At 42.1% G+C, this 56,423-nt stretch carries 67 protein-coding genes and 3 pseudogenes (2 of these 70 only partly in view); 66 read left to right on the forward strand and 4 right to left on the reverse strand.

Going from position 1 to position 56,423, the window contains the following annotated elements; all coding sequences use genetic code 11:
* The 10 genes from essC to MHI06_RS11835 form a co-directional block, all read left to right on the forward strand.
* Positions 1-2,226: the 3' portion of a type VII secretion protein EssC gene (gene essC, locus MHI06_RS11790; RefSeq protein WP_340401553.1), read on the forward strand. Its footprint begins 1,779 nt before the window's first position; 2,226 of the gene's 4,005 nt are visible here — the last part of the coding sequence; its start codon lies beyond the left edge, outside the window; its stop codon occupies positions 2,224-2,226.
* A gap of 16 nt (positions 2,227-2,242) precedes the next feature.
* The gene (locus tag MHI06_RS11795) at positions 2,243-3,073 is read left to right on the forward strand and encodes a hypothetical protein (RefSeq protein ID WP_169478420.1); all 831 of its coding nucleotides are present in this window, start codon (positions 2,243-2,245) and stop codon (positions 3,071-3,073) included.
* Positions 3,074-3,079: 6 nt separating this feature from the next.
* Positions 3,080-3,628 carry a WXG100 family type VII secretion target gene (locus MHI06_RS11800; protein WP_169478419.1) on the forward strand — a complete coding sequence of 183 codons (549 nt, stop codon included), beginning with the start codon at positions 3,080-3,082 and terminating at the stop codon, positions 3,626-3,628.
* A gap of 186 nt (positions 3,629-3,814) precedes the next feature.
* A complete protein-coding gene (locus MHI06_RS11805; RefSeq protein ID WP_017689071.1) occupies positions 3,815-4,090 on the forward strand; it encodes a WXG100 family type VII secretion target in 276 nt (91 codons plus the stop codon).
* A gap of 158 nt (positions 4,091-4,248) precedes the next feature.
* A complete protein-coding gene (locus tag MHI06_RS11810) occupies positions 4,249-6,327 on the forward strand; it encodes a hypothetical protein (protein WP_340401555.1) in 2,079 nt (692 codons plus the stop codon).
* Positions 6,328-6,362: 35 nt separating this feature from the next.
* Entirely contained in the window at positions 6,363-7,115 is a 753-nt protein-coding gene (locus tag MHI06_RS11815) for a vWA domain-containing protein (protein ID WP_169478417.1), read from the forward strand.
* A 10-nt stretch (positions 7,116-7,125) separates the two neighbouring features.
* Positions 7,126-7,968: a hypothetical protein gene (locus MHI06_RS11820; protein ID WP_340401556.1), complete on the forward strand. Its 843-nt coding sequence runs from the start codon at positions 7,126-7,128 to the stop codon at positions 7,966-7,968.
* A gap of 223 nt (positions 7,969-8,191) precedes the next feature.
* Positions 8,192-8,998 (forward strand): SDR family NAD(P)-dependent oxidoreductase, encoded by an 807-nt coding sequence (locus tag MHI06_RS11825; protein WP_340401557.1) that lies wholly within the window; start codon positions 8,192-8,194, stop codon positions 8,996-8,998.
* Positions 8,999-9,143: 145 nt separating this feature from the next.
* Positions 9,144-11,663, forward strand: a complete 2,520-nt coding sequence (gene hrpB / locus MHI06_RS11830; protein ID WP_340401558.1) for an ATP-dependent helicase HrpB — start codon at positions 9,144-9,146, stop codon at positions 11,661-11,663.
* Positions 11,664-12,528: 865 nt separating this feature from the next.
* Entirely contained in the window at positions 12,529-13,134 is a 606-nt protein-coding gene (locus tag MHI06_RS11835; protein WP_017689064.1) for a general stress protein, read from the forward strand.
* A 177-nt stretch (positions 13,135-13,311) separates the two neighbouring features.
* Here the strand turns inward: MHI06_RS11835 and MHI06_RS11840 are convergent, their stop codons facing one another.
* Positions 13,312-13,704 (reverse strand): DUF202 domain-containing protein, encoded by a 393-nt coding sequence (locus MHI06_RS11840; protein ID WP_340401559.1) that lies wholly within the window; start codon positions 13,702-13,704, stop codon positions 13,312-13,314.
* A gap of 72 nt (positions 13,705-13,776) precedes the next feature.
* Here MHI06_RS11840 and MHI06_RS11845 point away from each other — a divergent pair, with 72 nt between their 5' ends.
* From MHI06_RS11845 to MHI06_RS11875, 7 genes are all read left to right on the forward strand, one after another.
* Complete coding sequence (locus tag MHI06_RS11845; RefSeq protein WP_340401560.1) at positions 13,777-14,925, forward strand: acyltransferase; 1,149 nt, start codon at positions 13,777-13,779, stop codon at positions 14,923-14,925.
* A gap of 421 nt (positions 14,926-15,346) precedes the next feature.
* Entirely contained in the window at positions 15,347-15,721 is a 375-nt protein-coding gene (locus MHI06_RS11850) for a helix-turn-helix transcriptional regulator (RefSeq protein WP_036609188.1), read from the forward strand.
* 2 nt (positions 15,722-15,723) lie between these two features.
* On the forward strand, positions 15,724-16,731 hold the full coding sequence (locus MHI06_RS11855) for a Gfo/Idh/MocA family oxidoreductase (RefSeq protein ID WP_340401561.1): 1,008 nt from the start codon (positions 15,724-15,726) through the stop codon (positions 16,729-16,731).
* A 260-nt stretch (positions 16,732-16,991) separates the two neighbouring features.
* Positions 16,992-17,432: a ribonuclease gene (locus MHI06_RS11860; RefSeq protein ID WP_340401562.1), complete on the forward strand. Its 441-nt coding sequence runs from the start codon at positions 16,992-16,994 to the stop codon at positions 17,430-17,432.
* Positions 17,433-17,446: 14 nt separating this feature from the next.
* On the forward strand, positions 17,447-17,722 hold the full coding sequence (locus tag MHI06_RS11865; RefSeq protein ID WP_340401563.1) for a barstar family protein: 276 nt from the start codon (positions 17,447-17,449) through the stop codon (positions 17,720-17,722).
* A gap of 247 nt (positions 17,723-17,969) precedes the next feature.
* Positions 17,970-19,259: an MFS transporter gene (locus tag MHI06_RS11870; RefSeq protein WP_340401564.1), complete on the forward strand. Its 1,290-nt coding sequence runs from the start codon at positions 17,970-17,972 to the stop codon at positions 19,257-19,259.
* A 134-nt stretch (positions 19,260-19,393) separates the two neighbouring features.
* A complete protein-coding gene (locus MHI06_RS11875) occupies positions 19,394-20,086 on the forward strand; it encodes a helix-turn-helix domain-containing protein (protein WP_340401565.1) in 693 nt (230 codons plus the stop codon).
* 191 nt (positions 20,087-20,277) lie between these two features.
* Here the strand turns inward: MHI06_RS11875 and MHI06_RS11880 are convergent, their stop codons facing one another.
* Complete coding sequence (locus MHI06_RS11880) at positions 20,278-20,844, reverse strand: TraR/DksA C4-type zinc finger protein (protein ID WP_340401566.1); 567 nt, start codon at positions 20,842-20,844, stop codon at positions 20,278-20,280.
* A 197-nt stretch (positions 20,845-21,041) separates the two neighbouring features.
* On the opposite strand from MHI06_RS11880, the gene MHI06_RS11885 reads away from it, so the two are divergent.
* From MHI06_RS11885 to MHI06_RS11930, 10 genes are all read left to right on the forward strand, one after another.
* On the forward strand, positions 21,042-21,419 hold the full coding sequence (locus MHI06_RS11885; protein ID WP_024630343.1) for a DivIVA domain-containing protein: 378 nt from the start codon (positions 21,042-21,044) through the stop codon (positions 21,417-21,419).
* 51 nt (positions 21,420-21,470) lie between these two features.
* On the forward strand, positions 21,471-21,905 hold the full coding sequence (locus MHI06_RS11890) for an Rrf2 family transcriptional regulator (protein WP_340401567.1): 435 nt from the start codon (positions 21,471-21,473) through the stop codon (positions 21,903-21,905).
* Between the two features lie 36 nt (positions 21,906-21,941).
* Positions 21,942-22,439 carry a metallophosphoesterase family protein gene (locus MHI06_RS11895; RefSeq protein ID WP_340401568.1) on the forward strand — a complete coding sequence of 166 codons (498 nt, stop codon included), beginning with the start codon at positions 21,942-21,944 and terminating at the stop codon, positions 22,437-22,439.
* A gap of 254 nt (positions 22,440-22,693) precedes the next feature.
* Complete coding sequence (locus tag MHI06_RS11900; protein WP_340402097.1) at positions 22,694-23,608, forward strand: sugar phosphate isomerase/epimerase family protein; 915 nt, start codon at positions 22,694-22,696, stop codon at positions 23,606-23,608.
* A complete protein-coding gene (locus MHI06_RS11905) occupies positions 23,605-24,777 on the forward strand; it encodes a Gfo/Idh/MocA family oxidoreductase (protein ID WP_340401569.1) in 1,173 nt (390 codons plus the stop codon). The genes MHI06_RS11900 and MHI06_RS11905 overlap by 4 nt, the downstream gene beginning before the upstream one ends.
* Before the next feature lie 58 nt (positions 24,778-24,835).
* Positions 24,836-25,933 carry a Gfo/Idh/MocA family oxidoreductase gene (locus MHI06_RS11910; protein ID WP_340401570.1) on the forward strand — a complete coding sequence of 366 codons (1,098 nt, stop codon included), beginning with the start codon at positions 24,836-24,838 and terminating at the stop codon, positions 25,931-25,933.
* Positions 25,934-26,295: 362 nt separating this feature from the next.
* Positions 26,296-26,835, forward strand: a complete 540-nt coding sequence (locus tag MHI06_RS11915; protein ID WP_340401571.1) for a hypothetical protein — start codon at positions 26,296-26,298, stop codon at positions 26,833-26,835.
* Positions 26,836-27,043: 208 nt separating this feature from the next.
* Complete coding sequence (locus MHI06_RS11920; protein ID WP_340401572.1) at positions 27,044-27,544, forward strand: hypothetical protein; 501 nt, start codon at positions 27,044-27,046, stop codon at positions 27,542-27,544.
* A gap of 226 nt (positions 27,545-27,770) precedes the next feature.
* Complete coding sequence (locus MHI06_RS11925) at positions 27,771-28,556, forward strand: hypothetical protein (RefSeq protein WP_340401573.1); 786 nt, start codon at positions 27,771-27,773, stop codon at positions 28,554-28,556.
* Positions 28,557-28,734: 178 nt separating this feature from the next.
* Complete coding sequence (locus tag MHI06_RS11930) at positions 28,735-29,205, forward strand: hypothetical protein (RefSeq protein ID WP_340401574.1); 471 nt, start codon at positions 28,735-28,737, stop codon at positions 29,203-29,205.
* A 94-nt stretch (positions 29,206-29,299) separates the two neighbouring features.
* Here the strand turns inward: MHI06_RS11930 and MHI06_RS11935 are convergent, their stop codons facing one another.
* Positions 29,300-29,734, reverse strand: a complete 435-nt coding sequence (locus MHI06_RS11935) for a hypothetical protein (RefSeq protein ID WP_340401575.1) — start codon at positions 29,732-29,734, stop codon at positions 29,300-29,302.
* Positions 29,735-29,932: 198 nt separating this feature from the next.
* Between MHI06_RS11935 and MHI06_RS11940 the strand changes: the two genes are divergently transcribed.
* The 29 genes and pseudogenes from MHI06_RS11940 (at position 29,933) to MHI06_RS12080 (ending at position 49,023) form a co-directional block, all read left to right on the forward strand.
* The gene (locus tag MHI06_RS11940; RefSeq protein WP_340401577.1) at positions 29,933-30,889 is read left to right on the forward strand and encodes an IS30 family transposase; all 957 of its coding nucleotides are present in this window, start codon (positions 29,933-29,935) and stop codon (positions 30,887-30,889) included.
* 307 nt (positions 30,890-31,196) lie between these two features.
* Positions 31,197-32,096: a toll/interleukin-1 receptor domain-containing protein gene (locus MHI06_RS11945; protein WP_062833908.1), complete on the forward strand. Its 900-nt coding sequence runs from the start codon at positions 31,197-31,199 to the stop codon at positions 32,094-32,096.
* A 210-nt stretch (positions 32,097-32,306) separates the two neighbouring features.
* On the forward strand, positions 32,307-32,750 hold the full coding sequence (locus tag MHI06_RS11950) for a hypothetical protein (RefSeq protein WP_340401578.1): 444 nt from the start codon (positions 32,307-32,309) through the stop codon (positions 32,748-32,750).
* A gap of 954 nt (positions 32,751-33,704) precedes the next feature.
* On the forward strand, positions 33,705-34,424 hold the full coding sequence (locus MHI06_RS11955; protein WP_340401579.1) for a ferritin-like domain-containing protein: 720 nt from the start codon (positions 33,705-33,707) through the stop codon (positions 34,422-34,424).
* Positions 34,425-34,660: 236 nt separating this feature from the next.
* A complete protein-coding gene (locus MHI06_RS11960) occupies positions 34,661-35,305 on the forward strand; it encodes an HAD hydrolase-like protein (RefSeq protein WP_340401580.1) in 645 nt (214 codons plus the stop codon).
* Positions 35,306-35,518: 213 nt separating this feature from the next.
* Entirely contained in the window at positions 35,519-35,923 is a 405-nt protein-coding gene (locus MHI06_RS11965; RefSeq protein ID WP_036609153.1) for a DUF4259 domain-containing protein, read from the forward strand.
* Between the two features lie 326 nt (positions 35,924-36,249).
* Positions 36,250-36,681: a hypothetical protein gene (locus MHI06_RS11970; RefSeq protein ID WP_340401581.1), complete on the forward strand. Its 432-nt coding sequence runs from the start codon at positions 36,250-36,252 to the stop codon at positions 36,679-36,681.
* Positions 36,682-36,836: 155 nt separating this feature from the next.
* A complete protein-coding gene (locus MHI06_RS11975; RefSeq protein WP_340401582.1) occupies positions 36,837-37,340 on the forward strand; it encodes a hypothetical protein in 504 nt (167 codons plus the stop codon).
* 181 nt (positions 37,341-37,521) lie between these two features.
* Positions 37,522-37,830, forward strand: coding sequence for a Type 1 glutamine amidotransferase-like domain-containing protein (locus MHI06_RS11980; protein ID WP_340401583.1), 309 nt, complete (start codon positions 37,522-37,524; stop codon positions 37,828-37,830).
* Positions 37,778-38,095, forward strand: a complete 318-nt coding sequence (locus MHI06_RS11985) for a Type 1 glutamine amidotransferase-like domain-containing protein (RefSeq protein WP_340401584.1) — start codon at positions 37,778-37,780, stop codon at positions 38,093-38,095. The genes MHI06_RS11980 and MHI06_RS11985 overlap by 53 nt, the downstream gene beginning before the upstream one ends.
* A 110-nt stretch (positions 38,096-38,205) precedes the next feature.
* The gene (locus MHI06_RS11990; RefSeq protein WP_340401585.1) at positions 38,206-39,012 is read left to right on the forward strand and encodes a nucleotidyltransferase domain-containing protein; all 807 of its coding nucleotides are present in this window, start codon (positions 38,206-38,208) and stop codon (positions 39,010-39,012) included.
* Between the two features lie 413 nt (positions 39,013-39,425).
* A complete protein-coding gene (locus tag MHI06_RS11995; RefSeq protein WP_264929177.1) occupies positions 39,426-39,776 on the forward strand; it encodes a hypothetical protein in 351 nt (116 codons plus the stop codon).
* 180 nt (positions 39,777-39,956) lie between these two features.
* Entirely contained in the window at positions 39,957-40,187 is a 231-nt protein-coding gene (locus MHI06_RS12000) for an NUDIX domain-containing protein (protein WP_264929176.1), read from the forward strand.
* Between the two features lie 76 nt (positions 40,188-40,263).
* A pseudogene (locus MHI06_RS12005) lies at positions 40,264-40,806 on the forward strand (GrpB family protein).
* 208 nt (positions 40,807-41,014) lie between these two features.
* The gene (locus MHI06_RS12010; protein WP_340401586.1) at positions 41,015-41,668 is read left to right on the forward strand and encodes a DUF4304 domain-containing protein; all 654 of its coding nucleotides are present in this window, start codon (positions 41,015-41,017) and stop codon (positions 41,666-41,668) included.
* A gap of 188 nt (positions 41,669-41,856) precedes the next feature.
* The gene (locus MHI06_RS12015; protein WP_340401587.1) at positions 41,857-42,093 is read left to right on the forward strand and encodes a hypothetical protein; all 237 of its coding nucleotides are present in this window, start codon (positions 41,857-41,859) and stop codon (positions 42,091-42,093) included.
* Positions 42,094-42,108: 15 nt separating this feature from the next.
* Positions 42,109-42,510, forward strand: coding sequence for a lysozyme inhibitor LprI family protein (locus MHI06_RS12020; RefSeq protein WP_340401588.1), 402 nt, complete (start codon positions 42,109-42,111; stop codon positions 42,508-42,510).
* Positions 42,511-42,715: 205 nt separating this feature from the next.
* Positions 42,716-43,183: a hypothetical protein gene (locus tag MHI06_RS12025; RefSeq protein ID WP_340401589.1), complete on the forward strand. Its 468-nt coding sequence runs from the start codon at positions 42,716-42,718 to the stop codon at positions 43,181-43,183.
* A 66-nt stretch (positions 43,184-43,249) separates the two neighbouring features.
* Positions 43,250-43,786, forward strand: a complete 537-nt coding sequence (locus MHI06_RS12030) for a hypothetical protein (protein ID WP_340401590.1) — start codon at positions 43,250-43,252, stop codon at positions 43,784-43,786.
* A gap of 144 nt (positions 43,787-43,930) precedes the next feature.
* Positions 43,931-44,497, forward strand: coding sequence for a histidine phosphatase family protein (locus tag MHI06_RS12035; RefSeq protein ID WP_340401591.1), 567 nt, complete (start codon positions 43,931-43,933; stop codon positions 44,495-44,497).
* Positions 44,497-44,693 (forward strand): annotated as a pseudogene (locus MHI06_RS12040) (DUF4180 domain-containing protein); the annotation flags it as partial. The gene MHI06_RS12035 and the pseudogene MHI06_RS12040, both read left to right, overlap by 1 nt.
* Positions 44,694-44,803: 110 nt before the next feature.
* Positions 44,804-45,347: pseudogene (locus MHI06_RS12045) on the forward strand (AAA family ATPase).
* Positions 45,348-45,468: 121 nt separating this feature from the next.
* A complete protein-coding gene (locus MHI06_RS12050; RefSeq protein ID WP_169478387.1) occupies positions 45,469-45,903 on the forward strand; it encodes a GNAT family N-acetyltransferase in 435 nt (144 codons plus the stop codon).
* 194 nt (positions 45,904-46,097) lie between these two features.
* Positions 46,098-46,361, forward strand: a complete 264-nt coding sequence (locus tag MHI06_RS12055) for a hypothetical protein (protein ID WP_340401592.1) — start codon at positions 46,098-46,100, stop codon at positions 46,359-46,361.
* A 25-nt stretch (positions 46,362-46,386) separates the two neighbouring features.
* A complete protein-coding gene (locus MHI06_RS12060) occupies positions 46,387-46,923 on the forward strand; it encodes a GNAT family protein (RefSeq protein ID WP_340401593.1) in 537 nt (178 codons plus the stop codon).
* 82 nt (positions 46,924-47,005) lie between these two features.
* Positions 47,006-47,536, forward strand: a complete 531-nt coding sequence (locus tag MHI06_RS12065; protein ID WP_340401594.1) for an AAA family ATPase — start codon at positions 47,006-47,008, stop codon at positions 47,534-47,536.
* Positions 47,537-47,565: 29 nt separating this feature from the next.
* A complete protein-coding gene (locus tag MHI06_RS12070; protein ID WP_340401595.1) occupies positions 47,566-47,919 on the forward strand; it encodes a DUF952 domain-containing protein in 354 nt (117 codons plus the stop codon).
* A 75-nt stretch (positions 47,920-47,994) separates the two neighbouring features.
* Complete coding sequence (locus tag MHI06_RS12075; protein WP_340402099.1) at positions 47,995-48,480, forward strand: N-acetyltransferase family protein; 486 nt, start codon at positions 47,995-47,997, stop codon at positions 48,478-48,480.
* Between the two features lie 12 nt (positions 48,481-48,492).
* Positions 48,493-49,023, forward strand: coding sequence for an AAA family ATPase (locus tag MHI06_RS12080; protein WP_340401596.1), 531 nt, complete (start codon positions 48,493-48,495; stop codon positions 49,021-49,023).
* A 108-nt stretch (positions 49,024-49,131) separates the two neighbouring features.
* Here MHI06_RS12080 and MHI06_RS12085 read toward each other — a convergent pair whose 3' ends face one another.
* Positions 49,132-49,719, reverse strand: coding sequence for an SMI1/KNR4 family protein (locus tag MHI06_RS12085; RefSeq protein ID WP_340401597.1), 588 nt, complete (start codon positions 49,717-49,719; stop codon positions 49,132-49,134).
* 286 nt (positions 49,720-50,005) lie between these two features.
* On the opposite strand from MHI06_RS12085, the gene MHI06_RS12090 reads away from it, so the two are divergent.
* The 10 genes from MHI06_RS12090 to MHI06_RS12135 form a co-directional block, all read left to right on the forward strand.
* Complete coding sequence (locus MHI06_RS12090; protein WP_340401598.1) at positions 50,006-50,377, forward strand: hypothetical protein; 372 nt, start codon at positions 50,006-50,008, stop codon at positions 50,375-50,377.
* 274 nt (positions 50,378-50,651) lie between these two features.
* On the forward strand, positions 50,652-51,152 hold the full coding sequence (locus tag MHI06_RS12095) for a GNAT family N-acetyltransferase (protein WP_340401599.1): 501 nt from the start codon (positions 50,652-50,654) through the stop codon (positions 51,150-51,152).
* Positions 51,153-51,154: 2 nt separating this feature from the next.
* On the forward strand, positions 51,155-51,721 hold the full coding sequence (locus tag MHI06_RS12100) for a GNAT family protein (protein WP_340401600.1): 567 nt from the start codon (positions 51,155-51,157) through the stop codon (positions 51,719-51,721).
* A gap of 32 nt (positions 51,722-51,753) precedes the next feature.
* Complete coding sequence (locus MHI06_RS12105; protein WP_340401601.1) at positions 51,754-52,323, forward strand: hypothetical protein; 570 nt, start codon at positions 51,754-51,756, stop codon at positions 52,321-52,323.
* A gap of 143 nt (positions 52,324-52,466) precedes the next feature.
* The gene (locus tag MHI06_RS12110) at positions 52,467-52,901 is read left to right on the forward strand and encodes a GNAT family N-acetyltransferase (RefSeq protein WP_340402100.1); all 435 of its coding nucleotides are present in this window, start codon (positions 52,467-52,469) and stop codon (positions 52,899-52,901) included.
* A 348-nt stretch (positions 52,902-53,249) separates the two neighbouring features.
* A complete protein-coding gene (locus MHI06_RS12115; protein ID WP_340401602.1) occupies positions 53,250-53,783 on the forward strand; it encodes a GNAT family N-acetyltransferase in 534 nt (177 codons plus the stop codon).
* On the forward strand, positions 53,780-54,415 hold the full coding sequence (locus tag MHI06_RS12120) for a hypothetical protein (protein ID WP_340401603.1): 636 nt from the start codon (positions 53,780-53,782) through the stop codon (positions 54,413-54,415). The genes MHI06_RS12115 and MHI06_RS12120 overlap by 4 nt, the downstream gene beginning before the upstream one ends.
* 51 nt (positions 54,416-54,466) lie before the next feature.
* The gene (locus tag MHI06_RS12125; protein ID WP_340401604.1) at positions 54,467-55,495 is read left to right on the forward strand and encodes an alpha/beta hydrolase; all 1,029 of its coding nucleotides are present in this window, start codon (positions 54,467-54,469) and stop codon (positions 55,493-55,495) included.
* A 26-nt stretch (positions 55,496-55,521) separates the two neighbouring features.
* Positions 55,522-55,941, forward strand: coding sequence for a hypothetical protein (locus tag MHI06_RS12130; RefSeq protein WP_340401605.1), 420 nt, complete (start codon positions 55,522-55,524; stop codon positions 55,939-55,941).
* A 208-nt stretch (positions 55,942-56,149) separates the two neighbouring features.
* Positions 56,150-56,423, forward strand: partial view of a glycoside hydrolase family 5 protein gene (locus MHI06_RS12135; protein ID WP_340401606.1) — the beginning only. 914 nt of this gene lie beyond the right edge of the window; the window shows 274 of its 1,188 coding nt (coding positions 1-274); its start codon is at positions 56,150-56,152; its stop codon lies beyond the right edge, outside the window.

Consider the following 56,423-nt stretch of genomic DNA (forward strand, 5'->3'; position numbering starts at 1 on the left):
ATCATTGACGAGTTTGCTCAATTGAAGCGGGACCAGCCGGAGTTCATGGATGAATTGATCAGTATCGCGGCCATTGGTCGGACACTTGGCGTTCATCTAATTCTGGCAACCCAGAAGCCAGCCGGCGTTGTGGACGATAAAATATGGAGTAATTCCCGTTTCCGAATCTGCCTTCGCGTACAGAGTGAGGGAGACAGCAGGGACATGATCAAGATTCCAAATGCTGCCTGGATTACGAAGCCTGGGCGTGGATATTTTCAGGTCGGCAGTGATGAAGTATTTGAAGAAATGCAATTCGCCTGGAGTGGTGCGCCTTATAACCAGCAGGAGGATGCAACGACTGTATTACCTGTTATGGAAGTACGCTTGAACGGTAAGCGGGAACCTCTGTTAACTGGAGAGCGCCGAGCTGTTCTCAAAGGTGAAGATGTTCCGAAACAGCTTCAGGTGTTTATTGACTATGTTGCGCAGTCTGCAGCGGATGCAGGTATCCGTCGTTTGCCAGGACCATGGTTACCACCTTTACCAGAGACACTGGAATGGGAAAGTCTTCCTGACTGGCAGGAAGAAGAGAATCGTGATCTGTTGCTTGATGGCGGGGCGAGTGGTCTGAAACCACTGGTTGGTTTGTTGGATGATCTCCCTAATCAGCGTCAGCAGCCACTTGCATTGCCTATGGATCAAGGCCATCTGGTTGTGTACGGTATGCCAGGACTCGGAAAAACAACATTTGTCCAGACCTTGCTGATGTCACTAGCCCGTTCACACAGAACTGAGCCTTGGCATGGTTACATTATCGATATGGGCCGTATGATGAAAGACTTTGCAGCACTTCCTCAGATCGGTGGCGTGATGATGGCTGAAGAGGAAGACCGGATCAAGCGGTTATTCCGCTATATTCTCAAGCTGTCGGCACAACGCAAAGATATCATCTCGGAGGCGGGCGTTAAAACGATTTCGGCCTATCGCCGAACAGCTCATGCGGCTGTCCCGCAGGTGGTGGTGGTTATCGATGGTTATCTTTCATTCCGCAATGCTTATCCGGAAGAAAATGAACTTTTGGAGACGATCTTGCGTGAAGGCGGAAGTCTGGGCATCACCTTCGTGCTTACTGCCAATCGGGTAACGGATGTTTTTGAGAAATTCAGAAGTAATATTCCTAATGCGGTTTCATTTGAATTATCCGATCCAAGTGATTATTATTATGCCGTGGGAAGACCTTCCAAGGCACCAAGCCAGCTTCCGCCAGGAAGAGGCCTGGTCAAAGGACAGGTACCTCCGTTGATGTTCCAGGCGGCATTACCTTCTTCCGGGGCAGATGAGGGCAAGCGGTCATCGGCACTGCGCCGTACAATCGCTGAGATTCGCCAAGGCTGGACCGGGGAAGAAGCGCCGCAGATTGCTCCGCTTCCGGAAGAGATCAAACTCAAGGATCTGCTCATTCGGACAGGATCATATGGTCAGGCTTGGGATACATCGTCTGTAACGGTGCCTGTGGGATTGCTTACGGATGATCTGGAACCATTCCAGCTTAATCTGCGTGAAGGTCCACATTTCATGGTAACGAGTCCGATGGAAGGCGGCAAAACGACATTTTTGCTGACCTGGATGTTATCACTGGCTTATCATGCTTCTCCGGAAGATGTGCAAATATACACGGTAGATATGCGTTATGGCTCAGGTGGACTGGGGGAAATCAGTAGTCTGCCCCATGTCCGTGGACACGTATCGCGAGAAGAACAGCTTGCACCTGTGATTCAACAGTTGTACGATGAAGTTCTGAAAAGAGGCGAGATTTCCGGTGGACCGGAACTTGTGCTCGTCATCGATGATGCGGACACCTTGTCCAAGCAGCTAAACGATTTTAATGTAAAAGATCAATTGGGAGCGATTGTTCGTCAAGGAAGGGATCGCGGTGTACACGTGATTCTGTCCGGGGTTCCGGCAGACTTCCCGACCTTCGGTTCTGACTGGGTAACGGATGTGAAGGCTTCCCAGAGCGGAATGCTGTTCGGGACTTTAGACCCTAACGATCTCTCGTTCTTCCGTATACCTTATTCGGAATCCGGGGGTAGTACAGGTGGGCTGAAGGTACTGCCTCCGGGTCAAGGTTATTATGTAAAACGTAAATATTCCAGGGTTAAAGGTGCAGTTCCATGTGATGACAGCTGGAAAATGACCGATTGGATTTCTGAAATTCGTGACCGATGGCATGTTGTAGTTTGAGGGGAGGTGGCTCATAATGTTGACGGTTCATGATTCTAAGCAAAAGGTAGTCACGTTACAAACAAAAGAACTTTTTTTCCTGGCCGGTATTCTCGGTTCAGACCGACTGCTTGGTGTGGAAGATCCGTTTCGCGGCTATATGGCGGAGGATATCGCGATGGAGTGGGAGCGCGTCAAGGCCTCCCTGCTTGACAAAGGATATCTGATTCAGGATCAGGAGACGGATGAGCTGATCATGACACCGACCGTTTTCTCCAGGGTAGCCATTGCCGGACTGTCCGACAGAGCTTGTTGGATTCGCTACACGATCAACGGCAAGTCGTATGAGAGTTATATACACTGCACGGATGAGCGGGTCGTTGAAGTTTCCCGTGTTGCCGACGTACCGGACTCGTTCCGGCTCAGCGATCTGGGAAGTGTTCGTGAAGCCATTGATGTTCTGATAGAGCGGATGAAATGGAGCGGCCATTCTCCTGCAGAGAAACCGGCATTAATGTGCTCCAAGAAAAAATTCTATGATGTTATGAATGAGCTGGAAAACAGCGAGGTACAGACGGTAGCTGATGAACTCGCTCAGGAGACAAGTGATCCTGAGGGTTCACTTGCGCTGGCACGCTGTCTGGTGGGTAAGGAGTCAGATGGGGAGCTTCGGTTGCTTGTGTGGAATGAAGAGGGGTGGAAGTCGCAGTCAGCAGCATTTGCTGCAAGTGCGGTATCCAACTGGCTGTTCCGGATGAGCACTGCCGCTTCAGATGATTGGCTTGTTGCAGCACTGACGACTAGAGAACAGTTTCACGAGATGCTGCTGGACTGGCTTAAACAGCCTGCAGGGGAAGAGGAAAGGTGATGGTAAATGCGCATTCGTGTGGAACCGGATGTGCTTCGGGCACTGAGCAGGCAGATTCAGTATGCAGCGGAGCAAATACAGCAAAAGATGGCAGTGTTGGATCAGGCGATTCATTCGCTGGAGTGGGAGGTTGAATCCCGCGCAGCGGTGATGAATGAATGGAATCACAGTAAACGACTGGGCGAGGATGCGCTTCGTCGATTGATGGACTTAAGCGTACAGCTGGGACGCAAAGCGTTGTTATTCCAGCAGGCAGACATGGAGTATCGTTCCGTGCTGAGTCATGTGAACACAGCCTATGGTAATGCGGTCAATATGCTGAATGTTCTTCAGAACAACCGTACAGGAGAAATCATGCCTGCACATTCTGCAACTGTAGCTGTAGTATCCGATCCCCTTTCCGCAATGGCGGCCGTATATCGTGTACAGGATGCCGCTCCGCCTGATGGCTCCCCGGCTACACTGGTACAGGCCATGCAGCCTGAGCCTGTAGCATGGAGATTCACAGACCCTTCCTTTCGGGGAAGAAGAGGAACCGAGCCTGTGGTTTCCTGAACAGGGTGAATAAAAAGGACAGCAGGAAGTGAATATTTTTTTGTAAATAGGCTGTTAGGAGAAGTTTCAAGTGCTGAAAATGGGGTAAATAGGAGTAGGTCCTTCGGCTTTTGTCCGATCGATCCTGGTATAGTACAATTTGAACAAGTAAAAATTTAATTGCACAAACCAAGGAGGAATTTACCAATGGCAGGACGTATTTTAGTTACCCCAGAGCAGCTTGATCAGGTTTCCAACCAATTTAAACAAAGCGGTGAGCAAAGTCAGCAAATCGTATCTACATTGACTCAATCCATCACAAGCATGGAAGGACAATGGGAAGGTATGACAAAGCAACGCTTCTTCCAGGAGTTCCAAGAAGCTAGCAAACAAATGCAATCGTTCGTTCAAACGCTGAACAGCATCAGCGCTGAACTTACAGCTATTGCTAACAAATTCCGTACAGCTGACCAAGCTCGTTAATCTGCTTTACATAGATCAGGCCGATGTGAAGTCTGAGTTCGTCCTGAGTTATAGGTGGGTAGCAAGCTGAAGATGTACAACTACAGCAAAAACCGGGCGTTTTCACAACACCCGGTTTTTGCTGCAACTATGACACTAGGACAGAGAGAGGGATAAGCATGTCTTTTCAACCAAATCCCGGGGATGAAGTGGTGATTAACGACATTGCCTATACGATTGGGCAACATCCGGCTGCGCCGGGTCTGGCTTATGCCCAAGCCGGAAGGCAGGGGATTGTTTATCAGTTGATACCCCGAAATGGTTCCATTCATGGGGCCAAAGCACTAAAAGTGTTTTTTCCTAAATTCCGTATTCCGGCTATGGTATATCAGTCTGAGCATATGGAGTCTTATAGTGAACTGCCAGGTTTGCAGGTATGCAAGCGTGATGTGCTCACTCCGGAAAGAAACGGAGCGCTCATTGGAAAACATCCCGATCTGTTATATGCGGTGTTGATGCCATGGGTGCAAGGTCAGACCTGGTTCGATGTGATTAGCGATCAGAGACAGCTGACGGCAGAGGAGAGCCTGAAGCTGGCCAGAGCGCTTGCCGGAACAGGTTCGGCTATGGAGCAACGTGGACTGGCTCATTGCGATATGTCCGCTCCCAATGTAATGATTCCGTTTTTTTCCGAAGTGGAGAACCTGGGGAAGACGTCTGCGGTAGAACTGGTGGATGTCGAGCAAATGTACGGTTCCAAGATGGATCGTCCGGATGCCCTGCTTGCCGGGTCACCCGGTTATGCGGCCCATCGAACAGTGCACAGTGGTTTGTGGAGTTCATATGCTGACCGATTTGCCGGAGCCGTTATTATTGCTGAGATGTTAAGCTGGTCGGACCCTGTGATTGTAGAGAAAGCCTGGGGCGAAAGCTATTTTGATCAACATGAAATGCAAACGGTGAGTGAACGGTATTATGCGATGCGGGAGTCCCTTGAGAAGCGTTGGGGTTCCAAATTGTCTGAGCTGTTTATTCGCGCCTGGGAAAGTCACGATCTGAGCAGTTGTCCGACGTTTGGTGAGTGGTATGTTGCACTGGCTGCGGTAGATGTTCATCAGACTAATGCGGTTGCTGCTGCGACATCGGGAGAAGACGTTAATCAGCAGCCGGAAACTGTTAATGCGAATCTGAAAAAGAACTCAGAATCTGCAAGTGAAACGTTGAATGATAAAAATGGAAAAAATTCCCAAACGCAGCACTCTCCTGATCAGGAAGCGGTTGTGAACCGTCTGTTCCTGCAAGCAAGAGCCCTGGAGGACGAAGATAAACCAGCGGCTGCACTGGAAGTGTACCGCTCGTTGTATCACTTCATTCCTCATAACAGTGCAATGCAGATGGAAGTTGAGGCCGCAATCAAGGAACTGGATGCGAAGCTCAATCCGAAAGAAGACACAGACAAGCCCGTACCTGTGCCATTCTACAGATCCAAAAAGTTCATGATCTCCTCTGCTGTACTTATTGTATTGCTGGCAGGTGGTGTGCCAACGGTCAAAATACTCGCCGACCAGGCAGAGGTGAAGCAGCAAGAACAACAGGAAGCCATCAGATTGGCAGAGGTTAAGGCTGCGGAAGAGGCTGAAGCTGCGAAGGCGGCTGCACTCAAGCAGCAGGAAGAGCAAGAGAAGCAAAAGGCTGCGGATGCTGCAAAACTGGACGCAGAGGAAAAGAAAAAGCTCGCTGAAGCCAAGCAAAAGGAAGCTGAAGCGAAGAAAAAAGAAGAAGAACGCAAGGCATTACAGGCCAAGTACGACAAACAGGCAAAATATGAGGCCTATCTGGTGAAGCGGGAGCAGCAGAAGAAAGAAGCTGCCAAGAAAGCGGAGCAGGAAAAATACGATAAACAGGCAAAATATGAAGCTTATCTGGTCTGGAAAAAAGAGAATGATGCCAAGCTTGCCAAACAGGAAGCAGAGCGTAAGGCGGCAGCCGAAGTTAAACGTCAGCAGGAGATCGCTCAAAAAGCCGCGCTCAAGAAAAAACGTGCCCAGAATGTGGTCACGCTGATTGCTCATTACAATAAAACGTATAACGCTCAAAAAGGCAGAAAAATTGAAAATGCGGAATCGTATGCCCGTGATTTCAAAAATCTATATAATACCGATGCTGCCTATTTCAAAGGTGTCGGCAAAGTGGCCGCTCGAATGAGCGCCATTAACAAATTCCTGAGCAACAACAGTTATACGTTGCCTAACTTATAAAAAAACAAGTGAACGATGGAGGTGACTCACCCTAGATGAACTACACGATTCAAGCATCGCAGCGTACACCTGCACTTATTATATATTTAATTGATATTAGCGCCTCCATGAATATGGTTCTGGAAAATCGTCGTCGGATTGACGTCGTCTATGATGCTTTATCTCTCGCGATTCGCCAAATGGTATTTCGGTCCACCAAGGGAAATCGACTGACACCTCGCTATCGGATAGCTATATTAGCTTATAGCGATGATGTATATGACTTGTTGAACGGAATCAAAGGGATTGACGAGATTGCTGCAGTTGGTTCTTTGCCTGATCTGACACCGAGACGCTTTTCGGATTCTGCGAAGGCTTTCCTACAGGCTGAGAAGATACTACAGGCCGAAATTCCGAATATGCAGGATTGTCCTGCGCCACTCGTATGCCACATGACGGATGGGGTAGCTACAGGTGAAGATCCTGAGCCTATTGCGAAAAGAATCATGGGCATGAGTGTACCTGACGGCAATGTACTGGTGGAGAATATCTTTATATCCGATCATCTGCTGGAAGGGCCGATCACTGAACCTAGAAGATGGAAGGGAATCTCTTCGGAAACGAATCTTCAGGATGAGCATGGAGAGAAGTTGCGTAACATGTCATCCGTCCTGCCCGAAAGTTATCGGGAAATGCTTGTTGAAGCTGATTATTTGCTTGCACCCGGTGCACTCATGATGCTGCCAGGTACCTGCGCAGAATTGGTATCGATCGGGTTCCAGATGTCCGCTGCTACGCCTGTGAGATAGGAGGGGAATCATGAGAGCAATGCGTTTGGCAACATTGTCTGCTGGAGATAAGGGGGGCCATGCCGAGCAACGGCATGGCAACTTTCGCTATGTGAGTGTACAGACCGGTGAACAGCCACTAACCCGCTACCAGGGCACATTCAAATGCAGGTATGGTTATGGCAGAGCGGCAGAGACGGTTAATCAGGGAGATACTGGACAAGACTTTGCTGCGGTCCGTATGAATGGGAATGTCTGCAATTTTGTATTATGTGATGGGGTAGGCATGAGTTATCTGGGAGACTTTGCAGCACGTTTTCTGGGGAATGCTTTGTTGGAGTGGCTGGAAACGACGCAACACCCGACGCAAGAGGGCGTTGAGCGTCTTCTTCATGAACTGACCCTTCCCGCATCCGAGCAACTGGAGAAATTACAACCATTGGATAGTTCCCCTCTGTTGCTGCGTGAAGTGTTGATGGAGAAGCGAAGCAGGGGCAGTCAGGCCATGTATGTGTGTGGACGGATTGAGCTTACGGGAGGCGGCCGCAAAAGCCGTGTGTGGCTTGCGTGGCAAGGAGATTCACGTATTCGCCTCTGGCGTAATCACCAGGAACAGTCTGACATGTTCCAGGCACATTGCAAGACGAATGAGCGTTGGTCTACACTTGAAGGACCTGTCGGTGGTAAGCCGCACATCTGCGAGATGAAAGGGTCCGTAGGCGATTCACTGCGTCTTCAGTTATACACGGATGGATTAAATGATCTGGATGCCATCCAAGCTTATGTGCCCGATGAACACATTCAGGTACTGCTGGATGCTACACATACCGGCGGTCTTGAAGATGATGCCGCTTTCATTGAGTTGGAATGGTAAGTGCAGGATATCAAGATGTGGATCGATCCTGATGAAGCTGTGACATTGGTGTAGATCAACTGTGAAAAAACTTGCTGGTGTTGATTTAAAAGACACTCTTTTTGGGTAATCTTGTGAAGAATTGACTTTAAGTACGTGTTCAAAAAGGTCGCTTTTCAGTACCAATGATGAGCTTGAACGTACATTCTTACATAATTGCTAAAATGAAGGAGTGGAATGGATAATGACACAACATAACGGCAAGTCACGTTTCCAAGGCAAGGTTGCGATTATTACCGGAGCAGGCTCCGGAATTGGGAAGGCTACTGCGGTCAAGCTGGCTAAAGAGGGTGCAAAAGTTGCACTGTTTGATCTGGTGAATGATCGAATCTCGGAAACGGAAGCTGAGATTAATGCGCTGCAGCCTGGTGTGGCAAGAGCATTCGATGTAGACATTTCCGACCCGGCACGTGTGGAAAAGGCAGTGCTCGAAACCGTGGAATTATTCGGTGGTTTGGATATTGTTTTTGCCAATGCCGGTATTAACGGAGTATCGGCACCCATAGAGGATATTCAGGTTGAAGAGTGGCAACAGATTATTACAACGAACCTGAATGGTACGTTTTTCACCATTAAATATGCATTGCCGCACTTGAAAAAACGAGGCGGTGGCAGCATTATCATCACGAGTTCCATCAACGGAAATCAACGCTTCTCAAGCTTCGGCATGTCAGCGTATAGCACGTCCAAGGCAGGGCAGGTTGCATTTGCGAAGATGGCAGCGCTTGAGCTGGCGAAGTTCAAGATACGTGTAAACGTGATCTGTCCAGGAGCGATTGCGACCAATATCGATCAAAGTACGGTCAAAACGGATGATTTGCAGCATATCATTATTCCAATGGAGTTCCCGGAAGGACAGCAGCCACTTGCGGACGGGCCGGGTCAGCCGGAACATGTTGCGGATCTGGTAAGTTTCCTCGCATCGTCCGAATCCAGACATATTACCGGAGCAGAGATCGTGATTGATGGTGCCGAGTCATTGCTCAGCTAAGTGAGCATTCTGGATCAATTTCATTTTTGCTGAAATAAGTATGTCTGCGATAGTCGTTCCTCTGGGACGGCTTTTTTTGTTATAATGCTAACATTCGAATACTGAGGCTGAAGAGTAGTAGGGTACATTTATTAGGAGCGATCATATGCATATAGAGTTACCGATACAAGAGATTATTCCGGAGTTAAGGCAGTTATTTCGGGATCAAGATACAGGTGTGTTAATTGCAGAACCGGGTGCGGGAAAAACGACTGTTGTACCGCTGGCTTTGCTGGAGGAACCGTGGGTTGCGGGACGCAAAATCATTATGCTGGAACCCCGAAGGCTGGCCGCGCGTTCAGCTGCATCGAGATTGGCGGCTACACTAGGGGAAAAAGCGGGGCAAACCGTAGGCTATCGTGTACGCATGGATACACGGGTGAGTCAGGCGACACGCATTGAAGTTGTGACGGAAGGCGTATTGACCCGAATGTTGCAGCAGGATCAGGGTCTTGAAGACACGGCAATGATTATCTTCGACGAATTCCATGAGCGTCACCTACACGGGGACTTGGGCTTGGCCCTGGCATTGGAATCGCGAGCGATGTTACGTCCAGACCTGAAACTGCTGGTGATGTCGGCGACCCTTGATCCGGTTCCCGTCTGTGCATTGCTTGGTGAAGGTACAAGATCAATTCACTGTCCGGGACGCACGTTTCCGGTGGAAACACGATATGTGCCAAGACCGGCAGCTATGCAGCTGGAACAATTCACGGCTCAGACGGTGAACAAGGCATTAGTTGAACAGGAGGGAGACGTACTCGTTTTTCTTCCTGGTGCAAGAGAGATACACCGTACAGAGCGGGAGTTATCGAATGGTTCTCTTCCTGGACATGTGAAAGTTCATTCCCTGTATGGCAGTATGCCGGTGGAACAACAGGATGAGGTGATAAAGCCGGCGGCTGAGGGTTGGCGCAAGGTCGTATTGTCCACGTCCATTGCGGAATCCAGTCTTACGCTGGCTGGCGTTAAAGTTGTGGTAGACGCGGGGCTGAGCCGAGCATCGGCATTCTCGCCGCGTACGGGCATGAGCCGACTTGTTACCCTGCCGGTGTCCAAGGCGTCAGCTGATCAGCGGCGGGGGCGTGCAGGGCGTATCGCCCCAGGGGTGTGTTACCGGCTATGGAGCGAAGAGGTTCATGGGGGACTGCCTGAGGCAGCTCGCCCAGAGATCACTTCCGCGGATCTTGCGCCGCTGGCGCTGGAGCTTGCCGTTTGGGGTGTTCAGTCCCCAGCAGAGCTGCAATGGCTGGACACCCCGCCTGACGCCGCCTACGGCCAGGCACAGGCGCTGCTGCGCCAGCTGGGCGGCCTGGACGACGCAGGCCGCATCACGCCCTTCGGGCGGCGGATGAACACGCTTGGCGTGCATCCGCGACTGGCCAGCATGCTGCTCCGCGCAGCGGAGCTTGGGCTGGCCAGCTACGCCAGCATGCTGGCGGCACTGCTGCAGGAGCCTGCCGGCCTCCGCAGCAGTGGCAGTGCAGGCGCGGGCACGGACCTCCGCCCGCGCGTAGAGGCGCTGCTGATCGCGGACAGCAGCGGCATGCCGCAAGCGGCAGCGGCTGCCCTAGACGGCGCGGCCGTGCGGCGCATGCTCCAGGAGAGCCGCCAGCTGCGCTCGGCGCTCGGCCCGGCGGCCGATCCGGTGCGGCCGGATGAGGACAGCTGCGGATTGCTGCTGTCCTTCGCCTATCCGGACCGGATCGGGCAACGCCGGGAGGACGGCCGCTATCTGCTGAGCAGCGGCCGCGGCGTACGGGTCGCAGCGACAGAATCGCTGAGCCGTGCAGCGTATCTGGTCGCAGCCGAGGCAGACGACCAAGGCGCAGATGCGCGCATCCTGCTGGCTGCGCCGTTGCAGGAGCAGACCTTGTTGCAGGCAGGTCAGCACTTGCTGCGCGATGAAGTGCAAGTGGCTTGGGATTCCAATACCCGCAGCGTGCGGGCACATAAGAGACTTCGTATTGGAGCCCTTGTGATTAAAGAGAGCAGTATTGCACAGCCGCCTGAAGATCAGGTGCTGGAAGCACTATTATCCGGGATACGGATGGAAGGGCTGGATTGTCTGCCCTGGACAAAAACATCCAGACAACTTGCGGACAGGCTACGGTTCCTGCATCTCCATTTACCTGAGTGGCCTGACCTGATCGAAGATGATCTGACCGAAGAGTTGGCAGAACATCTTACCCCTTATCTGACAGGCATGCGATCGGCAGCCGACCTGAAGAGATTGTCAATGCAGGATGTATTACTGGGTGGATTGAGCTGGGCGCAACGACAACAACTGGACGATGAAGCGCCGACGCATATACAGGTGCCCAGTGGCTCACGTATTCCTGTGGACTACAGTCGTCCAGAGGACCCGGCGCTGGCAGTAAGATTACAGGAGATGTTTGGACAACAGGAGACACCGCGTATAGCGGGTGGGCGAGTCCCGTTGACCATCCACTTGTTATCGCCAGCTCAGCGACCTGTACAGGTCACACGAGACTTGGCCAATTTCTGGCGAGAGACGTACTTTGACGTCAAAAAAGATCTGAAAGGTCGTTATCCGAAGCACTACTGGCCGGATAATCCACTTGAAGCGGTCGCCACAAATCGAGCCAAACCACGGGGCAAATAGATGAATTATTTCGTTTTTCAAATATCAACGATTTGGTTCCCAAAGGGCGCGTATCAGGGTTAGACTCTGCTGAACAACAGTCAGTTTTGTAGCTGATCGAATCATTCTCTGTCTTAAAGAATCACCCTTTAACCAGGACGTGTCTCCAAACTCGCTAACGTGCATCTTCTACTATCTTTTCGCTCCATGTTACGTCACTTTGCCTTTTCATCCCATGCTGCGTCAATTTCCCTTGACGTGCCCCGGCACGCCTGCCGAAAACTTCCGGCATGGGACGAGAATTCGGCAAAATCTGCTTCTTTAGAGGTTGAAGGCACACCCCAGAGCGTATCTTCAAACCTGCCGAAGCCGAAGCGTAACTGCACGTGCCTGGGGAGCTGAACATGGAGCAGAACCATGAGCGGAGCGCTAACGAACTTGTGACGTCTTATTCAGCGATTTGAAGCGCCCACAGTAACCTAAGGAATCTAAAACACGCTATATTTGAATAACCAGCCATTTACAACGGGTTTGTCAGGTGATTTTGGTAAATAACGTGTCTCATGTTCCTTACAAAATATAAGGAGGGCCCGAAGGATAAATAAGACGTCCTCGGTTCCTTAGAAAATTGCCTGGGACAATCCGCCAGGATCAGCCAGCCTAGACTTCAAGATGTTCTGGACGCCGACGTGCTTCAACGTAAAACATGCCTGACAACGTATCACATACCTGAGTTTGAAGGCACACCCTGATGAGGATTAATAAGGAATGAACTTCAGCAATTTTTTACTATCAACACATAGTATATTGACTTGCAAACGTTTAAAAGAAACTTAGGAGGGTAATAACATAGCGAACCACTCAATAATATGAGGAGGGATTCACTATGCAGAAGAAAATCGTAGGTGTGTTTAATACAGAACGTGAAGCATCGCAGGCTATCGAGGGTCTGAAAGCACAAGGATTCACTTCAGACGAAATCTCCGTTGTTACACAAGATCGGGACGAACTGAAGGCAATTCGGGAAGAGACAGGTACCAAAGCCCCTGAGGGCGTGGCTGCTGGTGCAGCAACAGGTGGTGTCCTTGGTGGTGTAGCCGGTCTGCTCGCAGGTATCGGTGCACTAGCCATACCCGGCATAGGACCGATTCTGGCCGCAGGCCCTATCGCAGCAGCATTTACCGGTGCAGCTGTGGGCGCAGGAGCTGGCGGATTGGTGGGTGGACTTGTGGGTCTTGGTATTCCGGAAGAGGACGCTAAACAGTATGAGGAGTATGTACAGAATGGTAAAATCCTGTTGCTCGTAGATTCTACGGATCGGGACTCCGATGTGTACGATGTGTTCAGTGGCAACAGCCAGCTTAACCGAGACAGAGCCGAAGCAGCTCATCGCGGAGATGTGCCAGCCGAACGTCCGGATCTGGATATGGAAGAACGCAGATTGGAAGCCCAAAACAAGGCAGCGCGATTCGGTAACAATACATTCCTGTAAACTTGCCGCGAATTTAATCGATATGAAATAAAACCCAATGACTTATTATCTGTAAAATGGAATGACATATATGATCCACCAGATGGTCATTAGCCGGTTTCCTTAAGGGAAGCCGGCTTTTGTCCCTGTGTTGCATATGGGTGGGTGTCAATAATGTCGGATGGTGTTTTTACCCAGTCAAGCAGGGAATAACAATACATATAACAGTACAGCCAAAGCGAGTCCAATCATCAGTAGCATCATGGTAAGAAACCGGATTAATCCGGTCGATGCCTGAAACGTCTGTTCATTGATTTGTGTACGCTTCCGATGATACGCTGCTGCCGAATACACAATGATGGATATGCCGGCAATCAGAGAAGTGATACCCGTAATAATCGCCGCAATATGTGCAAGCCGATCATACGCCGACGAGTTGAAACCAAATCCGGCAGCAAGAAATCCGATGCCCGCCATGGCAATACCGGTGCGTACCCAGGCCAGAAAAGTTCGCTCGTTAGCCAGATGTTGCTGGACATACTTGGAATCGGTAGTGGTTACGTCTTTGTCTGTTAAAGAAATGTGAATCAACTCCGTTCATTAAATATACGGCTTCATTGTACTTTGTTTTTATCGCAAAACCAAGAAAGGATGGCTGAATGTATGCCTCGCAAAGAACGAATTACAGAAATAGAGAGCTTAAGGGGAATTGCCTTTGGAGCGGTGGTTCTCCAGCATTCCATCGCACATTACTCATTAGTCCCGGAAACGAGACTGGAGGATGGCGTGTTACTGGCCATACTGCTGATGCTCTCCAAATTTGCAGTTCCTTTATTCATATTCATAACAGGTATGGTGCTGTTTTATAACACGGGAGACAAGCTGAATTACGGCAAGTTTATGAGAAAAAGAGTAAACGACGTGATCGTGCCTTACCTGATCTGGTCACTCATTTATTTTACACTTGCACCGCGAGGCTGGACCGGATTTGGATGGAATGACATCCCAGACCTAGGCCTGAAGTTGCTTACGGGCAAAACGACTTCACACTTTTGGTACATCATTATGTTGATTCAGTTTTATCTGTTATTTCCGCTCTTTTTGCGAGCCATTCGTTATGTATATAACCGATATGAGGCCAAGGGGCGCTTGATCGCATTATTGATTTCTGGTGTGGTGTATCTTGTACTTGCGGATCAATTAAGAAACATCGCCAAGTTCATGGAACGGCTGAATATCCCGGTGCTGACAGATGCTTTTACAACGTATGCAGACCGTAATTTCCTCTATTTCTTTATTTATTTTGTACTTGGTGCAGCAGCGGGGTTATCCGTCCAGCACTGGAATGAATGGATTCATCGATTGCGTTGGATATACTGGACAGTGTTTATTGTTCTGGGTCTGCGGTTTACTTATTTATTAATGCTGGAGTTTCAGAAGCCGGAAGGAATCAAAATTACATTCTACACAGTCAGCTTGATCCGCCCTGATATGGCACTCTTTCTGATCGCTTCCATTATGGTCATGTACCAGCTGGCCGGAAAACTTCACAACCTCAGGGCTACACGATTGCTGGGATGGATTGGTGGTGTATCGTATGGCGGTTATCTGATGCATATGTTGATGCTGCGGTATAGCTACATTCCGGATGAACTGTTTTATGTTTCCATGGGCTTGAACCCTGTCGTTCGAATGATCATCACCTGGTTGTTGGCTCTCACATTATCTTGTGTACTGACATGGCTTATCTCTCGTGTAAGCTGGGGCAAATGGATTGTGGGAACCGTACCGAAATCTGTCCACAACAAATGAATCCATCAACATATGAAAAATTCACAACAGTTTACAATAGCTGTACAAGAGTGATCTCACGACTCCCTGAGCCCTGAAATAAACAAACTTTGGAATCAATTTCATAACTCACTAAAAATGAAATTCTGTAACTAGATATAGACAAATTGAACCGTTTCGATCTATATCCAGCCTTGATTGAAGCAGCTAAAGGTATTATGAAATTGATTCTTTTGAATAAAAATTAAAATTTCATTACATGAAAAATTCACAACAGAAAATCTTTTTCCGTGCTTCCCTCAGGTTAACGCTTATCCATACGATTTCTTTCTCACCTTCTTTGAAGATGGATAAAAGGGAGGCAAAGCGGAGAAAGATGGCAGAACCCGAACATAAGTTTTATAATACTAGATATATAGGTTCTGATAGGAGGGGAATGAACGTGGCTTTTATGATTGCACAGCGGGCATTTATTAAGCTGTATCTGATTACGATGGTTGAACAGCACAGGGGATATGGTTACGAGATGCTGGAGGCGATGAAGCAGGAATTCAAAGACTACGGTTATGTACCACCCCAGAGCGAGGTATATCGGGCATTACATGAATTGGTACAGCAAGGTGTTTTTTATCGCACGAAGAAGCTGAAGGGTAACGATCCGAAGGTCGATTTTCAGGAAATCGTTTTATATCATTTTACGGATGATGGTGCGGAGAAAGCCGAATTATACAAGAAACAGGTCAAAACAGATCTGGATCGTTGTCTAGGCATGTTACACAAGGCAGAAGAGGACAATTACGGTACGAAAGGAAGATGAGCATGAATAGACAGTTACAGTGGGGTGTACTCGGTACGTCAACCATTGCCAAAAATGCAGTCATTCCGGCGATCCAGCAGTCCGAACGTGGTGAGGTGCTGGCGATTGCCAGCCGCAGCAAAGAAAAGGCGGAAACCCTTGCCGAAGAACTCGGCATTGCCAGATCGTATGGCAGTTATGAAGAGCTCATCGCTGATCCGGACATCGAAGCCGTCTATATTCCTTTGCCTAACCATATGCACAAAGAATGGACCATCAAAGCGGCACAGGCTGGCAAACACGTGTTGTGTGAGAAACCAGCAGCCCTGAGTGCAGATGAATCCGCAGAAATGATCGAGGCATGTCACCAGCAAGGCGTTCTTTTTGCAGAAGCAATTATGTATCGATATCATCCCAAGCACAGACGTGTGCAAGAGATTATAGCCAGTGGAGAGATTGGCATCGTCAGAGCCATCCATGGCAATTTTACTTGTAATACCGCTGATGATAAGGAGAATGTAAGGTTCAAAAGAGAGATGGGCGGCGGATCATTATTCGATCTTGGCGTGTATCCGATCTCGGCAGCCCGGATGTATCTGGGACAGGAACCGGAAGCGGTGACGGTACACGCTCTATTCTCGGACGAGCATGATGGCGTCGATATGATGGCATCGGGACTAATAGAATTTCCGAATTCGGTAGCCTTAACTTTTGACTGTGGCATGTGGGCTTCAGGTCGTGCGGAGATGGAGATTCTCGGGACGGAAGGGCGAATTGAACTGCCAAAAGTGTTTGGCTGGGAGAACAGCGATATTCCGCCTCAGATTATTGTGCACACGGATTCGGTCAGTCGTGAGGAACGTGTATCGGTATCGAATTCCTATGTGCTTCAGGTAGAGACGTTCGCAGCAGCTGCACTTGAAGGAGAGGCTTTGCCTTTCAGTCCGGAAAATACCATTCAGAACATGCGTGTCATTGATGCGTGCCTGGAATCGGCTCGAACTCGTCAACGTGTGCAGCTGATCGATTAGATCAATTCAAACCAAACATACTAGAAAATGCAGACTCCATCTTCAAGATGAGAGTCTTTTTTCTATCTTAAAATGTTAGAATTATAATATTTTACAATTAAAACCTCTTCATTTGATATTTCTACCAAAATGATGTGATATAAATAGTCATGAGATGACTTGTTTACTATAATCTTGCAGAACGTTCAGCTAGACAGTTACAGCTTGCACAACATATCGTGGCAACGTTCATCTACTTTGAGGATCGGGAGGCAGGATTGATGAAAAAACTACTATCAACCGCTTTACTGGCATTGTTGTTGACGTTCGTTTTCTTGACAGGATCACAGTTCACCCCAGCCCCACAGCAGAAGGCATCTGCTGCAACATGTACCATCATCAATACGTTTACGGGTGTAGCAAACTATTTGAGTGCAAACGGAACGTTACCATGTAACTTTATTACCAAATCACAGGCAACAGGACTCGGCTGGGTAGCTTCACAAGGAAACTTGGCTGTCGTCGCTCCTGGGAAAAGCATCGGCGGAGACACATTCGGCAATCGCGAGGGGCTTCTGCCAGCAGCGAGCGGACGGACATGGCGTGAAGCGGATATCAACTATACTTCCGGCTTCCGTAATTCGGATCGGATTGTGTATTCGAATGATGGACTCATCTACAAAACGACAGATCATTATGCATCCTTTACACTTTTAAAATAGAGAAAGGGGCAGTCATGAATATTGTGATTCTGGATGGAGTAGACTTTGCGAGTACAGCTGAACTTCATCAGAATTTAAAGGATAAGCTGGCTCTGCCGGATTTTTATGGCGGTAATCTTGATGCATTGTGGGATTGCCTGACGGGTACGATTGAACTTCCACTTGAGCTAAAATGGACCAACTACCGAATCAGCGAAGAACGACTGGGGAATGAAGCAGACCGGGTACGTGATTTGATGTTGGAGGTACAGGCTGAGCAGTCTGGATTTCAATTAAGTGTTGAGAAGTAGGCAGAAAATGAAGGCAGTTCAAATACGATCAGCCCAACCTAACAGACCACATATGGTCTGTTTTTTTGTGTTATAGGGGATTGTTCAAAAATTCCGTTGTTGATTACGAATCATCTGAAAGTAGAGCGAGATTTTACTTTGTTTACTTGTCGTTAAAATTATTTTCACGGAGGTATTGATTTCTGCATAATGTACGTTAAAATAAAATTAACATGAAAAATATTTTAACGTTAGGGAGTGGGAAGCCATGAACGATAGCACAGCAGTTGGCAAGCAAGGCATAGGTGAATTAATACGAAGCAGGCCCTATATGCAATTTATGCTCAGTAGAGTTGTATCCAGATTTGGTGATTCCATTGATTCGATTGCATACAGCTGGATGGTGTACATTCTGACCGGTTCGAAAGTGTTGATGGGTACGTTACTGGCGGTGAATTTCTTACCCAATATCCTCCTGGGTCTGTTCGCCGGTGCTTTGGTTGATCGCATGTCTCCCAAAAAAGTGATTGTGATTACCAATACGGGTCGCGGTTTATTCGTTGGGATTACAGCCCTGTTGTTCGGATTGGGGCAACTCGAAGTGTGGCATCTGTTTGTCATCACGATTCTGAACTCTTTGCTGGAATGCTTCACTACTCCTGCGGAAGTGTCCAGTGTCCCCAGATTGCTTCCCCAATCGATGCTGCTTTCGGGTAATGCCATGTCCTCTTCCGCAACCAGAGTGGCAGAACTCGCAGGACTTGCAGTGGCGGGTGCACTCATTGCTTCAATAGGTATTGCCTGGACGATCTTGATAGATGCGGGGTTGTTCGCGTTAAGTGCTTTAATTATGAGCCGAGTAGGCTATCCTGAAGTTTTAACATCTGCTAACAATGAAAATAAAACATCTACTGCAATAGATTTTCTTCCATCCGAAAAAAGTAGTATATTCTCCGAAATGGCGGAAGCCTTTCATTTTCTCCGTAAACAGGCCTTATTGCTAATCGTCTCCATCCTGTTTGCCTTCGTTAATTTCTGCCTGATGCCGTTCAATGTTCTCCGTGCACCGTATGTCATTGAAACGCTGCATGCTGGCGCTTGGGGATTAAGTCTGCTCAGTGGGCTGATGGTGGGAGGCATGTTGCTGAGCGGTGTGTGGTTGACACAAAGGGGAGCAAATTATCGTAAAAGTGTGCTGGTCATCAGCGGTATTGTCATGTTGGGCCTCAGTTATGCTATGACGGCACTCCCAGCTTATATGACGTCCTTCCAACTGCCGGTTGCAGCGGCCTTTTGTCTACTGATGGGAATGGGGATTCCACTGGCTACAACACCGCTGGCTACCTATCTTATGGAAGTGACCCCTTCCGAGATGCTAGGCAGGGTGTATGCCCTTCAAAGTATGCTCGTCTTGAGTGTCGCACCACTTGGAAGCCTGGTTTCGGGGGCACTTGCGGATTGGATGACCATGCCTGTTCTGTTTATCGTCTTCGGTATTATGCTTGCCATGTCAGCAGGTATGCTGCTATTTAGCAAAAGTTTTCGAACTGCGCTGTGAAGTACATTCAGAAGCGATCATTATCCGATTTTAGGTGGCATGTCATCTCTGGCTTGTTTTGACCGAAGCCCTGACGCAGCGGTATAATAGATTCATCGATGGGCAACAGGTACCCCGGAAATGAGGATACAGGGATGCAGCACAAAGTTCTTTCCACAATTGAAGAAATTAAAATCTACTCCGATCCGTATCGGATACAGATTATGAATATGTTTAACAAGCAGGGCAGACCATCCACTGTCAAAGAGATCGCTGATCAGATGGGTGAGGTACCAGCCAAAGTGCATTATCATGTGAAAAAGCTGGAGAAAATCGGTCTGCTCACGATCGTTTCCACGCGGGAGATTAATGGCATTATTGCGAAGTACTACGAACCATTTACCGGAGAGATCCATCTTCGACATGAAGATGAAGACAAGGAAAACTCACCATTAAAACAGGTGTTTCGGTCCGAAACGCTCAAATTATTAAATGAAATGTTCGAACAAAGTCGTCAGCGATTCATGCATCAGGCGGAAAACGAAGACCGGATGTTTCTCTCGGATATCACGTTGTATGCAAACCGTGAGGAAGTAGAGCAATTGTATAAGAACATCATAAAACTCTGTGAACCCTATACAACAAAAGAGAATCAACAAGGGGAACATGAGGTCTTTCAGTTATTCTCTGCCCTCTCTAAACCTATAGTGAAAATACCTGTGTCTAAGACAGATGCAAAAGAGAAAAAGAAAGTTACGTCTGATAAGGACAAAGCAACTACGAAAAAGTCTCGATCTGTGTCTAAGAGACAAGAATCTTCATCATCTGGTAGTGAGTTGGAAGAATAAACGGATGGAATACATGGGTTCAGCCTTATCGCTGGAAGCAAGTAACCGCAAATGTGAGAGACTGTTTTGAAGAAAACTAGAAAAAGCCGCCATTGGCGGCTTTTTAATGCGTGATAAGACAGGATAACGGTGGTGTATCCTATTGAATCAAATTCATTTTTGATGCATAACCGTTACAATTCATAACCACGTTACATGTTCTCATCATAGTCCTTCACATCACGTTTGGCTGCAGTTGAAGGGGAGTTGGATGTACCGTATTCTTCGACCGCTTCCCAGGCATCAGCGTTGTCGAACTTGCCGGCGTTACGCTGTCTTACTTCTCCAGCACCGCTCGGAGGCATCGTCATGACCTCTTCTTCAACGGGCCGATCGTTGCTGATCTCCCGATTAGGCGTGTCATCAATACAGTAAGCGGTATAGGGGATAGCCTCAAGTCGTTCGAAGGGAATATCTTCTCCGCACGTTACACAGGTTCCGTATGTACCTTGTTCCAACCGTTCCAATGCGTCGTTCACTTGATTGAATTCGTCTGTTAATGTATCGTCGATCGCCAGATCACGGCTGCGTTCAAATGTTTCCGTACCGGCATCTGCCGGGTGGTTATCGTATGAGGACAGCTCACCTGTTGAATCTTTCAGCGACTCGACTGGAGCACCGTCTTCCATGCTGGATTCAAAATGACGCTGCAAGTTTTCGCGTTGCTCCAAAAGGGCGTTTTTCAGTTCTTGACGTTGATCTTTGGTTAAAGTACTCATAAGGACATGCTCCTTTCCCGTTGTGGGGTGTATGTGTCCTTACCCGAATCGGATGAAAAGCAATCATTTTCGAGGAATAGGGTCGTATCATTTTATATCTGACGGATTATGTGTTATAAAAAATAGAGAGAGAAAATGCCGTATGTTTTTCACTGGAAAAAGGAACCACGGCTTGGCTTATAATGGAGGTTGTCAATATGGATGAACATATGAAACGAAGATTGGATAAACAAAGACAATTGTTCAAACAATTGGGTGTACAGCTAGATGCGTTATCGATTCATGAAAAACAATTCAATTATAAACTTCGTGGTTATGATCCGGATGAGGTGGACGCCTATCTTGACCTGGTCATCAAAGATTACGAACGTTTCTATGCCAATATTGCAGATCTGATGGACAAATGGCAAGAACAGCAGTTAACGATTCGGGATCTTAAGTCGTCCGCGAAACCGGTGGAAGATCCGACCAAGATTGATCGCAAACAGCTGGATGATATTGTGAAACAACTGGAATACAGTGTGCGACAACTCAAGATCAGAGCACGTCCCGAACAGGATCTGTTCTCTGAATAATGTCAGCACGTCTAGGATGATATTTAAAATGTTCAAAAAAGGTGGTTAATCATGAGTACTCATTTTTCGGTCAGTGTGCATTGTTTGTTGTTATTGTCACTCAGCGCGCCTGAACGAATCACGTCTGCACATATTGCAGGAAGCGTGAATACCAACCCTGTCGTCGTCAGACGGATTCTGGGCGGGCTGAAAAAGGCAGGATTGGTGAATTCCTCTCCTGGAACAAGAGGTTTCTATTTGGCGAAGCCATCCAATGAAATTACATTAGACATGATCTATCAGGCTGCCAAGGATGAGGGTCCATTGTTCCCGATTCATGGAAATTGTAACCCGGATTGTGAAGTGGGCTTGCATATAGACAGCCTCTTGACCAATCTGTATCAGGTTGCAGAGTCCAAGGTGGAGCAGTTCTTTGCATCCATTACGCTCGAAGATATGGAGCGATCCAGTTCCCAGATGCAAGCTGTCTCATCGCAGACAGAGTAGATTGCAATCAGAGGTAAAGGAAAGGTGGGTTGTTATATGAAAATTGTAGTCATCTCCGACACGCATTGTTCACGAAAATCACGCAAGTTACCAACTCAACTCCTTGATGTATTACCGAGTGCAGATCTCATTCTTCATGCCGGTGACTGGTCGGATTGGAGTGTACATCCATTGCTTAGTGAGTATGCACCAGTTGAAGGGGTAGCTGGTAATACGGACCCGTCCGAAATCGCTGAAAAACTGGGATATTCCCGTATTGTTGAAGTGGAGGGGCTTCGTCTGGGTCTTGTGCACGGTCATCTAGGGTCCAAGGGTACAGAGCAGAATGCAATTCATACCTTTGCTGGCCAGCATGTGGATGCTGTGATCTATGGACACTCACACATCCCGGTGATGCATACCGTGGACAATACGTTGGTGTTTAATCCTGGGTCCCCTACGGATCGGCGTTTTCAGAAGCAATATTCATTCGGCATCATGACGATCGATCAGGGGATAATACAGGCTGAGCATGTGTTCTTTGACCGGAATTAGAGAAACATGCACGGATTGCGTACCTATAAACCTTTAAAAGGCATCTTTGAACAGAGGCAGATTCTGTTTCAGGGGTGTCTTTTTTGTTTTTTTCTCATTTTGTCACTTGGGAAGTTATCTCTGAATGCGGAATGTGCCCTGTTCGTTATCTGTCATTCATCTGTTGGCGTTTCCCCCTATGGTGAGGTTCAGTGGAGTGATACAATGCCTTTACGACATAAAATGAATGCGTTTACATAAGGAGATGGATCATGATGAAACTGTCTGTATTCACCGTGGCTACCCCTGATCTGAATGCAGAAGAATTGGCATCGGCAGCGGCAGCGGCAGGGATCGATGGAATCGAATGGAGATTCCGCGGAATTCCTGAAGATGCGATATCCGAGGAGCCTTCTTACTGGAGAAATAATCGATGTTCGGTAGATCCGAGCCGCTGGCAGGAACAGATTCCTGTTTTCCGTGAAGCGGCGGAAGGGCAAGGCAGAAAATCCATCGCTCTGGTGCCTTATCTGAATTGTGGAGATCTGTATGCCACAGAGCAGGCATTTCAGGCTGCAGCTGGGTTGGGAACATCAATGATGCGTGTGGGTGTTCCTGGGTATGATCGCAAGACCAGCTATCCTGAGTTGTACCGTAAAGCCGTTCAATACCTGAGTGAAGTGCAGGATCTGGCCAAACAGTACAACATCAAGGCGCTTGTAGAGACACATCATCAGACGATTGCACCGACGGCATCACTGGCCTATCGACTTGTGCAATCGCTGGACCCGCAGCATGTGGGTGTATTGTACGATCCAGGTAATATGGTGCATGAAGGATATGAGAATCACCGGATGGGACTTGAGTTGCTAGGTCCGTATCTGGCTCATGTGCATGTAAAAAATGCCGGGTGGTTTGAAGCAGAAGGGAAAGAATCACAAAAGGCTAATGTGACTGAGAAGAGCAGCGGAGTGAATCTGAATACAGCCTGGAAATGTCACTGGACGCCGCTGACTGAAGGCATGGTCGATTGGGTACAGATGGTGCTGGATCTTCGTGCCGTTGGGTATGACGGATACTACGGCATTGAGGACTTTAGTGGTGCCTTGGAATCCAAGGCGATGTTACAGCATTTTGCAGACGTTTTCGCCGAAATTGAGCGTCGTGTGGACGAGGAGGAGCAGTCATGAGTATCGTAAGAGTAGCGGTGATTGGTATTGGAAATATGGGAGCATCACATGCCAGAACGTTGGTTGCCGGAGAAGTACCCGGTGCAGAACTGGTCGCCGTATGTGATGTAAGAAGAGAGATGGAGAGCTGGGTATCCAGTCATCTTCCGGCAACGGTTACCTATTGGCAGGAGGCTGAGCAGATGATGGCTTCAGGTACGATTGATGCAGTCATTATTGCAACGCCGCACTATGACCATCCAGAACAGGCTATTCAAGCGTTCCAGCATGGCTTGCATGTCATGATTGAGAAGCCAGCCGGTGTGTATACGAAGCAGGTACGCAAGATGAATGAAGCGGCCGCAGCCAGCGGTAAAGTCTTTTCCATGATGTACAACCAGCGGACCAATCCACTCTACATTAAGCTGAGAGACTTGATCGCTTCGGGGGAACTGGGTGAGGTACGGCGTACCAATTGGATTATTACGAACTGGTATCGATCCCAGAGTTACTATGATTCCGGTGGCTGGCGGGCAACTTGGGCAGGCGAAGGTGGCGGTGTACTGATTAACCAGGACCCGCATCAACTGGATCTGTGGCAGTGGACCATCGGCATGATGCCGGTGCGAATGCGTGCTTTCTGTTCGTTTGGCAAGTATCGGAACATTGAAGTGGAAGATGATGTAACAGCTTATGTGGAATATGAAAATGGAGCTACAGGTGTGTTTGTAACCACAACAGGTGAAGCACCGGGTACCAATCGATTCGAGGTCAACGGAGACCGAGGTAAAATCGTAATCGAAGATGGAAAACTTACGTTCTGGCGACTTCGGGAATCTGAGCCTGAATTCAATCAGCGGTTTACCGGAGGTTTTGGACAGCCAGAATGCTGGAAATGTGAAATCCCGATTACAGGTGTGGAAACGGGGCACCCGGGTCTGATTCGTAACTGGGTAGATGCGATTCGTACAGGCGCACCACTCATTGCTCCCGGTGAGGATGGTATACACGGATTAACATTGTCGAACGCGATGCTGCTGTCTACCTGGATGGATAATTGGGTGGATCTGCCAATCGATGAGGATCTATTCTATGAGCATCTGCAGGAACGCATTGCTGGATCAACGACGAAGAAAGACAAGGCATTCAGTGGCGCTCAACCTGCTGATCTGAGTCAGACGTTTAAATAAAGACGATTTGTTAGACGAATTCATTTTATTAAAAATTTTATAATGGGGATGGGATGACATGGCTAAAGATGGCATGTTTTATGCGCCAAAGAGCGTCACAAAAGAGGTGGTATGTGGTCCGGGTGAGTTCACCATTGCGGCTGTAGCCTTGGATCATGGGCACATCTACGGCATGGTTGGCGGACTGTTGGAGGCCGGGGCTACCCTCAAATGGGTATATGATCCGGACCCGGCGAAGGTGGAGGCATTTCGGAAGCAGTTCCCACAGGCTCAAGTTGCTGGATCTGAAGCAGAGGTGCTTGCAGATGATGAGGTGTTATTGGTGGCAAGTGCAGCGATCACTTCAGATCGTGCGCCGCTTGGTATGAGAGTTCTGGCCGCAGGCAAGGATTATTTTACAGACAAAGCCCCATTTACCACGCTGGAGCAATTAAAGCTTGCACGAGAAGAAGTGAAGCGAACAGGCAAAAAGTACATGGTGTATTACAGTGAACGACTGCATGTAGAAAGTGCAATCTATGCGGGGCAGCTCATTGAACAGGGAGCAATCGGCAAAGTAGTGCAAGTTATGGGCACAGGCCCGCATCGCTTAAATGCCGGAGGAAGACCCGACTGGTTCTTCAAGCATGAGCAGTATGGCGGCATTCTCTGTGATATCGGGAGTCACCAGATCGAACAATTTCTGACGTTTGCATCATGTACGGACGCTGAGGTAGGGTTCAGTCGTGTACATAACTTCAATCACCCACAGTTCCCGGAATTGGAAGACTTCGGCGAAGCTTCTCTGATTGGTGATAACGGTGCATCCGGTTACTTCCGAGTGGACTGGTTCACACCGGATGGTCTGGGCACATGGGGCGATGGGCGTACAGTTATTCTGGGAACGGACGGTTATATTGAACTGCGGAAGTACATCGATGTAGCGAGAGAACCGGAAGGTGATCAGGTCTATCTGGTAAACCATGAAGGCGAGTTTCGCTACAGCGTGAAGGGCAAGATCGGTTATCCGTTCTTTGGTCAACTGATTCGCGATTGTCTGGATCGCACCGAGACAGCCATGACACAAGAACATGCATTCAAAGCGGCAGAACTCTGTCTGATTGCACAGCACAAAGCCATGAGTGAGCGCGTGGTGTGGAGTAGCGGAGCGAAGTAAATGTTTTAGGTGAAGGGAAGTAAAGGTTGATCACTGAAGGGTATCAGTAAGCCCTATTGTTGAGTGAAAAGAGAGCAGCCCAAATGTTAAACTGCATCCAACAGGTTAGTATCTTCTAACGAATGGAGTAGTTCGCACTGGGGCTGCTTTTTTTGAGTATGTTCGTGACTTCGCATATGGATTAATCTGGGTTATATTATATGTAGTTCGGATATTCGTTAAAAAGAGAGGTATTTACGAAGTTCGTAGATATGATGTTAGGCGAAAATCTAATAGTTATAAACGAACAAGCTTCTTTCAATGGAATTTACTTTTAAATTTTATTAATGATGTAAATTGATACAGATTAGGATGTGGATTCAATGAAGTATATTCTCTCAATTTTAATTACATTGGTATTAGTAGCTTTGTTTTGGATTTTTTTATTACTCCTCAGATCGAAACAAACTAAAAAAATAACGAGCTATGAGGAATTACCAGGAATTGAACTTGTTAGATATTGTTCTGAGGAAGTTATTATTGATGCACACACTGTTCATTTAAAGCCTAGTGGTACTGAAGTTTCCAACTATACTAATGGTAAAAAACCTACATTATGGTTTTTTGTTGGAGAACCGTCTTTATGGAATTTATCTAAAAATGCAATTACATCAAAAGAGATTAAAGTAACAATTCCTGTTTCAAGTTTAGAAATTACTAAATTAACATATAGAACTCAAGATTTAGTGGTTGGCTACACGAATGAGTATATAGGATCTGCTCGAATTGAATATTTGAAACCTCATAAAAATTCTAAAAGATTAAGAGTATTCAAGATAATTAACAGTCCTATTTTCATTTACCCGGCTGCCACAGTCTCTGTAGGTGTGCCGATTTATTGTTTGTTTATTCATTTATTGTAATCAGAGTTTATTAATAAGGAATTAGAATTTTGAAAGATATTCAAAGAAGTATTAGATCTTCGCCTAACATAATATTCACGCTGCGGACATCCGTCCTTGGTCCGGCATTCGCCGGACACCCAGCATGCGCTGGGTCGTGAATACAGGAACGTTAGGAGAAATGCAGGGAACAGATTAATCAATCAAAAATAAATGAGAGGATTACTTCATGGATTGGTCTAAATTACGTGTAATGATAAGAGAATTTATTACTCCGGGATTAAAGAAACGTATTGATATTCACGAAACCAGGTATCGCGAAGCACACGATGGGTATGGTGAAGCTTGGATTACACTGGATGGTAAGAAGATTTTCGGAGGCGGATATTATCATTGGTACATGAATGAGCTACCTGAGAATATTACATTACTAGAACTTCACCATGGATATCATGAGGATTTTTATAAAACACATATAAGAAACGATGATGTAAAGACAATAATGAATATGGGTTTGCATGAAACAAGTCATATTACTGAAAATCTTAGAAATTACATAAATACACCTTTCTCAGAAATAATGAGTTCCAATAACCCAATATATAAAGCATTTGGAATTATTGATAGACGACTTGGTAGGAGACGGTTTGAGAAAATCGTTTTAAATGAAGATGAACATCAGTTGGTAAAGATATTTTATGAACTGAGGAAAGAACAATTTGACAGGTAATTCAAAGAAGTCCTGCAAATCGCCTAACATCGTATCTACGCTGCGGGGCGTTCGCCCCTTGGTTCGCAAGAAGTAGAAAGCAAAGGAGTTGATTCAACTCTCAACCCTGCAAGGCTAAGTGGCGAAGCCACCCAGTCGCTACGCTCCTTTAAGCCTATTGGGTTCGTAGATACAGTAACGTTATATGAAAGAACTGCAAATAAATATTGTTAGGAGTGATTCAGAGGTGGGGTTATTATTTCAATTGCTAGAAGATTTGGAAGATACGGAAAGATCGTGGCTGGATAGGTCTTCTAAATATTCTATACACATTGCACGATTGATATCATTAGCTTGCATTTTGCTGTTAACTTATTTCTTTACATTGTTAATTCCCATAGTGATAGGGACAGTATTAGAGCATTTTTACAACTATGCTAACGCAGAATATAAATATTTGTGGGCGTTTTCATTACTGATATTTATGCCGATCAGTATACCTGTATTTACTAACTGGATGGATAAAGAATATTGTTACTCATCAATTGTTGTCGATTTATTTGAAACTGTAGTATTTTTAAGAGAGAATACTCGTTCTATCAAGTCGCGTTTTGAAATGATATTCTTTTTAATTTATGTGGTTTTCAATACAATCATTACTTTTTTTGCTGTGGCAAATTTCGTTGAGGAAAAATCATTAATTAACTTTGTAAAGAGTGATTCGATTTCTTTTTTTTCAATAATCTTAGCAATCCACATGTTGATTTATATAATAGTTCGTATACTTCTATTACCTAATAAAACAATACAGCAGAAATATCGAAAATTGAGTAGAGAAGTTATGTTATGGTTTTTTGTATTATTAGTTGGATTCAGCTACATGATACATAAGTTACTGAGTTCGTTTAGCACAATTGACATGTTATATTTGCTAGGTGCAATTTTGGTGGCGTTTGTTAGATTTATTACTAGTTATAAGGATCTTCGTAAAATAATAGTTGAGATTAAAGAAAACGCATCTTTATTTATGTAGTGTCTCACAGAAGGCAGTTCCATCATATAACATAATATTCACGCTGCGGACATTCGTCCTTGGTCCGGCATGTGCCGGACACCCGACATACGTCGGGTCGTGAATACAGGAACGTTATGTGCAATTGCCAAGAGATTTTATATATCATCAATCATTAAAGAAAAATGGAGTTGTATATATGGACGTGATTCATTTCACTATAGAATATTCCGAAGAGCAAGATGCTCAAATCTTAGGTGTTTATATAAATGGCGAGAATCTGAACGAATTAATGAGAAGATATGAAATCCAGTTTGAACCTTCAATTGCTGGGGGATATGAGGGTTTGAATATAGAATATTTAAAAGACATTGAAGAACATTTTTTTGGGAAACTTAATGAAAATGATATTTACAATTACGATGGGAAAACATTAGTGCTGGGATGTAACTGTGGCGAGCCGGGATGTTGGCCTTTGATAGTTAGAATAACTGAAGAAGATGAGGTTATTATTTGGAGTGAATTTGAACAACCTTTTAGGGATGAAGAATCAGCTGGAGGTTATTGGGATTATACTAACTTCAAATCATTAGAATTCAATAAACAGTTGTATGAAGAACAATTAAAGGCCATTTGTAAGAAATTCAGGGAAGTTGGCAACAGCACATAACATAATATTCACGCTGCGGACATTCGTCCTTGGTCTGGCATTCGCCAGACACCCGACATATGTCGGGTCGTGAATACAGGAACGTTAGGTGAAATCAAAGCTTTTCTTCAAAAATGTCTTTATCATAAAGAAAAGATTTATCTATTACTCTTTTAAATCCTTGAATGTCATTCAAAGTTGGTTTATTTGATACTATTACTTTATCCTCAATTGTTACACGATGAATGTATAATTTAATTTTATATTGAGATCCAACAGGAGGGTTAATAGGGGCCATAGAATCTGTTACGACTTCAGAATCTATCAGTACATAATGAATTGAGCGTTTTTTAATTAGACTCAAGACACTGTATACTCCAGGTACTGAGGCGAAAGCTAGAACAAAATAAACTAAGAAAAGAGCTACATAAAACTCTATTTGTTCATCACCAGCTGCAAGTGAAGTGAAATATAGTGCGATTATTGCGGTAATTATTGATGCAAAGAAAGACTGAATCAAGAATATTACTATGTTCTTTTGATCATTCATTAGCAATCTTTCGATTTTTGTTGTTCTTGCCAGAGCAACTATTCTAATAATTAGAACGATAGCTCCAATTAATGATGGCACACTTGACGAATTGTAATATGAAGTGCGACACCTACTGGAAATAAAAAAAATGGCCCATGGCCGGATTCGTGTAGAATGAAGTCACCACAACACCATTCACACAAGGAGAATCCAACCATGAGCTACAGACATCTTAGCATAATTGAACGTAGCAAGCTAGAAGTCCTCCACAGACAAGGTAGAAGCTCAAGAGCCATTGCGAAAGAACTGGGTAGGCATCCATCGACGATTTGTCGTGAGTTAGATCGGGTGACTTCATCACATCCGTATCAGGCAGAACAAGCTCAGCATGCTTATGAGGAGCGTCGTAAGGCTTCGGTCTCTCCAGGGAGTTGGTCCGATGCCTTGGCTGCTTCACTGGAGGAAAAATTGGAGGCAACGTGGTCTCCCGAACAAATCACCGAACGTTTCCGTATCGAAGGGCGGCATGCAGTCTCTTTCAAAACCATCTATCGCTGGATCTATGCAGGGCGTCTGGTTCGAGGCATATTACAGGTTCTTCGGCATAAGGGGAAGCGTCAGAAACCCGCAGAAACGCGCGGCAAATTCGCCATTGGAAGGACGATTTCAGATCGCCCAAAAGAAGTCCGTTCCCGTGAAACATTTGGGCACTGGGAGTTGGATACCGTTGTATCGGGTCGTGGGAGAAGTAAAGGCTGCGTAGCGACGTTGATTGAACGCAAGACACGTCTATATACCGCTGTTCTCATGCCTGATCGCACCGCTTTGTCGATGGAGATTGCGCTCGGTGTAGCGATCTCACAGTATCCCACGGGAACCTTCCTCACAGCCACGGCTGACCGAGGCAAGGAGTTTGCATGCTATGCCCATCTGGAAGCCACCCATAACCTACACGTTTATTTTGCCGATCCGTATTCATCCTGGCAACGCGGTTCCAACGAGAATGCGAATGGATTACTTCGAGAGTTTTTCCCTAAAGGTACCGATCTCGCGAGGGTATATGATGATGATCTCGCTCATTCACTCGACCTAATAAATCACAGACCACGAAAATGCTTGGGTTGGAAGACCGCTCACGAATCTTTCGCAGAAGAACTGTCGCACTTGGTTTGACAATCCGTCCACTTAAATAAGGCAAGAATTCTTTAATTTCCAATTTATCTCCTCCTAAATTTAATATGATTAAATATATCAAACATTAGGAAGAATATTCAAGATGGCTTTAACTTCACCTAACATCATATCCACGTATCGGAGCCTGACGGCTCCTCGGTTCGCCCGAAGGGGAATGGCAAGGTGGCTGACACATCCGCACCGACTAACCGCATCGCGGCCACTCCCGTTGGTCATTTAAGTTGGTGGGACGTCGTGGATACAGGAACGTTAGCTGAAATTCTTGCAAATAAAAGGAGAAATAATAATGCCTAGTATATTTCTTAGTCATACAAGTATTGACAAGCCATTTGTAGAAAAACTCGCAAGAGATTTAAAAAGAATAGGTGTTAATGTTTGGTTTGATAAGTGGGAAATAAAAATCGGTGATTCTATTACATGGAAAATTGAAGAGGGAATTAGAGAAAACGAATTTCTAGGGATAGTATTATCACCAGAAGCGCTAAATTCAGAGTGGGTTAAGAGTGAGCTAGGGGCTGCATGGGTAAAGCAAATGCAAACCAAAAAAGTTTTTGTTTTGCCGATTTTTTATAGAGAATGTCAGATACCATATTTTTTATCAGATCGCAGATTTGCAGATTTTAGAAGTGATTATGAAAGTGGTTTTAGTGAATTAGCTACTATATTTGGCATTGAAGAAACAGAAGCAATAACACAAGATAATTGGAGAAAGTTTGTCAAAAACAAGAAAGTTAATTGGAAAAAATATAAAATTAAAGAATTTGAACAATTAGTAACAACATTAGTTGATAGAGCGTATGATTACAAATGGTCTGCTTGGGTTGGTGGTACTGCCAATGAATACTCCATAACTTTTTATTGCTCTATTAAAAAGGAGAATGCGTATTTAAGCAAATCTATCTCAATTAAGTTAGTTGGAGAAAGTAATGCTTATATGGCAAGTTTTAAGAATGAATCAAATCCTAATAACATTAAAGTAAGTGATTTCGATACATACATTGGCAACTCGGTTGACGCATGTGATGAGTACGTATGGAGATTTATAGATGACATTAATTCGGAAAATGGTACTCCAACCGGTAAGCCATACTATCATACTGAACGATTTTCAAGAGGTAATGAAATCCATGAAGCAGCAAAAGAGATCATTAATAAGTTTAATTGGTACAAAGGAGATAAGTTGTAAGTGGTGCAAAGAAGACAATAACATCGGCTAACAAAGTATTCACTCGTCGGTCTAACGCCCTCGGTCCGCAGGAGATTTTGGCAGGGGAGTAGTTTCAGCGGACAAGTCCTGCGAGCCTAAGTCTGACGCCCCGTTCCCTCCGGTCACTTAAGGCTCTCGGCTTCGTGAATACCCAAACGTTATACGAAACACTTCGAAAGCAGGAAAAACATGAAAACAAATAAGGCGATGAGAAATTTATTGAATGAGCTTGCTCAATCAAACGAATCGATCAGTTCGAATTTATTTAACCCTACTTTTCATGAATGGGACAATTGCATTGTAATTGATGCTTCAAGTTTAAGAGAGACAGATTCTATTGAAGAAACCATTTATCAAGATCGGACGGATTTAGAAGCCTCAATTAATCATTACCATATAGAGGATTTAAGGACTGGACTAAAACTCATTTCGAATTGGAAAGAGAATATAAAGTTGAATTACTCTGAAAAAGAATTTATTTTAATTTTAAGTTCTACAATTGAAGGAGAAGATGTGGTCATTAGATTCTATCAATTTAGACATGATGAACCTGAATGGATTAAATTAAATGACCTTGAAGGTTATAAAGAAGAAGCTATATTAGTAATTGAGATTTTGAATGCAGTTCAATGATGCGAAATAAAATAATATTCAAGCAGCGGCTCTTAACAGAGCCTTGGTCTGCTGGATGAATTTCGTGGGAGCGTTTCAGCAGACACATCCGACTAAGTTGGACATCGTGAATACAGGAAAGTTATACGACAATTCGGGAAAGTTGGTGAAGAACCATTTATCAGATATTTCAAAAAGAGTTTCAAAATGCGATATTTGAAGATGACGTTTATCTTCGTCCAGTCATCACAAAAGAGACGGGTGAAGACTTAATCGTTGAGTTCCATGTTTTTTTATATTTTACCGATTCAATCATTCAAAAATGGGAAGTTGAATTTAAACAAGTTAGAGAATATAAAATTACTTTAGATTTTATTGAAGATATAGAACTCGAGACTAATCATCCATTATTACTCGAATATCTTGAACCAACGAATGAATTATATTTCAAAGGGGTATCAAATGAAGTTTTTAAAGTCATTGGAGAACTATTAATTGAACATCAAAAAGTGACAGACAAATGGATTGAATTTCAACATTTTATGAATGGATCACTTGAATGGCTCTTAAACCAACAACAGGGACTTCTTGCCAAAGGACCTGAGACAATTATTAAAACATACAAGGAAGTGTTAGAAAGGAATCATCTTAATCCAAACATTATAAAGCTCGAATCAGATCATGAAGAATTAAAAGTAGCAATATTAGGAAAGTCATTTGTGATATGTAAGGAATTGGGATTCGAGAGAATTTTGTAGTGTAATCGTGGAAGTCCGAATTGTCGTATAACAACATATTCACGAATTGGGTCATTCGCCCCTTGGTCTGACCGGAGATTTAGCAGGAAGCGCATGCAGTCAGACAACCCTGCAAGCCTAAGTCTTCGACCCACTCCCTACGGTCGTTTAAGGCTCTCGGGGTCGTGAATACAAGAACGTTATCTGACATAAACCTATTACATTTTAGGAGCAAATAATGAATATCACTTTCTCGAAATGGGTGCAATATTATCGAAGAAATAATCAAAACCTCAAATATATTCATTGGGATGACAACTACAAATTAACAACTATTGAAAGAGAAATAATCATTAAGTCAATTCAACAGTTTCAATTAGGAGAAAACTCTGAAGGTAAACATCTAATTAAACGTGCGCAAGAATATGTACATCAGACACAAGATCAGGATTACTATGAAGCGCTTATAGAATTCATTAAAGAAGAACAGAGGCACGCTAGAGATCTAGGCAGATTTATGAAGGTACAGGGAATCCCACTCCTTCGTAGACATTGGGTGGACAATGTGTTTAGAAGATTACGTCGATATGCGAGTCTAGAACAATCAGTCATTGTTCTATTAACTGCTGAGATCATTGCTAAGTTGTACTATAGAGCCTTGCAAAAATCTACAAAGTCAGAAGTATTAATAGATTTATGTAATCAGATTTTAAGTGATGAGGAGAAACATGTTCAGTTTCAATCCGAAACACTTCATAAATTTGCTCAAAATAGAAACGTTCTCTTTAACAGAATAGTTTATATCCTTCGTAGAATCCTTTTTGAAGGAACGCTAATTATAGTATGGTATCAACATAAGCCTGTATTTAAAGCTGGGGGATATAAACTCAAAAGTTATTACTATGAATGCCGTCATGAGTTTAACTTAACAAAGAAGATTATAACTAATTCACAGTAGAGGTTTACGTCAGATAACATTATATCCAAGCTTTGGGTCCTGACGCTCCCTGGTCAGCCCTAAGGGAATTGGCAGGGAAGTGGAATCATGCGGACACATCCGCACGGACTAACCGCATCGCGGTCGCCTTTAACGTGGCTTAAGTCGGTGGGGCGTCGTAGATACAGTAACGTTATAGGAAATCAGCGTATAAAAATACAAAATAAATTATTCAAACTCTGAATAGGAGTGAAATCATGCTGGAAGCGGTTATTTTCGATATGGATGGTACACTATTTCAAACAAACAAAATCTTAGAGTTATCGTTAGAAGAAACGTTTTCTATCTTGAGGTCTCGTAATGAATGGTCGAGTGAAACTCCAACTCAAAAATATCGTGAAATTATGGGAGTTCCTCTACCAGTAGTTTGGGAAACGTTACTACCGAACCATTCAAACGAAATCAGACGAATGGTAGACGAAATCTTCTTGGAGAAGTTAATTGCAAATATTAATTATGGCAAAGGTGCAATTTATCCGCATGTCAAAGAAGTTTTTGATTTTTTAAAACAGGAAGGCTGCTTAATTTTTATAGCAAGTAATGGACTAATCGAATACCTCAATGCTATCGTTAACTGTTACAAGTTAAATAATTGGGTGACAGAAACCTTTAGCATCCAACAAATAGAGACTCAGAATAAGGATGACTTAGTTAGATATATTCTTATGAAATATCACATCAACAATGCTGCTGTAGTTGGCGACAGGATCTCTGATATCAATGCAGCAAAAAACAATGGATTGAAGGCTTTCGGTTGTCGATTTGACTTTGCCCAAGAATGGGAGCTTAAACAAGCGGATTGTATTATTGATGATTTACTTGAATTGAAAAAATATATTTAAGATCATGGGAAGTGGAATATTTGTGTAAGTATTTTCGAAGAAGACGCTGACATCCTATAACATCATATTCAAGTAGCGGCTCCTCACGGAGCCTTGGTCTGCAAGGATTTCGGAGAGGAATTTAAGAAGACACCCCTTTCGGGGTTCATGAATACAGGAACGTTATGTCCCTAAGAGCTTTAAAACATAATGACACTTTTTGGAGGTTAATTGATGGGAGCATGGGGAACTGGAATTTTCGAGAACGATGATGTATTAGATTGGAAGGCAGATTTACTTGATTCTGATGACATCGAATTAATTGAAGAGACGATTGAAGAAGTATTAGAAGAAGATTATATTGAGTCAGATTTAGCTTCCAATGCTTTAGGCGCAATTGAGATCCTTGTAGCATTACAAGGTAATCCTGGGAAAGAAATATTGAATAATCAAAGTAATACAGAGGATCTATATGACTGGATCGATAAACATAAAGGTAAAGGAAAAAAACTCATTTCAAAAGCTAAACGAGCAGTTAAGAAAATTAAGAAAGATTCAGAACTAAAAGAGCTATGGGAAGAATCAGAAGAATACCCAATCTGGTTAAATACAATAAATGACTTAGAAAATCGATTGTAAAGAAATTGATAGCTTTTCGAGAAGAGGGAACTTCACATAACAAAATATTCAAGCAGCGGCTCCGTTGGAGCCTTGGTCTGCTGGAAGGATTCCGATGAGGCAATTTCGGCAGACAACCCCTTTGGGGTTCATGAATACAGGAACGTTAGCTGAAATTAATGAAGAAACTTATAAACCTTTACTAACTTCCAGAAAGGATAAACATGTATAAGTTAATAACTTTATTGATTTTAGTAGTTCTGTTGGGCTGTTCGGATAATACGCGAAGGAGCTCCGAACAAAATGATGCAATAAATGATAGTACTTTGAAGGAGGAACTTAATGAAATGTATACCTATAAAGCTATTACTGAAGAAGATGAAACATTAGGATCCTCAAAATTTCTGGATACAGGCATTATTGCGGGTGAAGAAAGTGCGAAGTTTAGAGGATCGCTTCTTACTTTGTTTGGTGAACCGTTATATAAGTCAGATAATGCTGAAGACGCGTACTATTATTTAATTGAAGTAAGCGATGATACGAGTAAGTGGTACTTTACTGTTTATGAAGGTCCTTCAGGAACTGCGATTGGTTATGATGAAAAGGAAAACCAAGCAAACGCAAGGGAAGCCTCCAAAGCTTTGCTAGAGAAAATTAAAGAAACCACACCTTCTGATTTTAATGAAGTCATATATTACGAAGACTTTGACTCGAAAATTACATATGGATGTAAGAATGGAGAATGTTATTATAATGAAGAAAACGAAGAAGGTCGTTAGAACTCGAAGGTATTTCATAGGAGTCATTAACTCCAGCTAACATAATATTCACGCTGTGGGCATACGCCCTTGGCCCGGCATACGCTGGGTCGTGAATACAGGAACGTTATCTGAAATACGGAAAAACTTGAAATACTTATGAAACGAGGGATTTTATGATCGTACAAGATTTAAGAAAGTGGGCAAGTAATCACGATGTAAAAAATCGAGCGCTCGAATCTTTTTGGCTCAATCTAAAAAGCTATAGAATCGAGGAGCCCGAAGATTTTGAAGAGTTGTTTTGGGATTACGACGAAAAATATTTAAAAATCTTAATAGAGAATATCTCGCTACATATCAAGAGTTTAGAGTATATAGATCCAAACAATAAAGAGCTTGAATATATTGAAGTAAAAGTCAGAATTGAATATCGAGCAAACCATATAGGCTATTACAGAATATTTTTTGGTATGGACGGTGAGATCGAAGATGATATTTTTATTTCGGAATGGACTGGATTGAGGTTATATCAAACAAGAGGATTACTAGAAGATATTAAGGAACAAATAGAAACGGATCGAATGAATGGAGAAATAACCGAAAAAGAAGCGATTAAGTTGAAGGCCATAATAGAAGAGAAGAAAGAAAAGATTCGAAAAGAATTTAGTCATTCAGAATAGCGTATTCAAAGGAGTATCGTACATCAGACAACATAATATTCACGCTGCGGGCATACGCCCTTGGTCCGACGGACACCCGACATGCGTCGGGTCGCTAATATACAAAGTTAGCAGAAATCAGGGGAATGCTTAATTAAATCATAAAGATTAGATAAACTATTAGTTAAGGACGGGGATTTCAATGAGTAGATTGTTACTAACCTCTTGTGGTTTTTATACTGAAGATATTAAAAATCAATTTCTGGATCTTATTGATAGAGATATTTCTCAATTAAAGGTCTCTATTATTACAACAGGATCCCCGATGAAAGAAAATAATAGATATGCACAAAGGGCATTGCAAGAGTTCAAGGACATGGGGTTTCATGATATTAAGTTTGTAGATATAGAATTTGATGACCCGGAAATTCTCTTACATAGAGATGTTATATATATCAATGGTGGAAATTCATTTACATTATTGTATTACGCTAAGAAAAAGTGGTGCTGATGAAATTATTAAAACACTGGCCGCACAGAATGTAATTATAGTTGGAGTAAGTGCTGGAACGTTATTACTGGGGCCGAATATTAACATTGTCGATTTCTTTACTCCACAGATGAACACAATGGATTTAACGGATTTTAAGGCATTAGGTGTAACCGACAAGCTTATTTTTCCTCACTATGATCGAGAGGACATATTTAAAGATAGTACTAATAAAACAATTGAAGAGAGAATAGTAGAATTTGATGCAATGAGAACTGTAAGGTGACAAGGCTTAAAGATGAAGAATATATCTCAATCTTAATAAACCAAGCACATTGAAAGTCGTAAATTCATTATAAGTAGCTCGAAGAAGCTCATAGTTTAGGAGGAGTCTATATGATATTAGAAAAAGTTATAAATAGAATTGCAATACAAAGTGAATATAAGGATTTGGTTGATAAGTATATAGATCATATACTTAACGAATTTAAAGGTAAGATTCATAGTATTTATATGTGTGGCTCGATTCCAAAAGGAACAGCTAAACCTTATAAGTCAGATGCAGACTTTACTATTGTATGTGCAAATCCCGAAGATATTGATTACGAAAGATTGTCAATGATTAAAGACAGGCTTTTGGAAGAATATCCATTCGTCACTAAGATGGATACGATCATTTGCTCGATTGATGATGTATTAAGTAGACCGAATGATTGGGGTTTTTGGATTAAGATCATTTGTGTTTGCATACATGGGGAGGACATTGGTGAAAAGGTACCCCCGATCATAATTTCTCCAGAATTCATTTTAGACTTAAATACAGATACCAAGGAGGAAGTAGATCGTGTACATCGTTCACTTTCTAATGTTAGTGATCACTCAATGAAAACTAGATATATTAAAGGTTACTCTAAGAGATTAATTCGTGCATTGTACTCTTTGGTTTTAGAAGATACAGGGGTATGGGAAGATGAAATCATTAAGATGAAGAATGCCATATTAAACTATTGTGAGATTAACTCCGCTTTAGTTGAGTATCTATATGCTTGTTACTTGGATAGTAATGTACTTGTTGAAGAGTTTCTGGAAATTGCAGATGAAGTATATCGCTATTTTGAGAACGCTTTAAATACAATGGCTGCTTCCAGAAATTCATTGGCTAAAAATACATTGACGATACTGATGACTCGGAGAAGCGAGTGACCACAGCCAGTCCCCTAAGCCCGTCTGGACGTCACTGAATTTAGGTGTTTCGCAAGCCTCACAACTATAAGGAGCAACTCTAAGGGGTCAGGACGTCGTCAATACAAAACGATGTCCATGGCTTGGGCATGACCCGTCGCCTGGAATTCAGTATTTTGATGATTACGCCTTAGTATGGTCAGATGATCCGGAAACACTTGAGGAAGAACTCGTAAGCATTAAGTTTACCTATAATGAACTGTTAGAAAGCCTTAAGAAATGCAAAAAGGACTTATTAGATTTATAGAAGAACCATTATATAAATGGATTAAGGTAAGAATAGGAAATCAACAAAACCTATGTAAAATCGAAGAAACAGTAAGCCAGAAACAATTCAATCTATTTAAAGGTATAAACGAAGAGGTGACGATAAGATGTCTGATTTTCTTTTATATGACTTTTTACAAATATATTCCGATGAGAATTATATCAAGAAAATAAAAACCATTGATATTGAACAATTCGTCACTCAATCGTTGGGGTTTAAGAAAATAAGTAACTTAAAGTTCTCCAAAATCATTTATGGTGAGTCAGTAGTAGCTACAGGGATTTTGGTTAATACTAATGGCGGCTATGCTTTTGATACGTTAGAGGGCGTAGAGGAGATTAACTTAATCGAAATCGATATACCGTTAATGATTGATATTAAAATAGAAAAAGCGATCTTAGAGATTGCAAATACGATAGCAAGTAAATACTCATGGATAATAGAAGAGCGTAGATAATAAATGAATTTTTGAGTGACTTAATCAGAGAAGATGTTCACATGCTATAACATAATATTCACGCTACGGACATTCGTCATGGGCCCGGCATAAGCTGGACACTCAGCGTTCGCTGGGTCGTGAATACGGGAACGTTCTGAGAAAGTGATGTAGACATTGTATGGAGGGAGACTATTCTAGATGATTCGAAATACAGTACGAGCATTGATTATCCAGAATGACAATCTTTTATTAATAAAGAAAAGAAGAGCAAATATAGGTATTTATTATGTACTGCCTGGAGGAGCTCAAGAAGAGAACGAAACATTGGAACAGGCTTTAAGTCGCGAGTGTATGGAAGAGCTGGGTATTGAAATATCGAGTAGTGGGTTAGTTTGTGTAAGAGAATACATATCGCCCTTCACTGGCTAAGTCCGTCGGACCTGCGCTTACGCGCTTAAGCCAGTGAGGGTTCGTAAATACTTTATTTTTTGGGGGCATCTCAAGGATGAGTAAAAAAACAATAATTATTGAAGATTACAACAATCAATGGCCTGAAATGTTTTTTGATCTGAAATCCATCATAGAACATATACTCGGAGAACTAGTACTAAGAATTGAGCACGTTGGTAGTACCGCAGTACCTGGACTAGCGGCAAAACCTATTTTAGATATTGATGTAGTAATTGATTCTATGGACTTGCTTCCAGATGTAATTCAAGGATTAGAAAGTTTAGGTTAATATCATGAAGGTAATTTGAGTGTTGAGAACAGAGAAGCTTTTGCAAGAAAAGATGCAAATGTTCCTTATAGCACAGTAAAAATACAGAAACCTGAACATCATTTATATGTTTGTAATAAAGAGAGCAAAGAGTTATTAAGACATATATCCTTCAGAGATGCATTAATTGGCAATCCCGAATATGTAGTCGAATATGCCAATCTAAAGAAAGAACTTGCTATTAAATATATAGAAAATCGTCAGTCTTATACGGATGGGAAGACCGAATTTGTAAATAAAGTACTTAATGAATATGGAAAGAACTTGTAGGTTGCTCAATGGGACTAAAACATCCGATAACTAATATTAACGCTGCGGGGCTAACGCCCCTTGGTCTGCCAGAGATATTTCGAGGAATTCGTATCAAACAGACAACTCCTACGATGCTAGGTCTTCGACCCAGTCGCTGGTGCTCTTTAAGCTCTCGGGTTTGTGAATAAAACAACGTTATCGAAAATCTCACAAAGGATATGAAAACGTGAATACTAAAGATTTTAGAAAGCTAATCAGGGTGTATTTTGCTCCAAAACTACATGAGGTTGGGTTTATGGGAACCGATCATCATTTTGTTAAGACAACTGATCATCACTTTATTTATACTCTGGTGATTCAGGCAGATAAATCCGGTGGATCTTGTGTTATGGAGATGGGGGTGCATCTAGATTTCCTCCCTAATTCTATTGGTGAATTTAAGTCTTCAAATGAAATCACGACCTATGATTGTGAATTCAGAAAACGTCTTAATAAAAATCCAAATTGGTTTAAGAGATTTTTTTCAGTGGAACGTGAAAGATGGTTTCAATACGGAGAAACAGACGATGATGCAATAGTTACTATAAATGAGATGAAACAGTTATTTTTGGATCAAGGAATGAGTTATTATTCTCAATTCAATGATTTCCCTAGGATGATTACATCAATTTCATTAGCCGAGATAATATCTGGATCTAAGAAAATTGAAAATTTTGGAGCTCCACTTGATTTAAGGTTGGTTTTGTTAATTGCACGAACGCATAAATTTCTAGGTAATGATAGGGACGCGAAAGAATATGCTCAATGGGGATTAAATAATATTGGGAAAGCAACAGGACTCATTAAGGACTTTGAGGGCATAGTTCGAGGGAGTTTGTGAGACATCATATCCGTGCGTGCTTCGGAGCCTTAAGGCTCCTCGGTCCGCCGAAGGGGAATGGCAGGGAAGTGTATTCAGCGGATACATCCGTACAGACTAACCGCATCTCGGCCGCTCCCATTGGTTGCTTAAGTCAGTGGGACGTTGTGGATACAGTAACTTTATGCGCCATTAAAGGAGATTAATTTATGAAAGGTAAGATACTCTTATTATTTTTTATTACGATAGTGTTTTCATCCTGCCAAAATAGTAGTCAATTGACTACCTTGAACAGCGAAACTAAATCAATAATGAATTCTGAACTGCCTCCTGATGTAGTGAGTACACGTAATGGAACGGAATTGAAAGAAATAACTGAAGGTCGATCAGATGCTTCTAACAATGAAGTGTTATCCATGAGCATTGGGAACTATGAATTGAAATGAGAATTTTATGATGAAATGCTTCGAAATCCTATAGATCATGATTATGAAGTGGAATTTAATGAGGCTCAAAATTCAAATGAGATTATTACAACAATGGGATGGGGGGCGTTGGAAAGCAAATATACCGAGATTTGGGATAAAGAGTTGAATCAAATATATAAAAAGCTTCTTTCTAAGTTGGATGAAGAACCAAGAGAAGCACTAATTGAATCGCAGAAAGAATGGTTACAGTATCACTTAAAGGAAACAAAATTTGTAGAGAAGACATTTATTAATAGTGGTTACCTTGGAACACGAGGATCGGTAAGCCTAGGCATGGTTATACGGGAGAGAATTAAGGAAAGAACAATGCAATTATTTGAATATCGATATTTGTTAGATGCTGAAGTTGAGTTTTTATACCAAAGTAAAAAATAGAGTTGAAATCTTGATCACAAGTTTTAGGTGATGCTTCGAAGAGAGTAACCGCGCATAACATGTATTCAAGCTGTGGGATGGATTAGGAAGAGGAAATTCAGCAGACACCCCTTCGGGTTTATGAATACAGGAACGTTATCGTAAATCAGCAACCATATAAAAAGGATCTATTTGGGTGCATATAATTTTGTCAGGAAGTGATTGGGTGAATAAAGAAATTCTACTTGAATGGGATAAGCAGTATAATGCGATGAAACGAACGAAAGAGAATTACTGGAAGACCTATAGAAATTGGCGTGATGAAAACAAAAGCGATTATCATGATACTTTTATGGGAAAGTTATATGATGAATTTATAAGTCTTGAAGAGCGTGCCATATACCTGAAATATAGTTTTATTACAACAGAAGCAGTGGTATTTTGTTCGGTTAATATATTTTACGTAGAAGAACATATAGGAACCTATGACATAGAGTTCTTTTTGAATGGTGAGATTGCTGATGATTATCTGGATTTTGGGGACGTGTTACTTAAAGATAAGATTACTAAGGTGAAGCATAACTTGAAGGTTGCAAGAAGGGCTCTGAAACTAGGATTTGAAACATCAGACATTTCTAAAATTACGGAAGTCCCACTTGAATATTTAGAAATATTAAAAAAGAAATATAGTTGAACGTTAGACGAAACTCTTGAAATTCGAAAAAATATCCAGTGATTTACTCCAGGAGGCTGAGGAACAATGAGGAATAAAATGCCTAAGATCATTGCTATTGCAGCAGTATCGGGGGGAGGGAAAACCACTATTACGTCATGTCTAACCCAAGTGCTAAATAATGCAAAGACCTTATATTTCGATGAGTATGATTTAGAAGGACCCGACGATGTTGTTAACTGGGTTGAGCGAGGCGCTGATTGTAATGAGTGGAACCTAGAGCCACTAATTTCTGATCTGAGAAATCTTATTTCTTCAGAAGATACGGAATTCATATTGTTGGATTATCCATTTGCAAGGTTACATGACAAATTGAAAAACATTGATCTGACTATTTTCATAGATACACCTCTTGATATAGCAATGGCAAGAAGAATATTAAGAGATTTTAGAGACAAGAATGCAGAATCTATTTTAGATGATTTAAGTCTTTATTTATCAGGCGGGAGAAGTGGATATGAACGTATGTTGAAGACAATAAAACCAAATTCAGATCTGATTATTGATGGTCTATTACCTACTGAGGAAATAGTTAACATCATATGTGATAGGATAAAGAGCTGATATCAAGTATATTCGAGCATGCCAAAGAATCGCCTCACAACCTATCTATGCAGCGTCGCTACTACTCTTTATTTTGTTCATGGAAAGGGAAAGAGCGAAATTAGACAGGGTAACGTAATAAAGCAGCATTTCAAGGAGGATTATATGAAGACGAACATCTATATGGTTAGGCATGCTGAATCACCATACGATGAAGGAAGCGAAATTACTAGAGGACTCACCACTAAGGGCAAGAAGGATGTTGAGAAAGCTACTGAAATACTTAAAGTAGAAGGAATAGATGTTATTATATCCAGCCCATATAACCGGGCAATCCTTAGTGTTGAGGGGTTGGCACAATACTTTGAATTAAATATCAAAACATATGAAGATCTAAGGGAAAGGTTTTTTGCTGAAGAAACTATTGATAACACTGAGTTAATGTCAATTATTAGAGATAAATTTAATGATTTTGATTATTCTTTACCAGGTGGGGAGTCTAATGCTGATTGTCAGAATAGATCGATAGCAGTGATTAAAAACATATTAAAAGAACACGCTGGGAAGAAAATAGCTATTGGAACACATGGACTTGTAATGACTTTGATGATGAATTATTTTGATTCAAGTTATGGTTTGGATTTTTTAGATCAATTAAAGAAGCCAGATATTTATAAATTACGTTTTGAAAATTTTGAATTAAAAGATGTAATAAGACTGTGGAATGGATAGTTCTTCAAAAGTTCATTAACTACCAAACCAAGATCGCAATCATTGGTGATTTTCGTATTATTTGAGTAAGAGCCTTAAGGATTTTATATATGAAAGCAATAATGGAAAAGATATATTCTTCCTGCCCGATGAAGATCAGGCTATTGAGAAACTGCTTAAGCGAATTCACTTGATGTATCCTGAAAGCGTTCTATAATGACATTCCTTCCTATTTCGATGCTCATTGGTATGGAGCAGTATCAAATCTATGTCTTCCACAGTGATACTTTTATTAAACATAATCTATGTAAAAGGAAGATGATTACGATGGAAAAAGGCAAAATTATATTTTTGAATGGTGTAACCAGTTCTGGTAAAACTTCAATCGTGGAAGCAATGCAAGACTACTCTGAACCATTTTTCTACGTTGTGGGTAATGATCTTTTTGAAAATACAATCGGAGATAAACATCTCCAGACGGGATTACTGGAAGTATCTTAGTGAAGCCATCATTATGATGTATCACACGGCAAAGTTATTTTCAGATAGCGGGAAGCATGTTCTGATCGATGGCATACTTGTCGAAAGACCTGAGCTCACGCCACATTATGAACAAGTCAAAAACATTTTTGACGGGTACCCATTGGATATCGTTGAGTTATATTGTCCTTTGGACATTTGTCGTCAGCGGAATATCGAACGTGGGGATCGAAGAGAAGATCAATCCGATGAGCAAAATAAAATCATGGCACCCAACATTCACTATAGTTATTCGGTTGATACGAGTGTGAATACACCGGAAGAGTGTGCAGAAATGATTATTACTTCCCTATTCAAACCACGTCATGGAACATTGGAAACTAACAAATAATACACAACGAAGCTGGGGCATCCAATAACATGGTATTCCAGCTTTTTGACTATCTGAGAGGGATAAAAAAAAGATCAGCATGCTAAAGTAATCTTTGTGAAAGTAAGGAGACGATATGTTTATGACAAAATTTTATGTTCGTGAGGCCGTTCAAACAGATGCGCAAGCTTTAGTAGACTTGAATTACCTATTCAATGGAGTTCGGCGAAATGTAGATGAGGTACAACAAGAACTAATACATACAAGAGAAACAATCGTAGTTGCTGTACTGGAAGAACAAGTGGTTGGATTTGCTTGTGGGCAAGTTGTTAAGTCGTTTTGTTACAAGGAGTCTATAGCTGAAATAACCGAAATGTACATTTTAGAATCTGAACGCAGGAACGGATTGGCTTTACGTATGATCACATTGTTGGAGAACATATTCAAAAACGTTGGTGTAAAAAGTGTCAAGATTCTTACAGGACAAAAGAATATGCAAGCGATCAACACATATGAAAAGGCAGGGTATCACAGGGAAGACCATTTAGTAATGGATAAGAAACTGGAAAATATATAAACGTAGCTGACTTGCGAGATTTTGAAAAAGGAGGATAAGGAAAAGTTTAGTTTGGCATCGAATTTTATGTGAGTAGGTTTGAAAAGCAATTTTCATTCGAAAATAAAAGGAGGTAGTTTGTCCTGAAGCATTTACAGTTCATTTTCTCATTACTATTTATCATGTTAGGAATTGTCATTATTACGATCTCGAAGATGATTGAAGAGGTGATTCCCAAGTTAGGCTATGCGGCATTTCAGTCAGCGGCAGCTGGCAGTTATACTCCGAGTGATTATCAAGTGGATTTTGAACTTAATTATTGGATTGGGGCGATATGTATTCTAGGTGGCATCATCTGCTTAATTAGTACAATGAATGTTGTCCGAAACTACATTCGTGAAATGAATTTAAGAAACAGAGCGTTTGATGAAGCTCATAATTATGATGATACAAGAGAACAGAAGGAGTATATGATATAACATAAAAAAGAAGGGGCAGATATATATGATTACATTCCAATACTTTGAACCGGAAGATTTTGATCAACTGATCGAATGGAGTGGGGATGAAGCATTTCTGCTCCAGTGGGCCGGCCCTCAGTTCCATTATCCACTGTCCAGGGAACAACTATCTGATTATTTGGATGGTGCGAATGATAAGAACACTTCGAATAAGTTCATATATAAAGTGGTGGATGAATCCGCTCAGGAGATTGTGGGCCATATTGCTCTTGGTGGTATCGATCGATATAATCGTTCAGGGCGCATTGGTAAGGTGATCCTTGGCAAGCCACACCAGGGTAAAGGATATGGGAAGCAAATGATCGATGAGGCACTACGAATTGGATTTGAAGAGGAAGGATTGCATCGGATTAGTTTAGGTGTTTTTGATTTTAATATCTCAGCTCTCCGATGTTATGAGAAAGCGGGCTTCGTGCAAGAAGGACTTATTCGCGATGCCAGAAGATATGAAGATACATTCTGGAATCTAATCGAGATGAGCATTTTAGAAGATGAATGGAAAAGAATAAACGCCACTTAATGCAGAAGGAGCACACCCTTGCGAGTAAAAGCTCGATTCCATGGTTGTTCTCTTTTGTAACATTTAGATTGGGAGTGATGAAATGATCATCATGATTAACGGAGCATTTGGTTCCGGAAAAACCTCGGCAGCAGAAGCACTTCAACCTTTAATTGCAAACAGTATGATCTATGATCCTGAAGAAATTGGTTATATGCTCAGAAAACTTCTCCCAGAGAATTGTAGAGAGGAGAGGGAACGGACGGATGATTTTCAAGATATCGAGCTATGGAGAATTCTAACCGTAAAGACGGCTAAAGAAGTAAAGCAGAAATACAACAAACACTTAATCATCCCCATGACCATCTATAAAGAGGAAAACTTTCATTACATCTATAACGGGTTAAAAGAGATCGATCAGGACATTCATCATTTTTGCCTAACGGCTATAGAAGAGACAATTTATCATCGTTTGGCTAAACGAGGAGATGAATTTGGAGGCTGGCAGTATCAACAAGCACCAAAGTGTGTTGAAGCTTTCAAGGATGAACAATTTCAAACTCACATTGCTACAGATTATCTGGAGACCATTGAAATCATAGATATCATATTGAATAAGGCCCTATCCAGATAATTACCATTTGTTTTTAATAGGAGGGTTTTATGATGATGATTGTACATGTACTCTTAAGAAAAGAATGGGAAGATGCGTTGATCAATGGGGTTTACAGAGCAGCCTCCTTAGAAAAGGAAGGTTTTATTCATTGCTCACCTATGGATAAGATTGTAGCTGTGGCTAATTATAATTACCTTGGGACAAAGGGGTTAGTATTACTTTGCTTTGATGCATCTAAAATAAAATCCAAAGTTGTATGGGAAGATCTGTATAATGAAGGCAGGGAATATCCTCATATTTACGGTGAGTTAAATCTAGACGCGGTAGTTCATACATATGATTTTGAGCCTAATGAAGAAGGGAGATTTTCGCTACCTGCTGATTTAGAGAAAATGCAGTGAGTTCGAATTTCACAGATAGACGCTGATATATTTGAAGAAAATGAAACAGAAGAGGATGGATGGTAATTGACGATAGTGACTTTTGAAGAGGTAGCCGAGCTACACCTTCCTGAAATTAGAGCTATTTATAACTACTATGTATTGAATACAACGATTTCGTTTCATACGGAGGAATTAGATCTTGATCAGATTAAAACCTCTGTGATGAACAAAGATACGCGTTATAAAACTTACGTAATCCTTGAAAACAATCAAATGATGGGCTATGTACTGATCACCCAATATAAGAGTAAACAGGCATATGATATTTGCGGAGAAGTCACCATATATCTAAAGCCCGACATTTTGGGAAAAGGCCTGGGGAAACAAGCATTAAGTTTTATTGAGAAGGTTGCAAAAGAACAAGGATTCCATACCTTAATTGCGACGATTTGCATGGAGAATACCAGAAGTAAATCATTATTCGAGAGAAATGGTTATGAACAATGTGCTCTATTTAAAGAGATCGGATATAAATTTGATAGAAAACTGGATATTGGAAGTTTCCAAAAGATCTTGTAAGGAGAATAGGAAATGAGTACTAACCTTTATATTATATCTGGTCCCGCTGGAGTAGGGAAATCTACAACTTCAAAGCTGCTGGTTCAGACTTTAGAAAAAAGTGCATACATTTCTGGAGATGCGGTTAGTCACTTTCCGGTTAAAGGGCGAGGTAAACCTTGGCTTGATAAGGATACACACGACTTAACTTGGAAAAACATAGCCAGTATAGTGAAAAATCTATTGGATTATGGATACGATGTAGTTTTGGACTATGTAGCTTTTCCGGAAGACGTTAATGGATTATTAACAGAATTAGCAGACTATAATGTGCGCATAATTTATGTTGTACTCATGGTTGATCGTCAAACCATTATTCGTAGAGATCGCTTGAGAGCAGAAGAGTATCAAATGAAAGAAAGAAGTGTAATTCTGCTTGATGAGTTTGAAAATAATCTGGATGTGAAAGTAGATAACAAGCTGTATACTAATCATTTCACAGAAGAAGAACTACCTGAAATAGTAAGTGAAATTATAAATAACGAGAAATATCGATTGAAATAATCCGTACCTCGTCACTTTGCATGATTAATTGTAAAAGAGACAGCGAAAAAGCTGTCTCTTTATTCATCTAAACCAATTTATGTTTAACTTTATACAAACCTACTGAAGTTACTCTTCTTCGTTTAGAAAAGCAAAACCACTGTTAACAAGCCCCTGTAAATACTCGTCAAAGCTGTTTGCAATCACTACGTATTCGTCAGGGTCGTGCAAAAAGCGAACGATTTGACCACGTACACCTTCATCAGTAGGGTTAAAATCAATATAAAGTCTGGATGTTCCACCATTATTCATACAGTCTGAAAAGTGAATGTATTTTTCTGGAAGAAGCCCCTCACGATTGATCTTAGAGTCAACGGCATCCTCTTCATCTTCGTATTCTAAAAGATAAGAGACGTCTTCTTCATTTTTTGAACTTTCGAGCATTTGTTGGGTAGAGAGTAAGTAATATGGATATCTACCTTCTCCAACATCTGAGCCTAGAATACAAACCGTAATTTCTTTATCTCCGTACTTCCTCCAATATGTACCATCAATATTTTCAAGTAAACCGATGAGTGATTCTGGACAATTTGGATATTTTGATCTTAATGTAGTTATATCTTCTTGTGTAGCACCGCTCGCTGTATTTAGTTCTTCAAGTTCTTCTGTTGATAATGATGCTCTCAATCCATTTAAAAATTTGTTCACCAAATCCATTATGTTGACCTCCCAGTCATAAAATATAAAGCAATTATACGCAGATAAAGTAAAAGTACTGCGTTGGTGTGAAGAATCTTTCCCCTACAATATGTTATGAATACTAAGATCAGTTTATCATTTTCTCTAGTTTATTGATAACTACAAGGTTTAACTGTGTCTGGTGATAAAGGGGCATGGGATTAACTGCTAAGGTTGGATAGACCCTCCCATGCTTTCGTAGTACAATTATGTAAGTAATTGGAATGGTTGGTCTTATAGTAACGATATAGAGGAGCGGAATACATTGTCATTACATATGTTCGTAGGAATTGGCCTGGCTTTATCATTATTGTTCCCCACAAATTCAGTTAATGCACCCTCGTCCGTTCAACTCATCCATTCTACAAATCATAGTAGTTATGCTTCTTATGAAAAGAGATTTACAATGGACCCTGATAACGGTGAGGATGCGCATCTGTGGATTGAAAATACCAGTAAGAGCAATCTTTATATGAAAATTACCGTGGGCAATAACACTCGACTTGAAGTTCCGATTGATAAAGGAACTCAAAAAAAAGTGAATTTGGCTGTAGGGAGAACAACAGACTTCAAAGTTTATGTTTTCAGCAGTATAGGACATAAAGTTGATATAACGATCAGTGCACGGCAATTTTAAAAGATATGATAGGCATTTTATGAGGGTTCTGCTCACTAGCTCAACAACCAGGGTGTGAGTGAATGAAAATCTTCTATAATATTTGAATATTTATGAATACGATTACATTGCATGAGGGAGGGATTTCACTTTGTCTGATTACTATTGGGATGACCAAATCGAATATCTGAAGAATACGTGGTGGCTTTACCGAAAAGATTAAACAAGCGTTTTTCACATCGACAGTAGATCGCGAACAAACGATTTTGAAGTGAATACAAAAGGAGCTGAAAGAATGATGGAGACAGAACGACTTATGTTTCGGAAATATACCAAAAATGATTTTGATTTACTTTTTGAGATGACAAGTGAGCCGAATATGATGAAGTTTATTAGACATGGAGGACCCTGGACGAAGGAAGAAACCATGCAAAGTCTGGAAAAGTTCATTAACTGGAATAAAGACGATAAGGGGCTGTTACTCTCATTCAATAAAGAGAATAACAAGCTAATTGGTACCTCTGGACTCATTCCTCAAATCATTGAAGGCACGGATGAGCTTGAAGTCGGTTACTGGGTTGTAGAGCAACACTGGGGAATGGGTTACGGATACGAACAAGCAAAAGCATGGAAAGAATACGGTATGGATCACTTGAAACAGAGACGATTAATATCGTTAATTCAACATGGCAATGTGGGCTCTATGAAAGTCGCGCAAAAGAATGGCATGAAACACGAGAAGGATGTAGACATAATCGGGAAAAATGTAGCAGTTTACTCAATTGAGGTGAAGTGAAAATGACTCCATTTCCTGAAATAGAAACCAAAAGATTGCTGCTAAGAGAGATTAAACAGAGTGATTGCCAAGACATATTTCATATTTTTTCTTCAGATGAAGTTACAAGATTCTACGATGTAGAAAGTTTTACGAATATAAAACAAGCAAAAGATCTCATACAAAGATGGAATGAACGATTCGAAAATGGTCAGGTTATCCGCTGGGGAATTGCTTTGAAGTCGGACGGTAGAGTTATTGGAACATGCGGATTTCATGGTTGGATGAAACAACATCATAAAGCTGTGATGGGATATGAGTTAGCCTCGGAGTTTTGGCAGCAGGGTTATATGACCGAGGTCGCTCAGGAAATCGTTGAATATGGATTTAAGAATCTTGAATTAAACAGGATTGAAGCCTTTGTAGAGCCGGAGAACGCGGGATCAAGAAAGTTGCTTGATAAACTTGGCTTCAGAGAAGAAGGCATATTGAAAGAAAATTATTATTGGAAAAATCGATTTGTTGATAATGTCCTCTATGCATTTTTGAAGAAAGATTATAAGCCCAACGGGTGTAAGCTAACAGACTGATGAACAAAAACGACAGGTTGCTAGGAGAGTGTATGAGAATTCGAATTATTGGATCTTGCGGGAGTGGAAAATCAACATTAGCCAAAGAATTGTCGGATCAATACGGTATTCCTTACTATGAATTAGACAATCTCATCTGGGACAGAAGTGCCGAAAATCTGAGATATCCTGAAAGTGTTAGGGATGACTCCGTCTTATCTATTGTTCGTACAGATGCCTGGATCATAGAAGGAGTACAGTACAAAGATTGGACTTTAAAATCCATACAAGAAGCGGATTTGATTTTTGTATTAAATCCAAATGTTTTCATCAGAGATTATCGAATTATCAAGAGGTTTGTATTGTCCAGATTAGGTATGCAAGCGTGGAATTATAAGCAGTCATTCAAGAACTTATGCCAGATGATTGTGAAGTGGAACCATCAATATAATATAGTTGCAGCTTTAGATGTGATTAACGAAAACAGCAAGACAGCAATGATCACTAGAAATAAAAACCAAGTTATACAAATGATTGAACACCATGTGGAAGTGGTTTCGAGTGAGAGTGGAAAAAATGATGCAGGTAATCCAGGGTTGCTGAAAGAGGAGATACCGTGGTAGATAAGCATGTTGTTTATTAGGGAGAATAGAACCAATTCAGATGATGAAGTGATATACAGGTTAGAAATAAAATGAGAAATCCTAAAAGTGTATACGATTACATGAGTTGGTTTTCTAAGTGGGGGGCTTAAACATTGAATAGTATGAATGATGAGGATGAATTACAAATTGTATTTGAAGATAATGATGAAGATTATAAAACCGTTTGTAATAACTTATATAACTATAATCTTAAAGAAACCAAAGGCTTATTAACTAAACCCGGAAGAAGTATTAATTTATTTTTGAGAGATAAGACAGGTAAGGCAGTCGGTGGGATTTTCTGTGCTACATATTGCGAGACATTATATATTGATAACTTTTGGATAGATGAAGAACACAGAAAGAAAGGATACGGGAAATCTTTAATTATGCAAGCAGAACGCATGGCTTCTCAATTAGGATGCAAGCTTTCACACACAAGTACATTTTCTTATCAATCTCCGGAATTCTACCAGAATATGGGCTATAACGTGTTTGGAGTCATTGATGAGTATCCTGATGGAATCATTCAATATTTTTTGAAGAAAAGATTATAGGACGAGTACCATATTTGTTTATAGGAGATGAAAAGAACTGGTGAATAAGAATAAGGGACTCATCATGTCACTATTACTTTTATTGCTTTTAATTTTGTTGTGGAATTCCTTTCGAACTTCAATTTTTGAAGCAGTTACTGTTCAAAAAATTAGTGAGAATGAGATGACTGTAATTAATTTTGATAACATTGAAAGAACAATAACCGTTCCAATGGATATGTCAAAATTAATTGAAGAGAACAAGGAATACACTATTTTGTACGATAAAAGAGTTTTTGATAAATACAGACTTCGATCCATAATACCATAGAATTTTAGATGTATTGGAAAGGGTGGGGAGCAACGACCATGATAACGTATAGAACGTTGACCCTTGATGATGTGAACCAGTTGCAGGAAATAGATCGTTCGGAACATATTGATCTTATTTATGAAATGAGAGAGAACGAATTGGTTGAGCTAGAACAAGATCATGAGTGCTCAAACTGGGATGCAAAGCTGTTGGAGGAGATTCAAAAACGATATGTGTATGAACTAGAACAAGGCGGCATGGCGTATGGCGCTTTTGCTGAAGATCGATTAATTGGGTTCGGGGTGCTGGCACATCAATACAGAGGCAGAGAACGTGATAAATTACAAATTGACTTGATGTATGTTTCTCAGGCGTACAGAAGACAAGGTATTGGAAAACGTATTCTGAACCAGTTAAGTGAAGAGGCCAAAAAACGTGGAGCGCGGTATCTGTATATTTCCTCCACAGAGACGAGATCGGCGGTATCCTTTTACAGAAGCCAGGGCAGTCAGATTGCAAGTGAGATTGATCAAGAACTCTACGACAAAGAGCCTAAAGACATACACATGATAAAGGAGCTGGGCACATGACAACGGTTGGCATACTCGGAACCATTCATAATTCAGAACTCAGGGAGAAATATCATTGTTCTTTTTCCCTTTACAAGGAAGTGATTCAAGAGTTTAAGCCAGATATTATTTGCGGTGAAGTTCATCCACAGAGCTGGTTGAGGTATCTGAAGGACAAAAATGATAGAGGATACTGGGGAGAACCGGCCAGTGAGTATTGGGATTTGATATTCCCTTTGTGCGAGGCGCAGAACATCACATTTGTCCCTATTGATTGGTTTGAATTGGATGTGTGGAATGCTTTTGAACCATTCAACGGCTATTCGAGCGAGGAACGCAAAGAACTTGAACAACGGGATGATGACTGCTTTGCGGAGCAAATGGAGACGTATAGGTTCGGCGAGATTCCTTTTAATTCAAATGAATTCGATCGCGTAACCAAACAAAAATATGAATGGTTGTATCAGGTAAACCCGAAGGCACAGAACTTTCGCTGGGTTGTGCGTAATCAGATTATGATTCAAAGAGTCAAAAATATAATTGAAGCTCATCCAGGAAAAAGAATACTCTGTATTATTGGAGCTGATCACAATTACATCTTCCAAGAAGAGCTGATGAAAGAACCTGTTGAATTGCTGTATCCGTTACGGTGAAGGAACCGTTGGTAGAATTACAACTGAAACTGATTATTTAAGGAGCATTACATGCGCAAAAAAATAAGTAAGATACTCAAGTACAGCATATTGAGTATGATTTTATTGGTTATAGTAGCTCTGATATTTCCTACATGGACACCCAAAATTAAAGGTGAAAACAGCATCAGCATGTTAGAGCAGGTCGAAATTAACGGTGCAGGACATGAAGTCATGATCAGGGGTGTTGATCGGAGTAACCCTATCCTGATTTTTGTGCATGGTGGGCCTGGATGCTCTGAGATTCCTTATGTTAGGAAGTATCAACAGGAGCTTGAGCAACACTTCACTGTGGTCCATTACGATCAACGTGGGAGCGGCAAGTCATATCATTTTTCTGAAGATTACTCGAATCTGACAACAGATGTATTAGTAGATGATTTGTTAGCGTTAAGGAATTATGTAACTGAGGAGTTAGGTCAAGAGAAGGTTATATTAATCGGTCATTCATTTGGTACATATATCGGGATGAAAGCTGCGGCTAAAGCACCTGATCAGTTTCACACTTATATAGGCATTGGGCAGATGTCAAATACGCTTCAGAGTGAGCTAGAAAGCTTGGAGTACACGCTAGAACAAGCGAAACAAGCCGGTAATGCAGAGGACGTTAAAAAACTGGAGCTAATTCGAGGTTTGATCGAGCAGGGAGAGGAACTTACACCTAGAATTCTTGTGCAAAAGTACGGTGGTGCAGCTAGACTTATCAATGAGAATAGAGATTATATTTCAGGATTCCTTTTCAATCCCGAATATAATGGGCTGGATATCATTCGCTATTATACAGGGGTTCTGGGTTCACAAGAAATCTTACTGAGAGAAGCACTGAATCAAAATTTACCCGACATAGTTGATCATCTGGAGATTCCCACTTATTTTGTGATGGGTAAATATGATTATATGACCACTGCGAATGCAGCACGTGATTATTTTGATGTATTGGATGCACCAATCAAAGATTTCATTGTATTCAATGAGTCTGCGCATTACCCACAGTTTGAGGAGAAAGAAAAATTCGTACAGTGGTTACAAGAGTTATTCTAAAAAGAGGCCTAGAGAGGAGCAAGATCATGTTGTTAAGCCCATTCATTGAGCTTGAAGAAGAAAGTGATGAGAGTTACCGGTGCTATGTTCTGCAAAATGCAGTGCAAATATTTAAACACTCCATACAGGAGGAGGATTTAAACGATGTCCGAATATATGTATCCACGAATACACAGTTAGATTCAATTGATAATAAAATAGAAGACTATGTTAAGTGGTTTTCAATTTGTGAGACTGTCTTTCGAGAATATTATGAGAATGAACTTCATGAAAAGGTACATAAGGACTGGTTTAATGAAATTGAAGTATATCGTGTAGATATAACATTTAACAGCATAGCGGATTACGGCGCAACAATAGCTTGCGGAGACAAAATCCTGCAAGATCACATTATGATTGTTGATTTTGATAAAGAGCGAATCCAAGCAATCAAATTAAATGGTTAAATGGAGGCTTTTGTAACAAATAGTCAAAAATCAGGAGAAAGATAGTGCTTTATTTTCCAAAAATGTGTTATTATGTTGTGGTGAGAGAATATTTCTTTTGTTTGATCGATAGAGAGGAGGGCGCGAATACTCGTATCATTCAATCTGTATAAATAGATTAACTGGACTGCTTGAGGAAAAAAATAATAGAATAAGCGGAGGTATGGGTATGTTCAAAAAATGGAAGAAATTTGGCATCAGCAGCTTGGCGCTAGTATTACTGGCTACGGTGGCCTTTACAGGATGGAGCACTAAAGCATCAGCAGCGGACGCTTCGCAAATCGTGTCTGAGATGGGTGCAGGATGGAATCTGGGCAACCAGCTGGAAGCAGCGGTGAACGGTACACCGAATGAGACAGCTTGGGGCAATCCTACGGTGACTCCAGAGTTGATCAAAAAAGTGAAAGCTGCTGGCTTCAAGTCCATTCGTATTCCCGTTTCCT

Source organism: Paenibacillus sp. FSL H8-0079 (assembly GCF_037991315.1).
In the GTDB taxonomy this organism is placed as follows: Bacteria; Bacillota; Bacilli; order Paenibacillales; family Paenibacillaceae; genus Paenibacillus.

What these genes read in the sequence shown, in the direction of transcription:
- MHI06_RS11835 (WP_017689064.1), top strand. Translation starts at nt 12,529, where the DNA reads ATGCAGAAGAAAATCGTAGGTGTGTTTAATACAGAACGTGAAGCATCG.
- MHI06_RS11795 (WP_169478420.1), top strand. Translation starts at nt 2,243, where the DNA reads ATGTTGACGGTTCATGATTCTAAGCAAAAGGTAGTCACGTTACAAACA.
- MHI06_RS11820 (WP_340401556.1), top strand. Translation starts at nt 7,126, where the DNA reads ATGAGAGCAATGCGTTTGGCAACATTGTCTGCTGGAGATAAGGGGGGC.
- MHI06_RS12070 (WP_340401595.1), top strand. Translation starts at nt 47,566, where the DNA reads ATGATGATGATTGTACATGTACTCTTAAGAAAAGAATGGGAAGATGCG.
- MHI06_RS11815 (WP_169478417.1), top strand. Translation starts at nt 6,363, where the DNA reads ATGAACTACACGATTCAAGCATCGCAGCGTACACCTGCACTTATTATA.
- MHI06_RS11860 (WP_340401562.1), top strand. Translation starts at nt 16,992, where the DNA reads ATGAAAAAACTACTATCAACCGCTTTACTGGCATTGTTGTTGACGTTC.
- MHI06_RS11915 (WP_340401571.1), top strand. Translation starts at nt 26,296, where the DNA reads ATGAAGTATATTCTCTCAATTTTAATTACATTGGTATTAGTAGCTTTG.
- MHI06_RS11825 (WP_340401557.1), top strand. Translation starts at nt 8,192, where the DNA reads ATGACACAACATAACGGCAAGTCACGTTTCCAAGGCAAGGTTGCGATT.
- MHI06_RS11995 (WP_264929177.1), top strand. Translation starts at nt 39,426, where the DNA reads ATGTCTGATTTTCTTTTATATGACTTTTTACAAATATATTCCGATGAG.
- MHI06_RS11940 (WP_340401577.1), top strand. Translation starts at nt 29,933, where the DNA reads ATGAGCTACAGACATCTTAGCATAATTGAACGTAGCAAGCTAGAAGTC.
- MHI06_RS12125 (WP_340401604.1), top strand. Translation starts at nt 54,467, where the DNA reads ATGCGCAAAAAAATAAGTAAGATACTCAAGTACAGCATATTGAGTATG.
- MHI06_RS11880 (WP_340401566.1), bottom strand. Translation starts at nt 20,844, where the DNA reads ATGAGTACTTTAACCAAAGATCAACGTCAAGAACTGAAAAACGCCCTT.
- MHI06_RS11920 (WP_340401572.1), top strand. Translation starts at nt 27,044, where the DNA reads ATGGATTGGTCTAAATTACGTGTAATGATAAGAGAATTTATTACTCCG.
- MHI06_RS12060 (WP_340401593.1), top strand. Translation starts at nt 46,387, where the DNA reads ATGATTACATTCCAATACTTTGAACCGGAAGATTTTGATCAACTGATC.
- MHI06_RS11930 (WP_340401574.1), top strand. Translation starts at nt 28,735, where the DNA reads ATGGACGTGATTCATTTCACTATAGAATATTCCGAAGAGCAAGATGCT.
- MHI06_RS11965 (WP_036609153.1), top strand. Translation starts at nt 35,519, where the DNA reads ATGGGAGCATGGGGAACTGGAATTTTCGAGAACGATGATGTATTAGAT.
- MHI06_RS12030 (WP_340401590.1), top strand. Translation starts at nt 43,250, where the DNA reads ATGAGGAATAAAATGCCTAAGATCATTGCTATTGCAGCAGTATCGGGG.
- MHI06_RS11945 (WP_062833908.1), top strand. Translation starts at nt 31,197, where the DNA reads ATGCCTAGTATATTTCTTAGTCATACAAGTATTGACAAGCCATTTGTA.
- MHI06_RS12020 (WP_340401588.1), top strand. Translation starts at nt 42,109, where the DNA reads ATGCTTCGAAATCCTATAGATCATGATTATGAAGTGGAATTTAATGAG.
- MHI06_RS11875 (WP_340401565.1), top strand. Translation starts at nt 19,394, where the DNA reads ATGCAGCACAAAGTTCTTTCCACAATTGAAGAAATTAAAATCTACTCC.
- MHI06_RS12095 (WP_340401599.1), top strand. Translation starts at nt 50,652, where the DNA reads ATGATGGAGACAGAACGACTTATGTTTCGGAAATATACCAAAAATGAT.
- MHI06_RS11970 (WP_340401581.1), top strand. Translation starts at nt 36,250, where the DNA reads ATGTATACCTATAAAGCTATTACTGAAGAAGATGAAACATTAGGATCC.
- MHI06_RS12015 (WP_340401587.1), top strand. Translation starts at nt 41,857, where the DNA reads ATGAAAGGTAAGATACTCTTATTATTTTTTATTACGATAGTGTTTTCA.
- MHI06_RS11935 (WP_340401575.1), bottom strand. Translation starts at nt 29,734, where the DNA reads ATGAATGATCAAAAGAACATAGTAATATTCTTGATTCAGTCTTTCTTT.
- MHI06_RS11855 (WP_340401561.1), top strand. Translation starts at nt 15,724, where the DNA reads ATGAATAGACAGTTACAGTGGGGTGTACTCGGTACGTCAACCATTGCC.
- MHI06_RS12115 (WP_340401602.1), top strand. Translation starts at nt 53,250, where the DNA reads ATGATAACGTATAGAACGTTGACCCTTGATGATGTGAACCAGTTGCAG.
- MHI06_RS11905 (WP_340401569.1), top strand. Translation starts at nt 23,605, where the DNA reads ATGAGTATCGTAAGAGTAGCGGTGATTGGTATTGGAAATATGGGAGCA.
- MHI06_RS11890 (WP_340401567.1), top strand. Translation starts at nt 21,471, where the DNA reads ATGAGTACTCATTTTTCGGTCAGTGTGCATTGTTTGTTGTTATTGTCA.
- MHI06_RS12065 (WP_340401594.1), top strand. Translation starts at nt 47,006, where the DNA reads ATGATCATCATGATTAACGGAGCATTTGGTTCCGGAAAAACCTCGGCA.
- MHI06_RS11910 (WP_340401570.1), top strand. Translation starts at nt 24,836, where the DNA reads ATGGCTAAAGATGGCATGTTTTATGCGCCAAAGAGCGTCACAAAAGAG.
- MHI06_RS11885 (WP_024630343.1), top strand. Translation starts at nt 21,042, where the DNA reads ATGGATGAACATATGAAACGAAGATTGGATAAACAAAGACAATTGTTC.
- MHI06_RS12100 (WP_340401600.1), top strand. Translation starts at nt 51,155, where the DNA reads ATGACTCCATTTCCTGAAATAGAAACCAAAAGATTGCTGCTAAGAGAG.
- MHI06_RS11950 (WP_340401578.1), top strand. Translation starts at nt 32,307, where the DNA reads ATGAAAACAAATAAGGCGATGAGAAATTTATTGAATGAGCTTGCTCAA.
- MHI06_RS11800 (WP_169478419.1), top strand. Translation starts at nt 3,080, where the DNA reads ATGCGCATTCGTGTGGAACCGGATGTGCTTCGGGCACTGAGCAGGCAG.
- MHI06_RS11865 (WP_340401563.1), top strand. Translation starts at nt 17,447, where the DNA reads ATGAATATTGTGATTCTGGATGGAGTAGACTTTGCGAGTACAGCTGAA.
- MHI06_RS11975 (WP_340401582.1), top strand. Translation starts at nt 36,837, where the DNA reads ATGATCGTACAAGATTTAAGAAAGTGGGCAAGTAATCACGATGTAAAA.
- MHI06_RS11805 (WP_017689071.1), top strand. Translation starts at nt 3,815, where the DNA reads ATGGCAGGACGTATTTTAGTTACCCCAGAGCAGCTTGATCAGGTTTCC.
- MHI06_RS11810 (WP_340401555.1), top strand. Translation starts at nt 4,249, where the DNA reads ATGTCTTTTCAACCAAATCCCGGGGATGAAGTGGTGATTAACGACATT.
- MHI06_RS12105 (WP_340401601.1), top strand. Translation starts at nt 51,754, where the DNA reads ATGAGAATTCGAATTATTGGATCTTGCGGGAGTGGAAAATCAACATTA.
- MHI06_RS12120 (WP_340401603.1), top strand. Translation starts at nt 53,780, where the DNA reads ATGACAACGGTTGGCATACTCGGAACCATTCATAATTCAGAACTCAGG.
- MHI06_RS11870 (WP_340401564.1), top strand. Translation starts at nt 17,970, where the DNA reads ATGAACGATAGCACAGCAGTTGGCAAGCAAGGCATAGGTGAATTAATA.
- MHI06_RS12110 (WP_340402100.1), top strand. Translation starts at nt 52,467, where the DNA reads ATGAATGATGAGGATGAATTACAAATTGTATTTGAAGATAATGATGAA.
- MHI06_RS11990 (WP_340401585.1), top strand. Translation starts at nt 38,206, where the DNA reads ATGATATTAGAAAAAGTTATAAATAGAATTGCAATACAAAGTGAATAT.
- MHI06_RS11955 (WP_340401579.1), top strand. Translation starts at nt 33,705, where the DNA reads ATGAATATCACTTTCTCGAAATGGGTGCAATATTATCGAAGAAATAAT.
- MHI06_RS11900 (WP_340402097.1), top strand. Translation starts at nt 22,694, where the DNA reads ATGAAACTGTCTGTATTCACCGTGGCTACCCCTGATCTGAATGCAGAA.
- MHI06_RS11980 (WP_340401583.1), top strand. Translation starts at nt 37,522, where the DNA reads ATGAGTAGATTGTTACTAACCTCTTGTGGTTTTTATACTGAAGATATT.
- MHI06_RS12085 (WP_340401597.1), bottom strand. Translation starts at nt 49,719, where the DNA reads ATGGATTTGGTGAACAAATTTTTAAATGGATTGAGAGCATCATTATCA.
- MHI06_RS12130 (WP_340401605.1), top strand. Translation starts at nt 55,522, where the DNA reads ATGTTGTTAAGCCCATTCATTGAGCTTGAAGAAGAAAGTGATGAGAGT.
- MHI06_RS12000 (WP_264929176.1), top strand. Translation starts at nt 39,957, where the DNA reads ATGATTCGAAATACAGTACGAGCATTGATTATCCAGAATGACAATCTT.
- hrpB (WP_340401558.1), top strand. Translation starts at nt 9,144, where the DNA reads ATGCATATAGAGTTACCGATACAAGAGATTATTCCGGAGTTAAGGCAG.
- MHI06_RS11985 (WP_340401584.1), top strand. Translation starts at nt 37,778, where the DNA reads ATGGTGGAAATTCATTTACATTATTGTATTACGCTAAGAAAAAGTGGT.
- MHI06_RS12055 (WP_340401592.1), top strand. Translation starts at nt 46,098, where the DNA reads ATGATTGAAGAGGTGATTCCCAAGTTAGGCTATGCGGCATTTCAGTCA.
- MHI06_RS12035 (WP_340401591.1), top strand. Translation starts at nt 43,931, where the DNA reads ATGAAGACGAACATCTATATGGTTAGGCATGCTGAATCACCATACGAT.
- MHI06_RS12050 (WP_169478387.1), top strand. Translation starts at nt 45,469, where the DNA reads ATGACAAAATTTTATGTTCGTGAGGCCGTTCAAACAGATGCGCAAGCT.
- MHI06_RS12080 (WP_340401596.1), top strand. Translation starts at nt 48,493, where the DNA reads ATGAGTACTAACCTTTATATTATATCTGGTCCCGCTGGAGTAGGGAAA.
- MHI06_RS11960 (WP_340401580.1), top strand. Translation starts at nt 34,661, where the DNA reads ATGCTGGAAGCGGTTATTTTCGATATGGATGGTACACTATTTCAAACA.
- MHI06_RS11845 (WP_340401560.1), top strand. Translation starts at nt 13,777, where the DNA reads ATGCCTCGCAAAGAACGAATTACAGAAATAGAGAGCTTAAGGGGAATT.
- MHI06_RS11895 (WP_340401568.1), top strand. Translation starts at nt 21,942, where the DNA reads ATGAAAATTGTAGTCATCTCCGACACGCATTGTTCACGAAAATCACGC.